Raw genomic sequence first — 57,671 nt, 5'->3', positions numbered from 1 at the left:
CCACCCATAAGCTAATCATTCACAAAGAGGAACTTAGCGGCATCGTAGACAACACTTACGCCATGCGCATCAAAGCCATTTATAGTCTATTTAGAGCCGAAGATGTTCAGTCTCTCAACCAAGAGCTTTCTGAGCGACAAAACAAAAACCGCGATTTTCTTAACTCCATCGACAATCTCCCTGGCGTTCAAAATGAAGTCAATGCTATGCGTAAGGCCATGAATCACTATGTTGATTTCACTCGCGTTACCATGACACCTCTGCTCACCACTAAACACTCTTCTGATTACACCACCTCTGATTTCAATCAAAAGTACGAATCTGCAATGGCTGAGTATCGATTAGCTGGCGAAGCGATGATCAACGCCATCGACAAACTATCTAAACAATTGAATCAAATCGTCACCGATGAAGTCGAAACGAATGGCGAACAACATTCAACCACGCTAACTTACAGCGCCGTCTCGCTTGCGGTGATCTTGAGTGCCGCTTCACTTATTAGTTGGGTACTCGCCAGCTACATCGTTGCGCCGATTCGTAACCTTCAAGTAACGATGCAGGAAGTCGCGAAGGGAAACCTACTAGTTAAGGCCGAAGCCATCGGGAAAAACGAAGTGTCTCAGTTGGCTCGAGATGTAAACCAGACCATAGAAAAACTGCGTGAAACTGTAAGCGCATTGGTTCGCATTAGTGAAGATGTGGCATCAGCATCAACCGAGTTAGCAACTGTTATGACTCAAAGCAGCGTCAACTCGGATCAAGAAAAGCAAGAAGTTGAGCAAGTAGCCTCGGCGATCAATCAGCTAGAGTCGACCGCAGCTGAAGTATCGACCAATGCACAAGAAGCCGATAGTGCATCAAATCAAGCACGTACGTTAACCTCACAAAGTATAAGCATGTTTGGGGAAAGCACTCGCGCAAGTGAACAGATGGCGGAACAACTTAACGAAGCCGCTGCCGTCGTGACTTCACTAAAAGATCAATCAGAACACATTGGTCGCGTGATCGAAGTGATTGAAGGTATTTCTGAGCAAACGAATCTACTTGCACTGAATGCAGCGATTGAAGCTGCACGGGCGGGCGAAAGTGGCAGAGGCTTTGCGGTAGTGGCCGATGAAGTACGTATGCTGGCAGCGCGAACTCAGGAGTCCACCAAAGAGATCCAAACCATTATAGAAGAGCTACAGCAACAATCTGGTCACGCAAATGAAAGTATGCATTCCAGCTTAGCCATGTTGTCAGACAACCAAGCTCTTACACAAGAAGTTAGCCAATCACTTGCTAATATCAGTAATGCTATCGCCGATCTGAACTCAATCAACACTCAAGTTGCGACCGCATCAGAAGAGCAGAAACAGGTCACGGCTGATATCAACAACAACTTAACGAACATCTATGAACTAGTGAGCCAGAACGTCACTGGGATCACTCAATCAGCCGCGGCAGCGCAAGAGTTGTCTGGTTTAGCAGAAAACCAAAAACATCAGCTTAAGCAGTTCCAAGTTTAAATACTCTGCTCAACACGATAAGTTCCAAAGGTTAGAAAAGAAAAAGCTCCGCACTGGCGGAGCTTATTAACATCTGGATTCGTGAAAATCCAACGGGGTGATTACTCCTCGTCAGTAACCAGCAGAACAGAGGAAATGTTCGTTGACTCTAGTGGGTTCCAGTTGTAAACCTCACCATTAAATGAATCAAACACCATAACGTTTGAGCCATCACCGTTTGGTGTGTTACTCCAGATGTAACCAGCATAGTCACCCACCTCTAGCGTGTAGCCACTTGCGAATGCAGTGCCGTTCATCGCAGGGCTATGGCAAGCACGTTCTGTCAACGCGACTAACTCCTTAATGTTTGGTATGCGCCAATTCTTTTTGCCAGCGAAGTCATATAAAGCATGATTACCTGATTCATTGCGGATTTGCTCAGCGGTTGATAGCGCTAACTGCCATGACATCTTAGTCGCAGCGCCATCACAAGCTTCGTTTGCCGTACTCCACGTTGAACCAACAGGGCAACGCATCCATGTTAGACCTGTTTTCAGGTCAGTTACGGTACCGCTCTCAGAATATGTATAACGCGTGTTAGGTGCCGTTTTAGCAAAGTCAGTAGAACACTCTTGTGCAGCCATTACAGTTTGAGAAGCCAAAGCAAGAGATAGTACAGTTATTAATTTCTTCATCTTATTGGCCCTTTACTGCTACTAGACGGATTGGGAATTGGAATGACGTGCCTGTGTCACGCTCTACTTTGTCAGAATAAATTTCAACAAAGCTTACGTGGCCACGGTCAGCGCCCTTCGCTGCAATCACTGCAAATTGAAGTGCACCTTCGTAGTTAGCAGGAGAGTAATTATTAAATGTGAAATCACTTAGCCAAATAGCACCTGAATTAACGTCTGGGCTGCCTTTACCCTGTTGAGGGAAGTAAGCTGTCGTCATACCATAGACATTGCCGTCGGCGTCTTTCTCTGTCTCACCTAAGTCTAGAACATCGTAGAACTCTTGGTATGTTGGTAGGCGCCAGTCACTAATGCCACATAGTGATTGCTTGTTTATATGTTCAACATATTGGCTTGTTGAACAGATGCCATCAGCAGCATCCACACAACCAACGACTTCAAGATCTTCGTAATACGGCTTAAATGTTTCAGACTCAAACGCAAATAGGCGATCTTTAAATTGAACCGAGATCGCATCCGCACTCTTGTTTTCCCAAACAAGACCAGTACGCTCGTCCATAGTACAAGCCCAGTCAGTGGCATCTGCAGCTAAAACAGCACCTTGTGAATCTAGCTTAACGAACTTAAAGCCAGCGCCTGTCGACGTTTGCTTGTCCTCTTTGTCGAAGCCGTATTCCGCATCTTGACCAGGGTAAGACGCTTGAACCTCAGCAACGTCTGCTGCTCCTTCAGCAAAATAAAGAACGGCCCCCGTATCGTTGCTACCAACCGTTTGTTCAGCAACCGCTGCAATTTCTTCAGCAAATGCACTCACTTCCGCTTCAGACAGAAGATCAGAGGCCAATGATTTACCCTGGAAGCTAAGGCTTTGAGCAAGCAGCGCTACGCCTTGGGTCATTTGTTGTGGCTGCATTGCAGCTAATAGTGCAACCGTGTTTTGCTCTAGCTTATCTAGCTCGCTGGCTTCTGCGTTAGACATTACCGTTCCAGACAGAGAAACACCGGCATCGGTGAGTTGTGCTTTCACAATCTCCTCAGCTTGAGCAACGGTTTTACCGTCAACCACAAGACCTGCGAGCAACGTTGTTACACCATTGACCGTGTTACCCGTTGCTAAATTTTGACCCGGAGCCGCAAGACGCAACGTTTGGTTTGAACCTTGATCAACTTGAGCAAGAATGGTACTGGTTAGTACGTTTTTGTCGCTTGAAGTCAGGCTAAATTTACCGGCATTATCCGTTTTAGCACTCGGTTCAGTGGAATCACAAACGTAGTTTTGGTTTAAATCGATACATACTGGCGTATCAAGAAGTGTACCTGCAGAAACGATGGTGCCAGCTACATCATAGGTCGGTGCCGACGTGTCACCACCAGAACCTCCGCCACAGCCAGCAAGGGCTAGTGACATAGCAACGAAAGAATATTGAAACTTCATAGATTTTATCTTCTTTTGATTTTAATTAACGAGAGCGAATCACTCTCACCATTGAAAGCAGGAAAAGTCCTAACAAGGTCCAAGGCGAACCACTGCCACCTGAACCACCGCCACTGCTTTCTTTAGTGGTATCAGCACTACACTGATACTGAGCAAAGTGACTCACACCCCACTCTTTCAACACCCCAGAGTTCCCTGACACGCGGTCAGACACTTCGAGACGCCAAGTACCCCAACTCGGTTGCCCGACAAGTGCTTGTAACTCCTCGTCATACTGAGCGGTGAAGTAACCTTTAAATCCTTTGGTATTGCTTGATTGATGGCTAAGTAGCACGACCGATTTACCTTGTGGAGACACTAGCGTCACTTGCAGATCTTGCAGTGAGTCATGTTCGATGTTCAGGTAAACCGCAAACGAATCATCAATCGTGCGTGACTTGTCCGATAGCGTCTGAGAGAACAGTCTGTCGCCCTGTTCCGGCAAAGCGGAGTTCACTGGTTGAGGCTGGATATCGAGCTCTGGCGTACCATTAACCAGCATCACCTTATCACTCCACTGGTGAGTCTTTAGGCCTTCAGCAAATTGATAATCCAATGAAATAGAGGAATCGAATTGCGTGCCACATGTTAGACCGCTTGGTAACGCCACCTTCATTGAGGTCGAGTCAGAAAGCGTTTCATCAAAGTCGAAAACAGATGCGTTGTTTAGCTGCCATTGCCCTTTGATGCTCGCTTCGCGACCAGTTTGGCTCAGGCTCACACCAACGTCTTGACCTTGTGCGATGTATCGAGCGTTATAGCGAACGCGAAGAGGCGCTTTGAGTAAGTTGTGTTTGTTGAAGCTGTCCGTCAGGAATTGGGCGTAATCTTTATTTGGGAACAAGGTGTTTGCGGCAAACACGGTCGATTCCGCCAGATCATGCATTTTCACGCCACGACCAATGCCGTACATGCCTTCAAGTACAATGGCGTCAAACTCACGGAACACGTTATCGGTATCATCACCGTATCGTTCAACCGATGCTTTAAGTGCTTGGAACAGTGGTGTTGACCATAGCTCGTCGCCTAGTTCACCGCCCACACTAACGTGCGCTGGGTACTCTGAGCTCTCGAAGTAACGTGCTCTTTGGTTCCATAAGCTACGAGTTGTTTTGCGTGTTCCGAACACACCGTCCCAGTTGAACACCGTAACTAACTCGAATTCTTGACCACGACGCGAAGCATCCAAATATTGAATGCGGTAGCTCGCGCTGCCCGCCCAGTAATCAGCAAAACCCTCTGCGATAGCACCAGTGTGACCGTACGCCCAATCCGGTACGATTTGGTAATGAATGCCATGCCCAAGCTCGTGTATCACGACATCAGCATCGACTGCATCCGGAGAAACACCACCGACACCCAGCATGAGTGCTTTCGGACCGTAATAGTAAGTAGAGTTATCTTTTGATAAACCGCGAGCGTCAAAACGAAGCGGTTCGTCAAACAAGTCGTAAGTCAAGCTTGTCAGATATTGGATCGAGCTATCAAGATGATAAAAAGCCATCAACTGTGGGAACGCATTGTCACCAAACTCGGTGCTTTGCATCTCATCAACACTGTCAAATGCTTGAACCCCTTCTGCGCTGAGAAAGTCCAACGTATCGAGTACAGGCGCTTCACCAGGTGCTGGGGCTGCAAATAAACCCGTCGCATCCACTTGCTTTAATCTTGGGTTAGAGAGATAGAACTTACCTCCCGACTTTAAAACCTCAATCGACTTGGTTACGTACTCGATCGGCTGAGGGTAATCGGACAGTGCTGACCACGTCGATTCTGGTGCTGCTTGCTGTTGCATGGTGCGAAGATCTGGGTTGAATAAAGCAACCTCAACATTAACCAGACTTCCAGAGCTCAAAGCAGGTGGCTCTTGTGCTTGCAGTTGGCGAGGCGATTCCAATTCCATTGCAACCGTTGGTTTACCGTTGCGAATGATCGTATCTTCAAGGCTCTTAAACACTCGCACAACGTGATGATTTTTATCAGTTGTTACTACTAAGGTGCGCTGTGCTTGATATTCACCGTTTACCCAAACATCAAAATTGTAATGCTCACCAAGCTGAGACTGGGTTTTGTAACGGAACTTAAACTCACCCGCTTCTGAGTAGTGGCTGTCTAGATAAGTTTTCGCTTGCGCTTCATTGGTCACCACAGAATCCGATGTGGGATAATCCCACTCTGCAGCCAGCGCCGCAGGGGTACATGCAATAAGCAGTGAAAACGCCAATGGTTTTAGCTTCATAATTTCGTCCTAGAATTCGTATTTTGCAGTCAGCGTGAAGTAGCGCCCTGGCTCAGTTGAGTAACGCTTACTTTCCTCAGCGATACCCGCTACGTCTTGGTATCGGATGTATTCTTTGTCGAATAGGTTGATGATGTTTGCGCTAACACGAAGGTCTTTGGAAACGTGGTAAGTTGCGCCAATATCAAACGTATTCCACGCACTTGTCTGCGCGCAATCTGTCGCTAGACCAAGCGTGGTCTGGCATTTAGGAACGCGATCCATGGCCGCGGCCCAGTTCCAAGCCACGTAAGCATTGAAGTCTTGGTTGACGTATTTCAGTTGAGCGTTACCTTCGAATGGCGTAATGCTTCGAACGTATTCACCTTCCGCGTCTTTGCCATCTACGTAGCCAAACTTGGTGCTGATGTTCCATCGCTTAGTGATCGCGTAACCTGCAGAAAGCTCTGCACCATACGTCTCGACACCATCGAGGTTTTGGTATTGTTTAATGTAATTACCATTGCTTGAGTCAAAGCCCGTGGTCACAACGTCGATGAAGTTTTCAAACTTGTTGTAGAACAAAGACGCATAGACATACGCACGACCGTTATCGAACTTGTTACCGATTTCAAATGAGTCGGAAGTTTCAGCTTCTAGATCCATGTTTGGTGCAATGACAAACGGCGTGAGCGGCACAAAGTCGTGGCTTACGAAGCCATACGCTTTATCGTATTCCGGAGCACGGTAACCATGGTTATAAGATACATAAGCGATGTTGTTGGCAAACATTTCACGAGAAACCGAAAGACTTGGAGATACCTCTGAGCTATCCATGTCTTTTAATGGGAAGCCGCCCACTTCACCCGCACCGTCTGGCGTGAGACGGTGCGCATCAAAGCGTAGGCCACCTGTGATGGTCCATTTATCCAGTTCCACCATGTCTCGGACATACAAGCCAATGTTATAAGCACGAGCAGGAGCGAAAGGTTGTTTGGTCGAAGGTGTTACTCCGTTCCAATCAATCTTGGAATCGCTATCTGTGCGTTCGTAATAGTCAGTAGAAAGCTCGACACCGTAAGCCAATTGGTGCTCAGCATTTGCTGCATAAATCGTATTGGTGAAATCGCCACGGAAGCCAATTGTTTCGTCAATGAAGGTTTTGTGTTCCAGCTCGCGACGCTTGGTGATCAAACCATTGTGATCCACTTGGCGCATTAAACGGTTGGTGTCTTCCACCACTTCGGTGTGACGCCAGTAAACTTTGGTATCCAACTCTTCGAACCAAGTTGGATTAATCGGAGTCACCTCTGCACCAATATAAGCGCTGTACTCTTCTGTGGTTTCATCCTCAGCAAAGTCTTCAATATGCCAAATTCCATCAGGTTGAATGGACGGTGAACCCTCCAAACGCTCTTGGTTCTGGGTGTAGAGTTCCGCTTTGGCTTTCAACATCACCTCTTCATTGAAAAAGTGGTTGATCGTATAAGCACCGCTGTAACCATCGAGATCGCGGTTATACAAATCTTCATCAAAGTTACGTGTCTCTTGTCCTTGCCAGTATGAAACGTTAAACAAACTCTCTGTGTCACCGGAACGGAAAGCTAGATTACTCGTGCCTTTGTACTTGTTGCTGATATCGGTGTAAGTACCGGAAACATCGGTGTAGAAGTCTTTGTCTTTTAAGAAATCACCCGGCTGACTGGATTCTAAAATCACCACACCGCCGATCGCGCCAGAGCCATGCACCGAAGAACTTGCCCCTTTAATGATTTGCAGCGATTCAAAATTGGATAAATCAAAAGTATCCCGCCCAACGGCATCATTAATGTCATTCGCACCGAAGCCATCCGCAGAACGAATGCCATCACGAACGATCATAATGCGGTTACCCGTCATACCACGGATGGTAATGTTTTGCGGACGTCCTGCACCGCCCGTCACGCTTACACCAGGTTCGTTACGCAGCACGTCATATAGCTCGGTCTCGCCTCTTTCTTCGATTTGCTCGTTTGTGATAACCGCGACACTACCTGCCACTTTTGACAATGGCTGATCGATTTTATTGGCGGTTACCACCACCTCTTCCATTGAGAAAACCTTAGATTCGGCGTGCACTTGACTGGCAGCAAGTACCGAAAGTACTGCCGCTGACACTGGGGTAAGCTTCATTTACTGCTCCGCTTTAGATGTTTTAATGAGTGATAGTAGAAATGCGTATTCTTTTGCTTGTTGTTCTTGCGCTTGTCGTGGGTCCATTTGGTGGCCCGAATTAAAATCAGTTTGCAACAAGTACGGCCCGTTGCGCTCACTTAACGCTGAAACTTTAGCGAGATACTTTGCGCCTTCCCAATATGGCACGCGCTGATCGATTAAACCGACTTGAACAAACATGGGTGGGTAAGCGTCTTTATGGATATTGAGAATCGGATCGTACGCCTTCATTAACGCCAATTGTTCAGGTTTGGTTGGGTTACCCCATTCGCCATACTGCTGTGTGGTAAGCGGAAGTGAGGTATCCGACATACTTGCAACCACATCAACAAAAGGCACTTTAAGTACGACACCTGAAAACAATTTAGGATCTTGATTAACCGCTCCGGCCACCAACGTGCCACCAGCACTAGAACCGATGGCGAAAACCTCTCTATTGCCACGTTCGAATGTTTGCAGCGCCTTCGCGGCCGCGACAAAATCACCAATAGAATTGGCTTTTCGCACACCACGGCCTTGCTCGTGCCATTCATCGCCAAAGTACCCACCGCCACGGACATGGGCGATAGCGTAAATCACCCCTTGGTCGAGTAAACTGATAACCTGAGGCATAAAGTACGGTTTCATCGTAAAACCATACGCACCGTAACCGTAAATCATCACAGGAGATTGTGGGTGCAATTTGTCTTTGCGATACGCCAAAGAGACAGGGACAGAAACGCCGTCGTGCTTAATAAAAATACGTTGGGATACATAACGCTGACTATCAAAGTCTTGGTAAGCATCTTGAGAGTACAAGGATTTATTCAGCGTTTTTACATCGAACTCTTCCCACTGAGGAGGCGTAGTCATCGACATGCTTCGGATACGAATTTTGTTTGATTCAAAATCGCCCAATGTGCTTAGCCAAGCGACATTACCATCGTGTTCCAATGGCAGTATCACTTTTTCCTGACCTTGGTAAGAATACACCGTCAAAGTCGACACATTGTTTGGCTTGCTAAGTGCCACAACTCCTGCATCATAAAGGTAGAACTGTTCAAGCGGCTCACGAGGATTGGTAAAGCGTTGCCATGTTGCGCCAAGCGGTGCGAGTTCGGCTTGGTAAAGGGCGAACTTTCCTTCAAGGTTGCTTTTCAGATAAATGTAACCTTTCGCCACATCCGCGTAATATTCCACACCCACTTCAGGCTTTCGCAATGAATCGGAGACAGTGCCCGTTTCTAGGTCGACAAGCTTCTGCTCTGTTGTTGACTCGTTGTTGCTTTGCAGCACAGCATAACGGCTATCTGCCGCACGATAGAAAGAAAGTAACCAATCTGACTTGGGTTCATTCCATAGGACTGTTTTTGCCAAAGATTCAGTGGAGATACGTAAGATCTGATGAGGTCGCTGAGTGCGCTTTTCCTTTGCAACGAGGAATGCCACTTTTCCGTTAGGTGATAACAATACGCCACTATCGACGTGCGTCGCCAGTTCCGTAGATTGGCCGGAGAGTAAATCAACAACCACGGCGCGATATTGTTCGCTGCCGTCGATATCTTCCGTGAAAAGTAATGTGTCACCATTCACTTGCCATTGACCAAGTTGGTAGTACTGATGCGCAGATTGTCGTTCATCGAAATCGAACACCACGTTTTCTGGTGCATGTTGACTCGCACGGGATAATAGTAAGTAACGACCATCGCGACGCATTAGCGTCCACTCTCTTCCACTCACGATCGACCATGGCTTATCACCTTTGTCTGCCACCATGGTATCCCACTGCGTTAGTAGGTTTTTTGTCAACGTCTGATAACTTTTTTGGTGCTGTTCAGTTTTGTGGTTTTGTTCTGTTAGGTAGGTAAGAACTCGCTCATCTTTACGAGCATCATCTCGAAGCCAGTTGAAATCATCAGCAGCAAAGCCAGAACTAGAGGTAATTATGAGCCCTAAAAAAACATGAGTAAATTTCATATAGAGAGCGAATTCATTTATAGGATTAATACAATGGCGCGTATTCTGCCCTTAAATAAAAATGAGATCAATTATCATTTTCATAATCATGTGAGATTTTTATCTAGTGTGTGAGGAAAAACGTTTGCTTTGACCGAGGTAATAAAACTTAATAACTTCCTAAATTAGCGTTCTATGCTGTTTATATACAACCAGACAAGTATAAAAGCTGACAAACGAGTGAGTATGGAAAGACGCTATTTCACCTAGCGACAGACATAAAAAATCCGAGTGCGAACACTCGGATTTTTAAGAACTAAAATCAATGGGAAACTACAGCAGCTTTTACTCTTCAGAGCTCGGTGCCGCTGGTTTTTTCTTAGGGATGAAGACATCATCACCCACAGATACGTTTTTGTAGAAGCTCTTGTCACGCTTAGCTGGTTTTTTCGCCGACTTTTTCGCTTGAGGGCGAGCTTTCTTTGCGGTCGCTTTCTTATTGCGAAAATCTGGTTTAGGTGGCTTAAGGCCTTTAAACTTACCTTTCAAATCTTCGAACACTGAAAACTCAAGATCTTGTTGTAGGTATGATTCTACACGTTTAAAGCTATCCCAGTCTTTTGGACCAACAAGAGAGATTGCATCCCCTTTGTTTCCAGCACGACCAGTACGACCAACTCGGTGTACGTATTCTTCAGTATGCTTTGGCATATCGAAGTTGATGACGTGTGTCACAGTTGCAATATCCAAACCGCGGGAAGCAACATCAGTCGTTACAAGGATCTTAAATACTGCGCGCTCAAACTGACTCATAATGGTGTTACGTTGAGTCTGGTTCAAGTTACCACTCAGTGCTACAGCCTTCAGTTTCTTTTCGTTTAGCTTTTCTGTTAGTCGCTCAGTATCATCACGCGTTGCCGTAAAGATAATAACTTGACGGTATTCAGCCTCAGAAAGAACACGATCTAAAATTGCCTCTTTATGATCCAGGTGATCACACAAGTAAAATTTTTGCGTAATATCTTTATGTTCTTCGTTAGAAACGCCGATAGCAATACGCTTTGGCGCATTGAGCATTTCAGCCGCGATTTCATTGACGTCTGCATGATCTAATGTCGCAGAGAACATCAACGTTTGACGACGACGATGCTTGGCTGCTTTATGAATGCGACGAAGCTCTGGTGCAAAGCCCAAATCCAACATACGGTCTGCTTCGTCAAGAATCAGCGTTTCCAAACCATCCAGATAAAGCGAACGATGATCTAAGTGATCAGCCAAACGTCCTGGTGTCGCCACGATAAATTTCGGGTAACGACGCAGAGCTTTTACCTGATCGTTAAAGTTCTCACCACCCAAAATCAGTGCTGCTTCATAAGATAGGCCAGCTAGCATAGAACGAAGCTCACCATATACTTGTTTCGCTAGCTCACGAGTAGGAGCAAGGATAACCGCGCGAGGGTCTTTCGCAGAAAACGATTTTGTCTTTAAAGACTTATGAAGCATTGGCAATACAAACGCCAAAGTCTTGCCCGAACCCGTTTTCGAAGATGCCAATAGATCCTTGCCTGCAATCGCAACAGGAATCGCCTGCTGCTGAATGTCAGTCGCTTTTTTAAAATCGTAGTGTTTTAGGTTCTTCAACAATCGGTTGTCTAGGCCTAGATCTTTAAATTGCAAAGTATTCTCCAATAAATCAGTCAGCGTCTGAGCGCTCTGTAGTGTCGTTTCCGCTCTAACGCAGCAAAAAAATAAAGCTCGGTATAATACCGCAAATCATAGGAGTATAGATAGAGATCACACAAACTAATTCCCTGTGGTAACGGTAAAACATCATTTGTGGCTCAGTTCAGAGTAAAGCCTAGCCTTTTTGATATGCATCTGAACGTGAAGTTTAATGAAAGGCCTTTCAGATATGTCTTCTATTCTTCAACAAAACGACGTAAATAGCAGTTATTTGGTCCAATAAACTTTCATTTGTGTCAATATCGTCTAAATTATTGATATCAGGAACGTGGCAAATACACCTGCTATGAAAACTGTTGTGAGAGCGAGGGAGAAGATAGACTATTCACCTTTGTTAAGCTCAGGTAAAAGTTGACGTCAGGTACTCCATGAAATTCTTGGGTTTTTTTGACTTTTGCTACATCATGTACTGATAAAATGTAACCACATTTAACCTCGCTACTGTATAAAATAATAGTTGGTGGCGAGACTTTCACTATAAGCAAGGAGTTCTTATATGAACAAAACGTTGATCGCAGCTGCAGCAACTTCAGTACTTCTACTAGCCGGTTGTGCTTCTTCTGATGACGCAGCAACAGCAAATGCAGCAAAATTAGACGAACTAAGCAACCAAGTTAGCCAACTAAGCCAAGACGTACAAGCTCTTCAATCTGACGTTCAAAAATCAGGCGCAGCAGCAATGGCTGCTCAAGAAGAAGCTGAGCGTGCTAACGAGCGTATCGATAACATCGCTCAGTCTTACACTAAGTAAGATTTGATACCGCGTCTTAACGCCCGTTAAGGCGCGGTTATTTCGACAGGAACCCCATTCTGTGCAGCGATTGCTGCTTTAGCCTTCACGTTTTTCATACCGAATTCATCCAGCCACCACTTTAACTCTTTCGGCACTTTGAGTTCATCTTTCTCGCCATTACTACGAGTCAAAGGCTCATGTGCTTCTAAGAACACACTTCTGTCAGGTTCAAGTGTCATTTTGATAGGCTGATTAATGATGTTAACGTCTTCGCCGTTACGAACCTTGTCAAATAACCACTCAATGTCACTTGGGTCCATACGAATACAACCCGCGCTGACTCGCATACCAATCCCAAAGTCCTTGTTGGTACCATGAATTAGGTATTCGCCATTCCCGTAAGCTAAACGCAATGCAAACATACCAAGTGGATTATCAGGCCCCGCAGGAACAACGGCTGGTAGGTCAATGCCCTTTGCTTTGTACTCGGCACGAATAGAGGCTGGAGGAGTCCATGTAGGGTTCGGTCGTTTTTGGCTGATACGCGTTGTCATTACTGGGGTATCGCGCCCTATTCGGCCAATTCCGACAGGAAATACATGGACAATATCTTCTCCTTTCGGAAAGTAATACAAGCGCAGCTCGGCTAGATTAATAACGATACCTTTATAAGGTACGTCTGGGAGGATTAGCTGTGTCGGAATAGTAAGAACATGCCCCTCTTCTGGTAAGAAGGGATCCACGCCTTTGTTTGCGGCCATTAAACCTAGCATACCCACATCGTAGAGCTTAGCGATATTTGCCATGGTTTCGCCTTCTTGCACGACGTGGTTTTCAAGGCGACCAATTAAACGGCTTCCATCCTCTGGTAATTCGTACATCTTAGCGAATGACAGACCACTCACTAAAGATAACGACACAGATAGCAGGGTACGTTTTGCGAAACTCATTGATCGCTTTTTGCTAAGCATTTCACTCTATTCCTTGGCACTTTTAAAGAGCTGTAAGGTTATCTCTCTTTCTGTCTTGTGATCAACCATCGGCTTGTGATATTCCAGTAAAGAAAAGCCCTCCCAAGTCCAAGGTTTATGGATGTATTTGTTCGGTACACTTTTGATTTCTGGTACCCACTGGCGCACAAATTCACCATTATCATCGAACTTTTCGCCTTGGCTTATCGGGTTGAAAATACGAAAGTATGGCTGCCCGTCACAGCCCGTAGAAGCAGACCATTGCCAGCCACCATTGTTCGCTGCAAAATCGCCGTCCACCAGCTTACTCATGAAGTACGCTTCTCCCCATCGCCAATCAATATGTAAGTCCTTGGTAAGAAAGCTCGCGACAATCATACGTAATCGGTTGTGCATCCAGCCTGTTTGATTGAGCTGACGCATTGCTGCATCAACGATTGGGTATCCTGTTGTTCCTGTCTTCCATCGCTCAAAGGCTTTCTCATCATAGGACCACTGGATTTTATCCTCCCAATCGATAAATCCTTTGCCTTTGACGAGTTTTGGTTCGAAAACCAATAGGTGCTGATAAAACTCACGCCAAATGATCTCACTTAACCAAGTTGCTTTCCCCTCTGTAAGGTCATTTTGTTGATTTTCAGCATACAAACGAGCAATACACTGCCTGGGTGATAGCGCGCCAATCGCAAGGTATGGAGACAGTTGGCTAGTGCCATCGATAGCTGGAAAGTCTCGCTCGCTTTGGTACGCGTCACTGCGCTCCCGTGCAAATTCCCTAAGCTGTTTCAAAATATCATTAGTCGAAGCCAGCCAGTCTTCACTGGATTCTCGAGGATAGCTAAATGTGAAGCTTGAATTAAATCGAGCCGACTCTAATTGTTCGAGTACCTTTTTATTGAGTGGCGCTTGCTCGTGAGGTTTTACTACCGTCGGCATATGGAACTGCGTTAACCAAGCACGCTTGAATGGCGTAAATACCTTAAAATATTCGCCTTGCTTATTAAGAACCGTCGTTGGCGCGTGCACACATTTGTCATGAAACAGTTCAAATTCGATATCGTGAGAAGCTAACGCTTCACTTACTTGTGTATCGAGCTCTCGTTCGTTCACCTCATAGTGAATGTTTGCCATGACAGACGTAGCTTCAAGTGTTTCCGCCCACCCACTAATCACATCTGTACAAACGGAAAACGACGGCACCTCTTTGTACAAAAAAGGAATATTAAGGCTTTCAAGCTCCTCGTTAAGACAAGCTAAGCGACGAGCAATGAGGTCTGCCTGCATCGGCGCCATGTGATGCTCCCGCCACTGATCTGGCGTCGCGATAAAGCAAGCGACAACAGGCTGACCTGAATCCAATGCCGCTTTGAGTGCCGTGTGGTCTAACGTACGTAAGTCACGTCGAAACCATACTAAAATCATGGTAGCTCCTATCTTTTGTCTACTAAGTTAGGTGTAATTTCTCTATCACTTCAGAGCACCCCATCCGATCACCTAGTTGTGCGTGAAGCATTTTGATGGATGCCACTTGTTTAGCAGCTAGCGCTTTGTTGGAGAAAAGGTAGATAAACGAACCATTTTCAACGACCTCGTGATCTAGTAGACCAGAAACATCATCAACCTTATCGATCAAAGTCGTGTGATACCCTTGTTCACAAAGCTTCGCTGCTTGAATCCAACTCTCAGATTCTCTGTTTTGTTCAAAGCTAATGAGCAGACACTTTCCTTTGGAAGCGGCTTTGTTTTCAGAATCGATAACAAGGGCAAGTCGAGTGATTAAACAAGTCTGAAATAACCCCACCTGCAAGGATCGCAACGATCCTTTTACCATGTCTAGCGCATCAAATACTGGGCTAATAAACTGATCAATAACGAGTTTTAGTGGATACTCTTTAAGAACAGAGGCAAGTAAACTCTCTGCTTTTCCTCGATTCAGGGTAGACAGCGCAAGCAGCATGTTTTCAACTTCTTCGAGTGTGCGAACCTCGTTTTTGACTTCGACATCGGCGCTTTTTCCTAGCAGCCCCTTCACTTTACCAATCGAAATCCCCTTCGCGAGCCAGCTCTGGACTTCGCGAATCGTATCGAGATCTTGCTGGCGATAAAGTCTGTGTCCTTTTTCAGTTCGCTGAGGTTGGATCAAGTTGTATCTTCGTTGCCAAGCTCTCAGCGTAACTGGTTTTACACCCGTGATTTCTGCGACATCTCGGATCGCGTATAGTTTTTCTTCTGAACTACAAACCATAGCGTAATCTCATCTCCTGCGGATACGGTTCTAAAAACTTCTGTTTTGCTAAATACTCGTCTGGGTAAGTATTTAAGTAATGCTTAATCAATGTAAGTGGTGCTAGCAGAGGCAGCATTCCGATACGGTAGTCGTGAATCACTGTCGCTAACTCTTCTTTTTCTTCTTTAGTTAGTGAGCGTTTGAAGTACCCTTGTAAATGCATCAACACATTTGTGTTGTTTTTGCGGCTAGCCCGATTCGTTAACGCCTTCATAAGTCCTAAACGATACTCTTGGTAAAAGTCTTCAATTTCATAATTAGCGACATCAGCGACTAAGCGGCCAAGGGAGCGGTATGACTCTGGGTGGTGTGCCATTAACGTCAGTTTGTAGCGCGAATGAAAGTCGATGATTTTGCCACGAGTAGGCTCACCATCCATCGAGCCGTAAAAGTCATTTAGACAAAATACTCGAGTAATAAAATTTTCTTTCAATACAGGGTCGTTAAGTCTGCCATCCTCTTCAACAGGCAACCAAGGCATTTTTTGCATCAATGTTTGTGTATACAAGCCAACACCTTCTTTCGCAGCACTGTTCTTGCTGTAAACCTTGACTCGCTCCATGCCACAAGTTGGTGACTTGGCACAAACGATGTAACCACAAAGCTGCTCGCTTTGAAGTTCATCTACTTTATTGGCCGAGTAAGTGAGCATATTGTCGGTATGATCATTTTCTGGATTTTTGGTTTCAACCAATGCAACACGCTCTTCATTAGAAACAAGACGAATTGTTGGACGGGGTACTGGCATACCTACGCCGACTTCAGGGCATACCGAAACAAAGTCAAAATACGGGCTGAGCTCTTTAGTCACAAAGTTGCTCACCTTATGACCAGAGTCAAAACGCACTCGTTCACCCAAAACACACGAACTGATACCTACTTTGATTGAAGATTCCATGATGACGCATCCCTATACAAAAAGTTTTGTTGTATAACTTATAGCAAGCCTTTCCAGATTGTACAAGAAAATAAGTTGTACAATTTAATCGTTTTACTTCACTCGAAAGTATTTCGATCAACCAGCTGTCAGAAAAAAGTTTGGCCCAAAAACAAAGAATTTGTGCGCGCAATCGACAAACTGCTCAAAAGCAAATCGATTGCTCTTTTGATTTCAACAGATTTGGTTATCAATAGTAGTTGCAGTTTCTAAATGCGTGGTTTTTGTGACTAAGCTCTCAAGGGGCTACTGTACGTCCCGATATTATTGCCTCAACGAAAACGAACAAGTTCAACAGAATTGGTAATAGCGTTCTATAATAGAGGCGTTTTATCAAAACAAAACTTTGGAGAGCACTTATGGCAACCCCACACATTAACGCACAACCAGGTGATTTCGCTGAAACAGTTCTAATGCCAGGCGACCCGTTGCGCGCTAAATACATCGCTGAAACGTTCCTAGAAGATGTGAAACAAGTTTGTGACGTTCGCAACATGTTCGGCTTTACTGGCACTTACAAAGGCAAAAAAGTTTCTGTAATGGGCCACGGCATGGGTATCCCGTCTTGCTGTATCTACGTACACGAGCTAATCGCTGAATACGGCGTGAAAAACGTTATCCGTGTAGGTAGCTGTGGTGCAGTACGTGACGACGTGAAACTAATGGACGTTGTTATCGGTATGGGTGCTTCTACAGACTCTAAAGTTAACCGTATCCGTTTCAACAACCACGATTTCGCAGCAATCGCTGATTACGGTCTTCTAGAAGAAGCAGTTAACCAAGCGCGCGCTCAGGAAGTGCCTGTAAAAGTAGGTAACGTATTCTCTGCAGACCTGTTCTACACACCAGAAGCAGACATCTTCGAGAAGATGGAAAAACTAGGCATCCTAGGTGTAGACATGGAAGCGGCTGGTATCTACGGCGTAGCAGCTGACCTAGGCGCGAAAGCACTGACTATCCTGACAGTTTCTGACCACATCATCCGTGGTGAAAAACTAAGCTCAGAAGAGCGTCAGAAGTCGTTCAACGACATGATGAAAGTTGCACTAGAAACTGCAATCAACATCTAAGAACAAATAGTAAGTAATAATTTGCAGCCAGAGTTATGCTGGCTGCCCGAATTATCCCGAGGGGGCGATTGTGTCTAACGGCGAACTGCCAAAAGACGCAGATGGGTTACAACTCAACTTTTGTAAAACATTGGCGTGTGACAACTTTGGATTGAGTGATGCAAAGCGTTACGTTCTGCAACATGCGAACCCTAAGCGTCCGGCGATGGTATGCCGTGAATGTGGAGCTTTCCCCCCCTTACTTAATAATCGCGATGTCGTGAACGAACTTCATCGCCTGCGGCACGTCCACAGTGACGGGTTGCCTGCTTGCCGTAATGATGATTGCGACAACTTTGGACTTTCTGTCCACACTCACAAACACCTCTATCACGCTTTCGGTTACAGTGGCGATCGCCAACGTTACCGCTGTAAAGTGTGTCAAAGTACCTTTGTCGACAAGTGGTCTGGTGCCAACAAGAAGCTTCAGTTTCAAGAGAACTTGATGGGCTTGTTGTTTACGGGATATTCCGTACGAGAAATCTGCCGTAAGCTTAGTATTAACCCAAAAACCTTTTACGACCATGTTGACCATATAGCTAGCCGCTGCCGCCGCAAGCTTGCAACCATTGATGCGCGCTGGGTAAACCACGCAACGCATTATGAATTGGCCTCAAACTATATTGCATTGCAACCGAACAGCAATAACGGTGTGTATTGGATTGTTTCTGGCGAAGCGCATTCTGGCTATATTCTTTGCCAGCACGTCAATTATTCCGCTGATGAAGAGCCAATCGCAACGCTCGATCATAATCCTTACGATGAGGTGTCTCGTTTTGTTTCCCAGGAGTATGTAGCGGAAGCAAGTGAGCCGCTTGCGGAACCTTCTTATCACCTCAGAGAGCGAATTGACCAAAAATACCAAACAATTTTGGCTCGCGGTAACGTAGAAGACCCTCTTGGTAATCTATCTGTATTTCATTACCCTTCAAAAGGGGCATTAGTCCGTCCGCCATACACCTCGTATGCACACTATTTGCACGTACTTGATATGTGCTGCCCAAACAAACGTGTATCTCTATACATGCCTCAAGATCCCCTACTACGTTCGGCTGCACTGAGCGTTTGTTTACCTCGCATTAAAGAGAAAAGTGTCGACTTGATGTACGTAGAAGAGGACGCTAGTTGGGACATGAGCACTCCCTTTGGCAAAGTCGATATCGCCTATATGAGTTGGTGGCGCGATCGTTGGGCAATCTCTAGTCAAAACGAAAACCACAAAGGCATTTGCTACCTCGCTGGCGATCAAAATGAGCCTGAAAAATGGTTTAACGTTGCGACAACTCGTCATGTGAAGTTTTATCAAAACCGCTTTCAGATTCTTTTCGAAAGCTTCATTAACGAGCCACGTCGCAAATTACGACCTGCTGGTATTTTACCTCTTTTAGATATATTCAGAGCTTGGCATAATTTGTGCTATCAGGATAAACAAGGTCTTACCGCTGCACAAAGGTTAGAAGTCTCTGATGCACCTTTGACAATCAAACAGCTCCTATCGTAGCTATTCTATTGGTAATTTAGATGTAGTAATTAGGGGTTGTAACGGTATACATTACGGCCCCTGATCGTTTACCAAAACGTTATCCGCATCGCTTTGGTAAAGAAACATGCATCTAACCACTTAATATTAGGTGTGATTTCCAGTTCGATAGTCATGGATGTGAACGTTGGATAAAAACCAAATTCAGCTAGAAGATGATCTCACTAAGCTTAAAGGCCAAATAAAATCGGCCCCTAAACATACCTTTAATATTGCGCAGCAATATCGTATCCGCGCGGAACAAATTTTATTTGTGGACGGAGAGATCAAAGCCTTACTCATCATGGCGCAATGCTGTTGGTGCCTAATGGATTACCGACAAGGCTTAAAACTCGTCAAAGACGCTTACAGCAAACAAACACAGCTTGAAACCGACGATCATCTCCCGGAAATTCTCCATCTTTTTGCTCTCCAATATTGGGGCCAAGCAAAGTATTATTCCGCGCAACAATATTGGATTAATGCGCTCGAACAATCTGCTCTTGTTGATGATGTTGAAATTCAAATCGAATCTCTAATTGGGCTTGGTAATGTATGGCGCATCACTAATGAACACCAACTTGCCGCTTCAACTCATGAGTTAGCCGTTAAAGTGGCAAACAATGTTCGTATTGCTTGGTTAGAAGGCAAAGCGCGCATCCTATTAGCTTGGGACTATTACTTACTAAATAAGTTTGTCGAGATGCTTACGGTACTGGATGGAGCAACCGAAGTATTAAAAGATCATGATGACAGTACGTGGCAAGCCGAGATCTGGGACTTTAAAGGGTTAGCACTGCTTGGACTAGAACGCCTTGATGCGGCCGAAGAAGCCACCCAAAAAGCCCACCAGCTCGCCATTGAGCATGACCTCGTTTGGATGAAAGCACACTCTTTTATTAGCCGAGCAAGACTTGAGCTTTTGCGCCAAAATACAGACAGCGCTGCCAAGTTGCTACTTGCAGCAGAAGAGTCTGCACTCAGTTTCGACCACGGTGAGCTACTCAGCCAAATTTGCTTCCAACAATCACGAGTCGCTGAAGAACAAGGTGACTTTGAGTCTGCGTTTAACGCGTTCAAGAAATACCGTAAGCACGCACTCAAAATGCTCAAAGAACAAACTCATCGAATCAGCATGGATAAAGCAAGAGGCTCTAAACGCCAACTAGAGCAGCGAGCACGTAAGCTGATCAATCATATTCGCTCTCAACACGAATACGACCCTGAAAAACAGTTCTCTAATGTCGTTTCTGAGACCTACTGGTGGGAACAGTTAGTTTTGTTTAAAACGGAGCTCAAACGCTCTAACCACGCCATCATTATGATTCAGCATTCAAACCCCGAAGTTCTCGATGTTTGTACCGAGCTCGTTCATGCATTGACAACCTCCAGCGACCTCATCTCGAGAATTTCCAGTAACAGGCTAGCAATGTTAATTGCAGAAAAAGGTCAAGCAGCAGAAGAGGTCTACCGCACTGTCCAAGCGATGTTAGACATCTATCCATGGAAGCGACGCGGAATCAAAGGCCCGAAACCGATACTGTATTTGCAAGATATCCTGACCTTCCCATTCACGTTAGAACAGCTCGAAGAAAGTTATATTGAGGTAATGAAGAATGGAACAACTGCTTAGCAAGGTGACTGACGCAGGTATCGATCCTTCTTCCGTTTCAGGTGAAGAAGCGATTACGCTATGGGAACACATAGGGTTACATATTGCGTCAACAAACCGAGAGAAAGCGCATTGCTATATCATTAGCGCCGAGTATCGAAGAGAGATCAAACAGCTCAACGACAGCATTAGTGAATTGAAACAAGCGCTTGAGTTGCTTGTTTTACCAGAGGATGTAGAAGATATTCTTTCTGTGAAAGCAAGCTTGAGTGAGCGTTTAGTTGAAGTAGGTGACTACAATGCGGCATTAACCGAGTATGTTGCTTCAACCAATATCGCCGTCGAGTACGGCTATATTGATGAGTACGTATTGGCCATTATTGGAATGGGTAATTTGTGCGATGCCTATGGGGATCACCAACGTGCATTACGTTATTATCAAAAAATAGATGCTATCGATCACGCTATTGGCAGTCGATCCCTACGCCTTCGTTACAAGCTGTACATGCTAGCCTGTTATATCAGCTTGAACCGTACCGCAGACGCCAAAGAGCTATTGAGTGAATGTGAAGAACTGAGCATTCTCGTCAGTGATAAAAACCTCGCCGCACAAATTCACCTCTACCGAGCCAAATTATATCGTCTGCAAGAAGACTACCCCAGTGCGTTGCTGGCTATTTCGAATGTTCAGTATATAACGGGTAGTGCCACGACATACTGGTTATCCACGATGGTCAAAATTGAGACTGCGTATTGTCTAAACGGTGTAGGGCACACTTCTTTAGCTAACTTAACGCTGGACTCCATCAGTAAAAGGATTCAAAAGCAGCTATCTCCTATCGTTACTCAGCATTTTTATAACGCGATGAGTCAAGTTTACGCCTCTCAAGGGTTGTATCAAGAAGCATTAAATTGTGAAAAAAAAGCGCACAGAATCGAATGTGATCTTGTAAAACATATTCCGATCGGTGAGTTAGGGTCTGCTCAACTACGCCGACTTTCACGCTTTGAGTTACAACTCAAACTCATTTTGTCAGAGCTAGAAAACAAAGAACTAAAAGAAACCACCAAGCAGCATAAAAATACTGTTGCTCAGCTACAGCAGGACGTCTTTACCGATCCACTTACGTCTTTACACAACCGACGCTGGTTAGAAGTTAAACTAAAAGATCTACTTCTGCACGATACTGCATTTGCATTGATGGTCATCGATATCGATCACTTCAAATCCATCAATGACGAACTAAGCCACTTGGTGGGCGACAAAGCGATCAAAAGTGTGTCACAGGAACTGGCGTCCTACTTCAGATTTAAAGGCGCATCGTGCGTACGATTTGGTGGTGAAGAGTTCCTCGTGATCCTTGAGAATACCCAACTGGAACGCGCAGAAATGCATGCCGAGAATTATCGTGAACGGATTTATCAATATGGTTGGGACGATATTCTTGGTGAACGGGGGCTGACCGTATCCATAGGGATTACCTTGCATCGAGAAGGCGAGAATACTCAGCGAACTTTTTATCGTGCAGACAAAGCTCTTTATCGCGCCAAAGCCAATGGCAGAAACCAAGTCTGTACCGAACTTTAAACCATGCCCCGGTTGACACCTGGGGCTTTAGTATACTTTTTACTTATCCTTCCTATATCACTTCACTGCTTGTTTAAATAAGTACTCAGCAACACCTTAACTGCCAATAAACATCAGTGGATACTTACATCGCATAAACATAATTCCTACATAAAAACCGCTTGATTCATCTGTAGTTAAGACAAATACTTAAATTGTTAATTTACGTAGATTTTCCATTTCGCAATACGCACAGGTAGGTAAGATGTTTCTAGACTATTTTGCACTTGGGTTACTCATCTTCGTTGCTTTAGTGATCTTTTACGGAATCATTGTCATCCATGATATTCCATATGAAATCGCCAAAGAGAGAGAGCACCCGCACCAAGACGCAATTCACTACGCTGGCTGGGTCAGCCTTTTCACTTTGCATGCGCTGTGGCCATTTTTATGGATCTGGGCAACATTATGGCGCAAGGAACGCGGCTGGGGTTTTAAACAACTAGAACAAGAAACACACGACATTCATCACCGCCTTGAAGAACTCATCGATGAAGTCAACGAACTCAAAAACGAAGTATCGATGTTGAAACAACAAAAGATTCAGCAAAAGCCTTTGCCTGAACAAAGTAAAGAGGACGAATAATGGACTTATTGCTGATTCTGACTTACGCAGCTCTTTGTATTGCCATTTTTAAAATTTTCAATATTCCTCTAAACAAATGGACCGTTCCAACCGCCGTACTTGGCGGCGTAGTGTTAGTGGGCACACTCGTGCTGCTTATGAACTACAACCACCCATTTACTCAATTGGGTAACCAAGTGTTCCCGACTACGCCTATCGTCTCTGGCGTGCGTGGCCGCGTGGTGGAAGTGCCAGTCCAGGCCAACCAACCGCTCAAAACGGGCGATATTCTTTTCAAAATCGATCCTGTGCCTTTTGAAGCAGAAGTTGCTCGCCTGGAAGCGAAAGTCAAAGAAGCAAGCCAAGGTGCGTTGGGCTTAGAGTCTGATCTAAGAGAGGCAGAAGCTGCTGTATTGAAAGCGCAAGCGGACAGAGATAAAGCACAAAGGGAATTTAGCCGATATCAAAGGGGCTTTGATCGTGGCGCGTTTACTGAACAAGATTTGGATACTCGACGCCAAGCGTATAAAGCGGCAGAAGCCATGTTAGACGTTGCGATTTTGCAACAAGAACAAGCTCAAATCGCTCTGGACTCTGAAATCGGAGGCGAAAATACCCAAGTCGCGCAACTTCTTGCCGAGCTGCGTAAAGCAGAGTTTAACCTAGAGCAAACCGTCGTTCGTGCGCCAACCGATGGTTACGTTACGCAATTGGCTTTGCGTCCTGGTGTTATGGCTGTGCCGTTGCCACTTGCCCCGGCAATGACCTTCGTACATACCGAAGACATTACGTACACCGCGGCATTCAGACAGAACTCATTACAACGCTTGAAGCCAGGCTTTGAAGCAGAATTTATGTTCCGCGCAATTCCGGGCAAAGTGTTCCGTGGCGAAGTCATTGACGTGATTCCAGCCATTGGTGAAAGCCAAATTCAAGCGCGAGGCGCTCTGCTTGGGACTGATGCCTTGCGCACGAGCGGACGTGTTTTTGCGAAGCTGAAAATTACCGACGACTTGAGTGGATACCACCTACCAATGGGTACTGCGGTTGAAGTTGCAGTTTATTCAGACAGCTTTACTCACGTATCAGTGATGCGCAAAGTGCTTATTCGTATGAAGAGCTGGCAGAACTATTTATACCTCGACCATTAATGAACATATAGCGCATTCATTTATTGGTAAAAATAACATCAAACCGTGTAATCAGGGGCTGACGATCAGCCCCTGATTCATTCTAGCCATCCAGATAGATAGCATTCCCACTTTTATTAATATTCTGTATAATGCGCGCCTTATTTTTAATGCTTGCTAAAACCAAAGCCAGTCAAAGGGATGCGTGAATCAAATCACACATTTCCTGAAGAAAAATAGAGCAAACAATAAGCAGCTTGGTTGTTTTGAATATATGTTACACAATCAAATAACTAACGCTTTCCAACAATATAAATGAACGTTCTTTAAAATCGACTATTGAACTGAGGTTATCTATGAATCTTTCCGCTAAAACTGTTGTGGTTATTGCAATCGGTGCTGCTCTTTACGGTATCGGCGGCTTACCTATGTTTGGCATCCCTGTGTTTGCAAACACAACGCTAAAACCAGCAATGGCAGTATTAGCATTGTTCTCAGTACTATTTGGACCACTTGTTGGCTTCTTGGTTGGTTTTATTGGTCACTGGGTTACTGACCTATTTGCAGGTTGGGGCGTATGGCTCACTTGGGTACTTGGTTCAGGTATTGTTGGTTTGATTATCGGTCTATTCCCTTCTCTAACGCGCTACCGTTTGGAGAAAGGTGATTTCAATATGAAAGACTTCGCGTTATTCGTAGTACTTGCGCTATTAGGCAACGTATTTGGTTACGGTTGCTCTGCATTCCTCGACACGATTTTATACGCAGAACCGTTCACTAAAGTGTTTACCCAGCTTTCTATTATCGCGATCGGTAACACCATTCTTATTGCTATTGTTGGCTTCTTCATTCTTAAGTCTGTCGCTAAACGTAACAAGCAAAGCCGTAACTTAACAGAGGCTTAATGTCGAATGACAATCGAATTTTCTAACTTCTCTTTTAGATATGAGTCGCTGGACAAACCGACGCTAAAAAATATCAATCTAAGGATAGAGAAAGGAGAGAAAATCGTCATTATCGGTCCAAGTGGTAGTGGTAAATCTACCCTTGGGCAATGTCTTAACGGACTGATCCCACACGCAATCAAAGGGGAAACCAGTGGAACATTGACCATCAATGGTCAAGACACCGCCCCTTTCGACATGCACCAATACACTGAGCAAGTTGGCACCGTACTGCAAGATACGGACAGCCAATTTGTCGGTTTGAGCATTGGCGAAGACATTGCATTTGCGCTGGAAAACCAGCTAACTTCAAATATCGACATGTACCCATTGGTCAAAGCCACGGCCAAAATGGTCGACTTGGAACAGATGCTAGAACGCTCACCCCACGATTTATCTGGCGGGCAGAAACAGCGTGTTTCTTTGGCGGGCATTCTCGTCGATGACGTCGATATCCTTTTGTTTGATGAACCACTAGCTGCGCTTGACCCTAAAACGGGTAAAAAAACCATCGAGATCATCGATGATCTACACCGCGAAACGGGTAAAACCATCGTAATTATTGAGCATCGTCTTGAGGACGTTCTGCATTGCTCCGTTGACCGTATTATCTTGATGGAAAGCGGCGAAATCATTGCCGATACAACGCCAGATGAAATTTTAGCGTCGCCTCTGCTAGAAGATTACGGCATCCGCGAACCGCTTTATATTTCAGCACTGAAAGAAGCAGGCTGCTCGATTGAGGGCGATGCAAAACCTTCTAGCTTAACTACCTTACCGTTGGAGCAATATAAACCGGCAGTACAAGCATGGTTTGATGGTTCAAAAGCACAACCGCCCAAAACGCCAGCCGAGACTTTGCTTGAAGTCCGTGGCCTCACCTATTCTTACGACGGTGAGAAAAACGCGTTAGAAGACGTGAGTTTTGACATCAAGCGTGGCGAGTTTGTCTCTGTACTTGGCAAAAATGGCTCGGGTAAATCGACCATCACCAAACTGATTATGGGCGTTATTGAAGCGGATAGCGGCTCAATGAGTATGAATGGTCAAGATCTTAACGAACTGACCATCTTCGAGCGCAGCCAGAAAGTGGGCGTGGTGATGCAAAACCCGAATCACATGATTTCCCATCACATGATTTTCGACGAAGTGGCCTTCGGCCTCCGTAATCGTGGCGTTGAAGAGAAACAAATCGAAGCTAAAGTACTTGAAGTCCTTGAGCTGTGCGGTTTGAGCAAATACCGTCACTGGCCAATCGAAGCATTGAGCTACGGCCAGAAAAAGCGCGTAACCATTGCGTCAATTTTGGTATTGGAACCAGAGCTTCTGATCCTTGATGAACCGACGGCAGGTCAGGACTATCGAAACTACACGTCTATGCTGAGTTTCATCGAAAAGCTCAATCGCGAGTTGGGCGTAACCGTGATGATCATCTCTCATGACATGCATTTAGTGCTGGAATACACCACGCGCTCTATCGTGATTGCAGACAGTAAATTAGTCGCGGATGCACCAATGACGCAGGTATTCAGCAGTCCAGAGCTACTAGACCAAGCAAACCTCACTACCACAAGTTTGTTTGAGTTGGCTACGAAAGTTGGTATCGAGGACACCAATGGCTTTATGCAGCATTTTATCAATGTAGAAAAAGCGCACCGCCAACAAAAAAGCGACGAAGTAAACCAACCAGAGAAAGCAGTGGCATGAAAGACAACAAAATGAAGTTTGGTATCAACTACATCGATACCCAATCGCCACTTCATAAGTTGAATGGCATTACTAAGTTCTTGCTTTTCATTGCTTGGGTAACGGTGGTATTGACCACATTTGACTTGCGAATCATCGCGCTGTTGATCGTGCTGGGTTTGGGCTTATTGAAAATGACCAAAGTGCCCTTTCATGTCTACAAACCGCTGTTATTCGGTACAGGCACGGTATTACTGATCAATGCCCTGTTTATGTTCGCGTTAGCACCGCAACAAGGTACTGAGTTCATGGGTTCATCAACGGTTTTACTCTCGTTACCCGGTAATTACTCGCTCACTCAAGAGACATTGTTTTACCTAGTAACAGTGACGTTGAAGTACTTCAGCATGTTTCCAATCGCGTTGGTGTTTGTATTTACCACTCACCCGACGGAGTTTTCAGCCAGCTTGAACCGCTTGGGTGTGCCTTACAAAATCGCCTATGCCGTAAGCTTAACGCTGCGCTACTTGCCGGAAGTGAAAAAGGACTTTGTTAACATCATGCACGCGCAACAAGCACGCGGAGTAGAACTGAGCAAGAAGGCTCCGTTGTTCACTCGTATGAAGAACGTCGCGAAGATTCTTGGACCTCTGATTTTCTCTAGTTTAGACCGAGCCGATCAAATCTCAAACGCGATGACGCTACGTGGTTTTGGCCGCCACTCCTCTCGCACTTGGTACAGCTTAAAACCACTGACCAAAGCCGATATGATCTGCATGGCTGGGATTGCGGTGATAGTGATTGCGGCGATCAGCAAGCGTGTTATCGACACACAACTGTTCTGGTATCCGTTCTAAATTCTGAAGCTTCAAACAGAAGATAACGTGCTTAGTATTGCGAACACGTTATCTTCCCGCTTTCCCCTCGATAACTCGCCTGTTGGCTTCTTGCTTGCGAGTGTTCAAAAGAAGCGGTAATTTCAGCGGCTCGCTGATGTGCCAGAAAGTTGCTTATTTAAACGACCAACATGAACTAAACTCATCAGTTTTATCAGGGGCTTAATGATCAACTGCGCACTGCCCACGATGAAAAGCCAAGTACCACTTTCAATCAACGAATCATTCAAAAAGAAAAAGCTACCAATTAAAAACCAAATAGCAATGAGTAGGTCGTTTGCAGCACCTAACGCCTCATAGCGGCGCTGAATAACGATGTGACGGCTTCCTAGATCTAAATCCAACTCTCTGCCATGTATCTGCACTGTATAGCTCCCCTCTTATTGTTTCGCGTCAGTTATGCCCAAGTTATTTCGAAATACTTAGTTCTAAACCCTAACGGACGTGGCATGCATTGACAACCATTGGAGGGATTATCTCTTTGCAATCAAAAGAAAAGGGCGCATAAGCACCCTTTTTAGCGAGTCTAATTACAGGTATTCGCTTTAATGATTAGATAGTGAGTGCCAACTTAACTCCACTTCAACAAGCGAGTTTCGTTGCCTTCTTCCGGCTTCGCTGGAATATTGAGTGACAACAGCAAGCTCACTGCAGCCATACCAGCGCCGATGTAAAATACGCTAGCAGGTGAAACCAGCCAAATCACACCAAACGTAACAGGTATTACAACCGCCGCAATATGGTTAATCGTAAACGCAACACCCGCGGTCGACGCCATATCTGCTGGGTCGGCAATTTTCTGGAAGTAGGTTTTAATCGCAAGCGCTAACGCGAAAAATAAATGATCGACAACATACAATGCTGCCGCCCACTCTGCCGTTTGCACCAAACCGTACCCGACGAACACGAAGATCAAACCGACGTATTCAAACATCAACGCTTTGCGCTCACCAACAACGCCGATAAAACGGCCTATTCGCTTCGCAAACAAGAAGTTAAAGACATAGTTAATCAGGAACAGCAACGTAATATCTGCGGCGGAGTAGCCAAACTTCTCTACCATCAGGAAGCCAGCGAATACCGTGAAAATCTGACGGCGTGCTCCACTCATAAACGTAAGCGCATAGTATAACCAGTAACGTTTACGTAGGATGAGCTTCTTGTTCTGAGGCACTTTTGTCTTAAATTGTGGGAAGGCAAATGCCATCACCAAAATGAGCACAAAACCTAAACCACCAGCCATTAAATAGACCGTTTTAAAATCAAGTTTGAGCTGTTCGAGCGAAACCCAAATGGCGCCGTAGGTAAACAGAGAAGCCAAAGCTCCAACAGAAATAAACTTACCCAGCATTTCTGGCGCTTCTTCTTTAGATAGCCATTGTAAAGACAAAGACTGCTTGAGTGTTTCAAAGTAATGGAAGCCGGTGGACATTAACAAGGTTGTAAAAAGTAGACCGTACAAAGTGGGAAAATAACCTGTTAATGCCGTACCAAGCGTAAGCATCGCCAAAGAGACGAGCATAAAGCGTTGCTCTCGGATAAACAGCAATACAAACACGGCGGTAAAGGCCAAAAAACCCGGAATTTCACGCACACTTTGCAATAGGCCTATGTCGGCACCATCAAAGTTTGCTTTCTCGATAACAAAGTTGTTCAACAACGCCATCCAGGTAGAAAAAGCAATGGGCACGATAATGGAAATTAACAGGAGGAAATTTTGCGGCGTTCTCCAGCCGTGCGATGAGGTAGTCATGATGTTTCCTTTAAATATGAAGGCATCATCATAGCTTTAAATGTAACAAATTCGCAATATCATTATTATTTTCAGCCCAGAGCAAGCAGATATGGCTGAGGAATATTGTTATGAAGATAAACATCGCGCTTAACTCCTTGGCTAAGCGCGATGTTCAAGTATCAAGAGAAATAAAGCATGAGTAAATGTGCTCAGTGGCTTAATCAATGACTTTTACTGATAAGCGATTTTTAAATTCAAACACATGTTCTGGACATACATCCAAACAACGACCACAGCTAATGCAGTTTTGATCCATAACTCGACGATCTCCCTCTTTCAAAGGCTGCCGAAGCACTTCTGGTTCTGGGCAAACGTAAAAGCAATCCATGCATTTGGTGCAATCTTCGCGGCGAACAGCAGTAACCCGCAACAGGCTTTTTCGGCCTATCACTCCATAGGTAGCCCCCAGTGGACATAAGTGCCCACACCACCCATGCTCAACCAAGAGTAAATCCAACACGAACACCAGGGCGATCAACACCCAACCTGCGCCCATACCAAACACCAACCCGCGATGCAGTGCCGCCACTGGATCTAACCATGTCCAAAGAATTGCGCCAGACAGCGCACTGCCCAACATCAAAACAGGGATCAGCCAATAACGAATCACGGGAGACCAACGATAGCTCGCTTTAATGTTGAGCTTTCGACGCAACCACGCCGCCAAGTCTGTCACGGTGTTCAACGGGCACACCCAAGCACAAAATGCGCGCGGCGCCAAAATCGCGTAAAACACCACGACAATCACTACGCCTAACAACGCATTAAACTCCGGAACATGCCCTGTCGCCAAAGCTTGAAGCACAATTAACGGGTCACTTAACGGCACGGTATCGAGCAACATACTTGATGACAGATTACCAGTTAGAATTCCCAGCGTCGGCCCAGCCATAAATAGCGCAATGATGGTGAACTGACATAGCCGACGTAAAATCAAAAACCGATGCGCGCGCCACCAACCAAGCTTTTCAAGCGCTTCTTTGCCAGCATTTTGAGCTAAATTCTTTGCCATTACTTACCTCCTTTTAGCGATTCAAGCGCACCTTCCGGCACAGGCGTCTCACTAGGGAGGATATTTTCGAGTGGTTTGTCGATCTCTTTCCAACCAAAATTGTAGTGGCTGCCCACTTTGCCTTTCGCCAAATCCGTCGGGACAACTTTAATAGCAGCGACATCCAACACGCACGCTTGTTCACACTTACCACATCCGGTACACACTTCGGAATTCACTGTAGGGATAAGTTTGGCGTGATAGCCGGTTCGGTCGTTGTGAACCATCTCTAACGTGATGGCTTCATCAATCAGCGGACAAACGCGATAACAAACGTCGCATCGTAACCCTTGCCAGTTAAGGCAAGTTTCATGGTCAATAAGAACCGCTGTACCCATTCGAGCATCATCAATATCGGTTAGTTTCGGATCCAGCGCCCCACTCGGACAAGCGACAACACAAGGAATGTCCTCGCACATTTCGCAGGGAATATCGCGTGCAGTAAAGTAAGGTGAGCCAGTCGCGACGGGTGAAAGTAATGTCGCAAGTTTCAGGGTATCGTAAGGACATGCCTGAACACACAAGCCACATCGAATACAAGTTGATTCGAAATCGCCTTCCGGCAATGCACCAGGCGGACGAATAGGCACACCTTTGGTTTCTCGAGCTTGGCTTTGTAGCGATTGTAAGCCCAATACACACGCAGCTGCGCCAACACCAGCCGCAATCCGAGCTGTATCACGCAAAAATCGGCGCCGACTTTGCGATATTTTAGACTGAGAGGATTTCATGCTATTTCCTCAACAAAACTCCCTTATCAAGTTAAGCATAAATAGCCCTAAACGTGTCGTTTCCCTATACCTCATAGGAGGTAACCCCATCCTCTATTGATTCAAGTCAACTGACGCACAGTGCCGTCGTCACAGTTTGACTAAATGCGTTTATTTACTGCGACATGAAATTCACCACGATACTCTGCAGTACGCGCCATTCTCAGTACAATAATTCAACACCTTTGCAATCTATTCGCTCAACTTGATGATAAATCACTACTGAAAATTAAAAAAAGACATCATAACAAGCTAATTTAAAAGGCATTTATCCATTAAACATAAAAAAACACTATCCAAATAAGAAAACTGTGGTTAGATTAAAAATTAAAACTAAAAAGCGAAGGAGAGAGGCATGGAAATTATCGTACGTCCAACGACCGTCGAAGACGCAGCGGCACTCGTAGAAATCTATTCACAACCAAAAGCACAACGTGAAACCCTGCAACTCCCAAAGCCTTCGCTCGCGATGTGGGTGGAAAGATTGTCAAACATACCTGATGGTGTTTATAGCTATGTCGCTGAAATTGATGGTAAAGTCGTCGGAAATATTGGCTTTCACCACTCTCTACGTCCAAGAACGATGCACACGGCATCGTTTGGCATCGGAGTACATGATAGTTTCCATGGACTCGGTATTGGTAGCAAATTGATAGATACAGTCACTGAACTAGCAGATAACTGGTTAAATGTGAGAAGAATTCAGATAGAGGTCAATGCCGATAACGACGCCGCCATTGGGCTTTATAAAAAGCATGGATTTCAAATTGAGGGTGAAGCGATTGACGGTTCCTTCCGTGATGGTGAATTCATCAATACCTATTACATGGCGCGCATCAGACCAGGCCAAAGATAAAACAAAGCCTCCTACTAATTGGAGGCTTTTCTTTTTAAACTTCGACTCACTTTCGTAAGTAAGCCAACGCTCTGCGAGTCAATGCTTCTGTGTAGGGATTGATCTTCCAGTGGTCGGAACTCCAACCTTTCACAAAGCGCTGAAAGTCTGCCCAAGCCACAGCAAACAAAGGACGCCATTCACGCTCGACTTCATTAGGGTCAAGATTCGGTTGATAGACCATTAGCGCGTGTTGCAACTGAGCAAAATACGTATCCAAAACCCAAACTTCCATCTCTGCACAACGTTCTGGCTTAACGGCACTACTCATAAACAGTGCCACATCTTTCATTGCACACCCACATCCAACGTATTGAAAGTCAACCGCAGCAACGTTTGATTCTTCTTCATCAAAACAGAAGTTCGCCAATTTGGCATCACCGTGTACTAGTGTTTTAAACTTAGCTTGCGAAAGCGTTTGATCAATCAATTGAGCCGCATTTTGTAGCTCAGTGTCTTGCAATGCTTCAAGCTCGTCGGGTCTGGTTGCTAAGTGCCAGTATGTTCCGGTATGCCACAACTTATCCGAACGAACATCGATGTATCGCGCATGAAAGTTCGCCAACCAAGTGAGGCAGGCTTGTAGATGCTCTAGCTGTGCATCTGTGATGACTTTTGGAAAGCCCACCTCGGCGAGATCTTCCATCACAATGAGCCATTCATTCTCCGATTGGAACGTTTTTAGACCTTGTGGTACTCGGCAGCGAGTATCCACCCCTCCGGAAAAATACTCATACCAATTCACTTCCACCTGATAAGAGTGCAACTTTCTTTGATGAGAACGGTCCGTATTCCAGCCTCTAGGATGCTCTGAAGGCTTAGGGAGTTTTACATGCTTAATGATCACCGAACGAGTAGAATAAGTAACTCGGACTAACTCTCCATAGCCTCCCCATAGCGATTGTATGACTTCTACAGAGCGGTAATTACCTAGATTGAGTTCCTGGCCAATATTTTGGTAGCGTTGGTGGTTGTTACTCATCATGCGAGCAGATGTGACCACGTTTGGTTCTTCTCCATATAGTGAATAACATATGGGCAAACTGGTTTGATTTGATAACCGAGTGACTCAATTTCTGGCAACACCGCTTCCATCATCACTTTTCCGTACCCCTTACCTCGCAGTGCTTCAGGAACAACCGTTGATGTAATGTGCATGACATTACCCTTAAGCTGATAAATTAACTTGGCTTTATAGCCCTGCTCTAAATCAACCCAGAATGTACTATTCGTGGCTTCATGAGTGGCTTCATGAGTTACTTTATGCATATCTTGCTCTCTAATTTTTGTTACAGATTGATTGAATCAAACTATATCACTGAATAAAATCGATACCATGCGAGAGTGCTGCTTCGCCTCACGCGATTACCTTCTTACATCAGGTACGACAATTATAATGAGAAATATGAGCCCAATTGCCAGAGACGGCAAGCTACCTCTGCAAAGCAAGAAGGCACCAGAACGTCAGGCAAGTACATTAAATAGCACCGATGCAATGGCAATGGTCGAACATGGCAGTGAAGTGAGCTTAAACGTCACCACCCCCGTTGGTACAAAGTTTATTACAACCAGCACATTTGTTGGCTGTCACTCAAATAATACTGCATTGATAGAGGTTCCGAACATCTCCGATGAAGACTTGAAGTTCTATTTTCAAGAAGGCTTTTGGATCAATGTAAAAGCCTACTCTCATCGAGGTGAAGGGGCCGTTATCCCATTTCGGGCCCAATTACAGCATCGACTAGGCGATCCGTACCCAATTTTGGTGCTAGACCTACCCAACACTATGCAGGTCTTTCAGCTTCGCAAAGAAGTGCGTTACGAAGTAAATTTGAGAGCGCGTGTTTGTTTAGAAGCCTATCGAACTGAATGCGAAATAAGAGATTTATCTCGTAGTGGCTGTCGTTTTGTAACATCACCAATGAGCCGACCACTTCAGGTTGGTGACCACGTTTCATTAGATCTAACGATGCCCGGAGAAAGTCGTATGCTAGCGCCGTTGCGAGGTCGTATTTGTAATTTACAAAAATCAACGCACTATGCTCGCTACGGAATGGAGTTTGATGAGGTTGGTAAAAACAACGCTAAAAACCTCCTCAGTCACCTCAAATTTGATGGTACTAAGCTCACACTAAAAAGATAGATTTTATAACCCCTACGCTTATCAAGAAGCTTTGAAGTGCTAGAAAACAAGAAACCCCTTACTTTTCAGTAAGGGGTTTTATTTACTAAGAATAAGGCAGTATCTTAGATAAGAGTCATGACTTAGAAGTCGTAACGTAGACCTAGCGCTAGCTCATCTTTTTCAGCCGCGCCTTCGTTATCCATTAGATCGAAGTTGTATGATGCGTAGCCACGGAAGTTAGGCTTGAAGTAGTAAGTTACATCAACAGCTAGGTTTTCTACAGTATCTGCGTCTTCTAGTTCACCTTTGTTGAACGTAGAAGTGAATACAGTTTGACCCATAGTGTAAGCAGCGGCTAGTTCGTAGCCTTTGTAATCAAAAGTCTTACCTGCAACATCCATATCCGCGCCAGTGTAGTTACCAGCGAAGTAGAAGTCACCTACAGAGTATGCAGCGACCAGCATGAACTCATCGCTGTCGTTTTGATCTGCGTAACCAGCACCTAGTTCAAAACCAGTGTTAGCAAACGCGTAAACACCAGATAGAGAGAAGCCATCTTCCTCGTTGTCTGTAAAGCCTTGTGCATCTGTTGTGCGATCAGCAAAACGGTAGCTAGCGCGTACAGCTAGCTGCTCGAATTGGCCTTTGTAAGACAGCATGTTATCTGTACGGTCAGAAACAGGCAGTTTAAGTGCTGCTGTGTTACCGTGGTAAGCCATAATGTCAGTAAAGTCAGTAAGAACCACTAGTGCGCCGTCGTTTTTACCGTAAGTTACTTCACCGTATTTGCCACCCAGACCCGCATAAGCGTAACGAGTTTCAAGACTGTCTGTCTCACCAACTTTGTTACCTTTAGAATCAAATACATCATAAGTTTTAGTTACAAACTCACCTTCCCAAAAACCAACGCCGTATAGGTTTTCATTGATTTCCTGTTTGCCTAGGAAGTTAAGACGGATGCGAGTACGGTCTTCTGCCTTACCATCCATCATAGAAAGACGCGCTTCAGCGCGGCCGCCCATCTCAAGAGAAGTGCCATCTTGGTTGTATAGTTCTGAAGCGACAACTTGAGATCCTGATGCCATTAGCGCCACTGCTACAGCTAAAGTTTTTAATTTCATTGTTATTTTCCATATCATTGTTTTATATGTGTTTTCTCACCAGAAAAACAGGACTTTTCTGTACCAACGAGAAAACTGGCGGCATAGTAGCAGCTGTTATTTTTCACGCAACGTGTTGAATAAACAGCGCTTATAGAAGAAAACACCACTTAAAATGACGATATGAATACCTCTCAACCATCAAGTTATCGGTTGAGTTAAAAAAAATGTTCGCGTCAAAAAAAAATTGACGAAAAAAATGTAAAAACAATATCACAAAACGTGATATTGCCCGCAAAAAAATCTTGTTAACTAACTGTTTTAGATAGACTTATTGATAATAAATCCGATTATTACAAACAAAAAAAATCCCTGAGCATTCACTCAGGGATTTAGAGATTTGATAAGTAGATGATGAATTAAAGCTTAAAGAAACTTAATTGCTCTTTCTGCTTCTCTGCAAGTAATGAAAGCTCAGTACTCGCACTTGCACTCTGGCTGATGCCCGCTACATTTTGGTTTACAAGCTCTGACATGTTAACCACGTTGCGATTGATATCTTGAGTAACTTGAGACTGCTCTTCGGCTGCGGTTGCTACTTGCGTGTTTGAATCGTTGATGTTGGCGACCGACTCGGTAATTCCAACCAACGCTTCATTCGCTTGTTGCGTCAGCTCGTTGTTGCGGCTAAGCATATCAAGGCTGACTTGCATACTGTCATTCGCCAGCCCAGACTGCGCTTGAAGCTCTTCAATGATCGTTTGGATCTCTTGTGTCGAGTCTTGAGTACGCGCTGCTAGCATGCGTACTTCATCAGCTACTACCGCAAAACCACGACCAGATTCACCAGCTCGCGCCGCTTCAATCGCAGCATTCAATGCTAGCAAGTTGGTCTGCTCAGATACGCCGCGAATCACTTCAATAACATCGTTGATCTGTACAGATTGCTCTTTTAGACGCAAAACAACTTGCGCTGCATCGTTCAATGCTTGAGACATTTGCGCACTTGCTTCCGCACTTTCTTGGAAGATAGCCAAACCTGATTGAGCAAGTCCATCAGCTTCACGCGCGGTTGCGTCAGCAGAGGTCGCGTTATCACTCACATTATTCGCAGTGCTTGCAAGCTCGTTAACCGCAGATGCAACTTGCTCGATCTCCGCCAACTCTTGTTGAGCGTTCGCTTCCGCTTGCGTCATTACCGCAGCTAATTCGGTCGATGCAGATGCAACTTCCTCACTAATACGGGTTAACTGGTCCACAGTGTTGTATAACTGCTCTGCGGTTTGGTTTACATCTTTGCTCAGCTTAGAGATCTCATTGTCCCCATCGACATCTGCACGTACTGATAGATTACCCATTGCTAACTGACGCATCACTTCTTGCAGCTTTTGGATTGGTGTAACAATCATGCCAGACAGGAACCAAGCGCCTATCAATGAGAAAGCAAATACCGCTAAAACCGTCAACATAGCGTTATTTTGCACACGTTCATTTTGCTGATGACTTCTGATAGTAGATTGTTCAGCTTGCTCGTTTACATGCTTTGATAGCGTGTTAATTTGTTGGACCATTTCTCGGCCAACATTGCGATACTCTTTGACAAATGCACGGTACTCGCTATCCGATTTCAAACCTTGATCGTATTGGTTGAAGAAAGCAACTGAGCGCTCTGAATATCGCACATAGGATTCAATTGCTTGGCGAACTTTAACGGCATCGTCACGGAATAGGTTTCGGGCTTCAATTGCGCTTAAATCGGCATCAACTTGCTTTAAGCCTTCTTTCAATTCGGTTAGAAAATTCTCACGACGAGAAGCATCGTAAATAGCGTAAACCGCGCTTATGCGCAGAGGGTAAATTTGGTCGTCAATACTCGCCAATGTGTCTTTGTGAAAAACCAAAGATTCTTGGTTGGAAGCAATAACATCTTGCTCTGCTTGAAGATTGTTTTTAGTAATCCAAAGAGCAATAAACAAAACAATCGCGGTAAATAATACCGGAACCAAAATTTGCGTTCGTACTGACAAATTTTTCAGTGATAACTGCATGACAGGGCCTCAGTTGTATGCGTGATGTCTATATCCAAACAAACTCGAGCAGTGCCTATAACAACGTTACTTTTCGGCAGTTTGAATATCTATGCTTCCTTGCGACGGGATAAATCCCAGACGAATAAACAAGTGGCGAATATTAGAGGTCGATCACACTTTTGTCTAGTACAAAAACTCTCCATTTTCAATCTGTTATTGACAATATCCCGACAGTGGCGTCGGGATATTGTCGTTATGATAAATTATGATCACTTATGATGAGATACATTCACATTTAGGACGGTTTCAGCCTATTTTCTCAACGAATTGAGCTTAGCTTGAGCAAGGCCAAAAATGGTATCGATTGGATAAGAGCCTTCATCGGTTGGCTCACCAGCAACTTTCCCCGTAAACAATTCGATAGCTTCAGTAACATGGTCAATCGCCCAAATATTAAACTCGCCTTTTTCGACTGCTTTCACGATGTCGGAACGAAGCATTAGATTGTGAACATTAGAGCGCGGAATAATGACCCCCTGCCCGTCATGACGACCTTTAATTACACACACATCATAAAAGCCTTCGATCTTTTCGTTTACGCCACCAATAGGCTGAGCTTGACCAAATTGATTCATCGACCCTGTTATCGCAATGTCTTGTCGGTTTGGTTGCTTTGAAAAAGCAGACACAACCGCACATAACTCAGCCATGCTGGCACTATCACCATCAACACCACCATAAGATTGCTCAAAGGTAATGGTTGTCGTTAATGGCACTCGTGCCGTTTTACCAAATACGGAAGATAAGTAGGCAGACAAAATCATCACACCCTTAGAGTGAATACTGCCCCCCAAATCCACGCTGCGCTCGATATCGATAACCTCCCCATCACCGTAACACGTCGTCGCTGTGATGCGATTCGGTGCACCAAACATGTAGTCACTAGTGCTCAATACCGAAAGTGCGTTCACTTGGCCTACGGCTTCTCCTTCGGTGCGAATCAGCGTTGTGCCGTTAATAAAGGTTTCCATTACGTTATCGCGTAATCGGCTTACTCGCATTTCTTGGTTATTGAGCGCCTCTTCAACATGACCAATACGGATCATGTTGGAGTTGGCTTGACGAGCCACGTAATTCGACTCTCGAAGCAAGTTGGCGATATTAGCCGAATGTAGAGATAGCTTGGATTGGTCGCCAGACAAACGTGAGCTGTATTCGATGATCCGAGCAATGGCTTTGCGATCGCAATGCAGCATATTGTTGTCATGCACCACGCTAGAGATAAAGCGCGCGTAATGCAGCTCAGACTCCGGCGTACGTTTCATTTCGTCTTCGAAATCTGCCGTCACACGGAACAACTCGCTGAACTCTGGATCGTAATGTTGGAGTAATTGGTAAGTTCGGTAATCACCAAATAAGATAATTTTGATATCAAGCGGAATCGGTTCAGGATCGAGTGATACCGCTCCCGTCAATGTGACTTCTTTTTCTAGAGACGTAAAACTCAATTGACGAGCACGCAATGCGCGCTTCAAACCATCCCAAACGTAAGGCTGTTCAAGTACTTTCTGAGCATCCATTAATAGAACGCCGCCATTCGCCTTATGCAAGCTCCCTGCACGAATCAGCGAGAAGTCGGTAAACACCGTTCCCTTGAAAGTGGCAGTCTCAATCGACCCGAAGAGTGAATGATAGTTGGGATTTTCTTCAACAACGATAGGAAATTCGCTGCTTTTACGGCTTACCAAGACATTCACTTTATAACGACGTGGCAATTTTTTATCCAAGGATGCCGTCGCAATTTCGCCTTGCTCGCCACTTTGGTCAAGGAAGATATCTGCGTTTTCAACAATATCTTTTTGCAGCTCAGTTAAGTAGGTTTTGATTTCGGAATATTGCGCGTAATCCACTTTGAGTTTTTTGATGAAGTGAGTAATCACATCAAGCGTCACTTCATCATTGAGCTTTTTGATTTTATCGCTGTATGTCTCTTCCCACTCCGTAAGCTCACGAACCATCGAGCGCAATCGCACTTCGAGTTCATCAATAGCATCGCTGAATTGCTCTTGTTCTTTTTTGCTTAGTACATCAAAAGACTCTTCCGTATGAAGCTCATCACCGTTCATGGCGACAAACTGATAATCCCCCTGCGTAGTCAGTGTTAGGCTGATGCCCTTTTCTTTTGCCTCTCGACTAATACGATCCAGCTCGTTTTGTTGCTTAGCTGCCAATTGATTTTTTAATCGCTCAGCGCGGCTAAAGTACATTTCATTGTCGAATGCTAGGGGTAAAGCATTTAATAATTTGCCCATTAAAGCTTCAATATCAACACGTAGCTTATTTCCGATACCACAAGGCAGCTTTAATACCTTTGGTGTACGGGTATCCTCAAAGTTCGCAACGTAACACCAATCAAACAGGGCTGCTGCATCGTGCTGGTGACGATTCAGATAGCGCAAGATCATGGTGCGTTTACCTAGCCCATTCTGACCAATGGCGTAGATGTTATACCCTTTCTCTTTGATGGACATCGCAAACTCGACCGCTTTTTGCGCGCGCTCTTGGCCCACGATTTCATCAATTGGAGGTAACTCCTTGGTCGACTTACATGGCATATTCTCTAGATCTGCTACAGAATATAGCTGCTTAGCTTCCAATCTTAGTATTGCCATATCCACTTCCTTTTTTCTTATTTTCGTTATTTGAGTGTAGAGATTATTTGCTTAATTTTAAGTGATTTACCTTCCACCCTAGATTGATTGGACATTTTATGAACACATAAGTGATATTAACACGCACTTGCAATTGATAATCAATTTCATTTAATATCTAAACAAATCAAATGTTGTGGAGATGGATATGAATATTGAGCAATGCTGGATGCGCTACTTAAAAGCGGAGCAACTGATGGAACAAGGCCATTGGCCAGAAGCTCATCGTTTATATGACGACGTGCTCAACAATCTACCCAACCACATTCATCTAGCGCTAGAAAATGCACAAACTAAACCTTGCCAGTTTGTATGTCTCATTACGGGGCTTAGAGATGCCAGCGTGACGCAATCAGAGATTCTCAACAAACTCGGCTTACAGCATGATGCGTTCTCAATACTCAATCAAACTTACGCGCTATTTCAATTTTTGCAGCTAGAGAGCCATGAACTGATTGAGCGCTTAGGTCACCTACTTGGTCAACAGAGCGAAGACTTGTTAGCTCACATGGCGGCATTTTGCTCTGCCCAACGTAATGCTCAATGGATGATAGAACTCGAGCACGTAACGCGCGCACATGAGCAGTTCTTACATTTGCAAGCAATGAGTTCGGCAAAATCTTCGCCTTCTCACCTGTATAATTAATCTAAAGCTCAAGCATTGAGGACAACTAGGTTTGTGCTGTCCATTACTTGAGTATCATTTGCTTTATCAACCACAAGGATCTGTGATGTCTTCTAAAACCATTCTTTCGGTGAACAACCTATCAGTCAGCTTTACGACAAACGATGGGATCGTCGATGCAGTAAAGAATGTTAGCTTCGATTTAAAAGCAGGCGAGACGCTGTCCATCGTTGGCGAATCTGGCTCTGGCAAGTCAGTATCAACCAATGCACTGATGAAACTACTGCCAGACAACGCTATTTTGCATGAAAGCTCATCCATCATGTTTGAGGGTAGCTCCATCTTGGATAAAACAGAGCGTGAAATGCAAAGTATTCGCGGTGATCGCATTGGCATGATTTTTCAAGAGCCGATGACCTCACTAAACCCGTACATGCGGGTGGGTATCCAAGTCGCTGAGGCCATCATGTGTCACCGCCCGGTCGACAGACGAACAGCAAAAGCAAAGGTGTTAGAGCTGTTTGAATTGGTTCATATGCCAAACCCAGAAAAAGCGTACAACAAGTACCCACACGAATTTTCTGGTGGTCAATTGCAACGTATCATGATTGCGATGGCACTGATTAACGAGCCCGATATTTTGATCGCCGACGAACCAACAACGGCGTTGGATGTCACGGTTCAAGCAGAAGTGTTGCACCTGATTAAAGAAATTCAGGCTCAGATGGGCATGGCAATCCTATTTATTACTCATGACTTAGGCGTCGTAAAACACTTTGCAGACCGTGTCATTGTGATGTGTAAAGGAGAAGTCGTCGAAGAAGGCGAAACACAAACACTCTTCAAGGACCCAAAGCACGAATACACACGTATGCTAATCAATTCGATTCCTAAAGGCAGTAAGGAGCCTATTAGCGAAAGTGCTACGCAGCTGTTAAAGGCTGACGATATACGAGTCAAATTCTTGGTAAAGTCGCATTTTATTGCGAGCAAGAATGAGTACTTCGAAGCGGTAAAAGGCATTTCTCTTGAGCTTAAACAAGGAGAGACCCTCGGGATCGTCGGGGAGTCCGGTTCAGGTAAGTCTACACTCGGCCGAGCTTTGATAGGTCTACTGCCCTCAACTGGCAAAATAGAATATAAAGGCCAAGATATGGCCTTGCTGACAAACAAAGAACGTTTTGAGCTGAAAAAAGACGTTCAGATGGTATTCCAAGACCCTTATGGTTCGCTTTCTCCTCGTATGACTATCGGCGAGATCATCACAGAAGGATTAACTGTCCACCAACCAATGTTGAGTAAAAAAGAACGTATGCAGAAAGCGCGCAACGTGCTCCGTGAGGTCCGCTTAGATCCCGCGTCCATCAACCGTTATCCGCACGAGTTTTCAGGAGGGCAGCGTCAGCGTATTGCTATCGCGCGAGCACTGATCCTTGAACCTTCGTTTATTCTGCTTGATGAGCCAACCTCTGCATTAGACCGCTCGGTGCAACTGACAGTGATTGACCTTCTGAAAGATTTGCAGAAAAAACACAATATTGGCTACTTGTTTATTAGCCACGATCTATCAGTAGTTAAAGCACTCTCTGATCGTGTTCTAGTCATGCAAAAGGGCGAGGTCATGGAGCAAGGTACGGCCGAAAAGATTTTCCAAAACCCTAAAAATGACTACACGAAAAAACTGATAGATGCCTCATTTGATCTTGAAAACAGTGAAAATCAGCACAATGTGGCTTAGGTTCATCACAGTTTCATATTCATAAACTAGGATTAAGAAAAGGTGATAAATTCATCTTGTCTTAAGAATGGCGTAGCTGCCTTTCGGTTTGGCCGCCGAGACTGGTTGGTTCAAGAGTCAGACTTAGTCAACCTGGCTCAAATACTGGCAAACAGTATGAATTGAGTTCCCCCAACCATGAAAAATGCCGCGACACTGTCGCGGCATTTTTTTATTCTCAGAAGCTTCGAACAACTAGGGCATTAAATCGACTCAATACCCATATTATGTAACGTAAATGCATACACGTCTGTGGTGAGGTCAATTTGCTTACTCAGCGGCATTCCTGCACCATGACCGGCATTAACATCAATGCGTATCAATACTGGATTAGCGCCTTGCTGTTTGCCTTGCAGCTCCGCAATAAATTTGTACGAATGTGCTGGCACAACTCGGTCGTCGTGATCAGCAGTTGTCACCAAGGTAGCAGGATATTGCACGTTTTCTTTTACATTGTGAACAGGAGAGTAACCAAGCAAGTATTGGAACATCGCTTCACTTTGCTCCGACGTGCCATAGTCATACTTCCAGCCTTCTCCAGAAGTAAACGTGTGATAACGCAGCATATCAAGCACGCCAACCGCAGGCAACGCGACTTTGAATAGTTCAGGGCGTTGCGTCATACACGCTCCAACTAACAAACCACCATTAGAACCACCGCGAATCGCTAGGCGATCCGCGCTAGTGTATTCGTTTTCAATCAGGTATTCCGCCGCCGCAATAAAGTCATCAAACACGTTTTGCTTTTGCTGCTGAGTGCCTGCGTTGTGCCAGGCTTTACCGTATTCACCGCCGCCTCGCATGTTGGCGACAGCGTATATACCACCCAACTCTAGCCAGTTGGCTACATTGCCAGAAAACATTGGAGTGAGGCTGATGTTAAAACCGCCATAACCATACAGCATGGTTGGCGCACTGCCATCAAGCGAGATGCCCTTCTTATATGAGATGATCATTGGAACTTGCGTGCCATCTTTTGAGGTGTAGAACACCTGTTTTGACTCATACTCATTGCGATCGAACGGCGCTTTTGATTCTTGGTAAAGCGTCGATGCACCAGATTCGACATCAAATGAGAAGATCGTCGGTGGTGTCACGTAGTTAGTAAAGGTGTAATACAGCGTGGTTTCTTCTTTTTTACCCGCTAGACCGTAAGCCGTGCCCTCTCCCGGCAGTTCTACATCTCGAATCCACTCACCTTGGTAGTTAAACTGCTGCACTTTAGAAAGCACATCCACCATATAAGTCGCAAACAGATAACCGCCACCTTTGCTGATTTCTAGCGGCTGTTCTTGTTCAGCAATCACGTCAGCCCATTGTTCTGTCTGAGTGTTGTAGCTGACAACTTTGCCGTTCGGCGCATCTAGGTTGGTGTAAAGCAGCAAGGTTTCGTCTTGACTATCAATTAAGTAGGTGTCGCCTTGCGTTGTATCACGAAGCGTCACAATCGCTTGGGACTCAGACTGTAAATCGATATAAAACAGACGATTACCCGATGTAGATTCTGCGCCAGAGATAATGAGGAAGCGATCATCTGTCGTCGTCGTACCAGACACATAACGATGAACTTGCGTATCCAACTCACCAAAAATCACTTTGTCTTCAGATTGAGATTTACCAAGTTCATGATAATAAAGCTTGTGATGCTCAGTTCGAGCAGACAACTCACTGCCTTGCGGCTTATCGTAGCTTGAGTAATAGAAGCCTTTGCTGCCCAGCCAAGAAATCGACGTAAACTTCGCATCAACAATCTCAGGCTCTAACTGTTCTTTGGTTTCCGTATCAATGACAAAGATCTTACGCCAATCACTGCCCCCTTCCGAGATGGAATACGCGACCAAACGGTAGTCTTTAGAGAAGCTGACTTCGCCAAGAGAGGTCGTGCCCTCTTCGGAGAAAGTATTTGGATCAAGGAAAACCTCGGCTTCTCCCTCGCCTTTACGTCGATACAATACGCTTTGGTTTTGCAAACCGTCGTTTTTGTAGAAGTAGGTGTAGTCACCACGTACAAATGGCTGGGAATATTTTTCGTAGTTTTGACTGTTCGCCACTAAGTCACGGATTTGTTGGCGGTACGGTATCTGACCAAGGAAATCGAAGGTGACCGAATTTTGACCCGAAACCCATTGTGCGGTTTCTTCACTTCGATCATCTTCTAACCAGCGATAAGGGTCGGCAATGTCGTGACCAAAATAAGTGTCCACGACAGAATCTTTACGTGTTTTTGGGTAATGCATAACGTCCGTGTTACTCCGTTGTTTTTATTAAGTTGTTTATCTTCAATCGTTTTATTGCGGTGATTACCTTAGAGCACCCAATTTTGATTTCAACGACATTGTTTTAAATCTATGAAGAACCTAGAAATAATGAGATATCGTTAAGTACCGGTCACGAATGTGCTCAATAAGCAGCTTTACTTTGTTCGGTGGTTGACGAGTAAACGGATACACCGCGTAGATACCCAACTTTTTACCTACTAATTCAGGAAAAATATCCACCAGTTGACCATTACGAATGTCGTGATACACCAAACAGCGCGGGACGTAAGCAATACCATGGCCGCCCAGAGCGGCTTTACGTAATGCGGTCGCGTTATCAGTAGAAAAGCAGCCCGATACTTTGACGATGTAATTGCCATCTTCTCCTTTAAACTCCCAATCCGTTGCACCTGTGGTTTGGTAAGCGTATTGCAGACAATTGTGCGTGGTGAGATCAATCGGCTCGATCGGTTTCCCATTTTTAGCGATATATGAAGGGGACGCGCATACCACCCATTGGGAATCGAGAATATGTCGTGCGATCAAACTGGAGTCGGCTAGGTAGCCAGTTCGAATGACTAAGTCGTAACCATCAGCCACTAAATCGACAAAGCGGTTATCCAATGACATGTCCACGGTCAGACCCGGATGAAGGTTACAAAACTCGGCAACAGCATCAGCAAGTATCAAATCTCCAGAGATACACGGCACGGACATTTTTATATGACCGCTCACATTCTCTCCAAAGCCTGCAACAGCATCCATAGCCTCCTGAGTGGCCTGCTTCACATTTTTAGCACTGTGGAGTAACACCTTACCTGCCTCAGTCAAGGTTAATTTGCGCGTTGTTCGATATAATAGCTGAGCCCCTATTTCTTCCTCCAACCTCGCCATTCTTTTGCTAACTACCGAATTTGTAAGGTTATTTGCCTCTGCAACCTTACTAAAGCTGCCAAGTTCGATTACTTGAGAAAATAGAATTAAGTCGTCTGCTCTCATACCATTATGTCACTTTTGGAATTAATTATTTTCATTATTTCCCTATATCAACAAAAAATAAAGGAGTAAATTCACGCCAAATTAACAAAACCATTACAACAAAAAGTCACCTCTACAGCGGATTGACACCGTTCGAGAAGTCAGCGTACGAAGGATGTACAAATGAGTGAAACCCTACTTGCCCTAGTGGCATTTTCGCCAATTGTTGTTGCCGCCATCTTATTGGTTGGTCTCAACTGGCCTGCTAAAAAAGCCATGCCTGTTGCGTTCGGTCTAACCGTCGCTATCGCACTTATGTTTTGGGATATGTCAGCCAATCGCGTACTAGCCTCCGTATTCCAAGGACTCGGCATTACTGTCTCTGTTCTATGGATCGTGTTTGGTGCCATCTTCTTGCTCAACACTTTAAAACACACTGGAGCGATCACCACAATCCGTAATGGATTTACCGATATTTCGGCTGACCGCCGTGTACAAGCCATCATCATTGCTTGGTGCTTTGGCTCGTTCATTGAAGGCGCATCTGGGTTCGGTACCCCGGCAGCAATCGCTGCACCACTACTGGTTGCAATCGGCTTCCCTGCGCTAGCCGCTGTCCTTATGGGCATGATGATTCAGTCTACGCCTGTTTCATTCGGCGCGGTAGGCACGCCTATCATCGTAGGTGTAAACAAAGGTTTAGACACGCATAACATCAGTGAGTCGTTGGCCGCACAAGGTGCAACGTGGGAAATGTACCTGCAAGATATCACAGCACACGTTGCTGTCATTCACGCAGTCGTAGGTACGATGATCCCGGTATTAATGGCGATGATGTTAACACGTTTCTTCGGCAAGAACAGAAGCTGGAGTGAAGGCCTGGATATTCTACCATTTGCGTTATTCGCTGGTGTCTCTTTCACCGTTCCATACGCGTTAACCGGCGTATTCTTGGGCGCAGAGTTCCCTTCACTTATCGGTGGTTTGGTTGGTCTGTCTATCGTTGTTACCGCAGCGAAAAAAGGCTTCTTAGTACCAAAGACTAAGTGGGATTTCGAAAGCGAAGACAGATGGCCTGCAGAGTGGTTAGGTTCGCTAAAAGTCGATCTAAACGACAATCCGGGCAAGCCAATGAGCATCGTAAAAGCTTGGGTTCCATATGTAATGCTGGCAGTTATTCTCGTCGCAAGCCGCGTAAGCCCTGAGCTGAAAGGCTTTGTACAAAGCGTAAGTTTGTCGTTCAGCAACATTCTTGGTGAGACTGGCGTTAGCGCTGCGATTCAGCCGTTATACCTTCCTGGTGGCATTCTGGTGTTTGTCGCACTACTTGCTGCAATGTTACAAAGCGGCAGCGTAAAGCCATTGCGTGAAGCATTTGGCGAGTCAAGCAAAACACTGATTGGGGCGGGTTTTGTCTTGGTATTTACCATTCCGATGGTTCGTATCTTTATCAACTCAGGCATCAACGGTGCTGACCTAGCAAGTATGCCCGTCACAACCGCAAACTTCGCCTCTGACCTTGTTGGTTCTGCGTTCCCAGCGCTGAGTGCCACCGTTGGTGCACTGGGTGCGTTCATCGCTGGCTCAAACACGGTATCAAATATGATGTTCAGCCAGTTCCAATTCGAAGTGGCACAAACGTTGTCTATTTCGAGCGTGATTGTTGTATCACTCCAAGCCGTCGGTGCTGCCGCAGGTAACATGATTGCGATTCACAACGTTGTTGCCGCATCAGCCACGGTAGGTTTGCTTGGTCGAGAAGGCGCAACATTGCGTAAGACGATTATCCCTACGTTCTACTACATTGTAATGACAGGCATTATTGGATTGGTGCTGATTTATGGCTTCCAAATGACAGATGTCTTAATGAAGTAACGCGAAACGCAGGGTTTGCAGCCCTGCCTAATTTGACACAGCTGTCTGCACTACTACCCCGACATGTTGATTTAGCTTGCTACATCAATTCCCCCGACAGCTGTGTCACTCTTTCCAGTTTGCATAACTGATTGAGTGATTTAAAAAATTTTTCAACCAATTATGTAAATGGGTTACCAACATCACCGGTTCAAACGTAAGTGAACCATAGGTAACTATACTCATTTTGATGTCTTCACTGCTTTGCGATGAAGGCTCAACGAAAGAGCAAATTGCTCCACAACTTTGCTTAGAATAACCGCTAGGACACCATTATGATTATCTCAGCTTCTACTGACTACCGCGCTGCCGCGAAAGCCAAGCTTCCCCCGTTTCTATTCCATTATATTGATGGCGGCTCTTACGACGAACGCACGCTGAAGCGTAATACTGACGATTTAGGTGATGTCGCTCTTCGCCAACGCGTCCTACGCGATATGACAGATTTGAGCCTCGAAACCGAGATCTTCGGTGAGAAACTGGCAATGCCAATCGCGCTAGCTCCTGTTGGTCTAACTGGTATGTACGCGCGCCGAGGCGAGGTGCAAGCAGCAAAAGCAGCCGAGAAAAAAGGCATCCCATTTACTATGTCGACTGTTTCGGTTTGTCCGATTGAAGAAGTCGCACCTGCAATTGAACGTCCAATGTGGTTCCAGCTTTACGTGCTTAAAGATCGTGGCTTTATGAAAAACGTACTTGAGCGTGCAAAAGCAGCAGGCGTAACAACGCTGGTGTTTACCGTTGATATGCCAGTTCCTGGCGCACGTTACCGTGACATGCACTCAGGTATGAGTGGCCCTAACGCGGCCATGCGTCGTGTATTCCAGGCGATGCGCCACCCAAGCTGGGCGCTGGATGTGGGTCTACTTGGTAAACCGCACGACTTAGGTAACATCTCAACTTATCGTGGCGAACCAACAAAGCTAGAAGATTACATCGGCTGGTTAGGCGCAAACTTCGACCCTTCTATCTCCTGGAAAGATCTTGAGTGGATTCGTGATTTTTGGGATGGCCCAATGGTTATCAAAGGCATTCTAGATGAAGAAGACGCGAAAGATGCGGTACGTTTCGGCGCGGACGGCATTGTGGTATCTAACCATGGTGGCCGTCAGTTAGATGGCGTACTTTCAAGTGCTAAAGCACTACCAAGCATTGCGGATGCGGTAAAAGGTGATCTTAAGATCTTCGTAGACTCTGGTATTCGTACTGGTCTTGATGTCGTTCGTATGCTCGCACTTGGTGCAGACTGTACGCTTCTTGGCCGTTCATTTGTGTACGCATTGGCAGCACAAGGCGGAGCAGGCGTTGAAAACCTACTGGATCTGTACGATAAAGAAATGCGTGTAGCAATGACGCTGACTGGCGCTAAGTCTATCGCGGATCTTTCACGCGATTCGCTAGTGAAAATCCCATAATCTTTGCAAGCGAGCAAAACAGAAACGAAAAAACGAGCCAACAGTGGCTCGTTTTTTATTCCTCTTCAACCCGATAATTTGACGAGCAAGCTAGCTAACTTGGTGAACGTACTCGATCACGACTTGGTTTCCGTCGATAAACACGTTACTGATATCGCCATCCACCGTCACACGATTTTGTAAATAAACGGTACCAGATGCAGATAGGTCACGCTCCGTCAAAGACGGAATCACCTGACCAGGACGTACATGTAGCTGCTCGCATAGCTGTTTTACAAAACCTAGCGTCAGTGGAGAATTACCACGTAACAAGCCAGAAAACTCGTGTAGACTCAAACCAAGGCGCTTCGCCATTTCCATTTGAGTGATGTGCATTTTGGCTTTTTGTGACATCCAGATGTCGTAGAGCGCGTTTCGATCCAGCTCTGTAAATTCCATATCTGCCTCCGCTAATTCAAGAGCCAATACACTCTCACACTTACTTAAGATAAATGTTAGCGATAAGTCAGAGAAGTTATAATTGATCGTCCAAATATCAACCCTCAATCATTGTTAGCATACCTCTGAACGTGCATGCGGCGGTCGCTCAGCAAAACGTAAAGGTAACTATCTTGTCATTGGAAGGAAAAGTCCATCTCGGGCGGTTTAGGCATAAGTAAATGATTTAAAGGAAATCACTGGGGTGAAGGAGTAATATCTGCTACCTTTCCTTCCATGGTTCACTAGAAATAAGTTACATATGCCACAGTGGTTTACCGAATTACAAAGCTACATTGAAACGTCTCATCAAAATTGGAGTGGAAGCGTCCTTTTCATTACGCTCGCTAGCTTTATAGCTTGGATAGCTTGGCGGCTGATCCGCTCTCGCCTCGCTGCGCTCGTAGAGAAAACGCCCTTCCACTGGGATGACATGTTGCTTGATGCGCTAAAAGCGCCAGTCAGTACACTCATTTGGTGTTGGCCAGCAACCGTCTCTATCGGCATCATATTAGAGAGCGAGCTCAACGATAAAATAAACTGGTTAAGTACGCTGAAACTGATTTTAATCATCAGCATCTTCGTATGGACCGTTATGCGGCTCATTACCAATGTTGAAGAGCATGTTCTCGAACAAAAGAACCGAGATGAAACAACAGTACAAGCGATAGCTAAGGTCGCGCGCCTGTTCTTTATTACCGTCGGAATTCTAACCGTAATGCAGGCATTTGGTCTGTCACTATCGGGCCTACTTACCTTCGGTGGTGTTGGTGGTTTGATCGTCGGTTTAGCGGCGAAGGATTTGCTGTCTAACTTTTTTGGAGGTCTTATGATCTACTTCGATCGTCCATTTAAAGTTGGCGATTGGATCCGTTCTCCAGACCGACAAATAGAGGGGACAGTAGAACGCATTGGCTGGCGCATGACCATTATCCGAACTTTCGATAAGCGTCCACTGTATGTACCAAACTCAGTGTTTAGCAGCATTGTCGTAGAAAACCCATCTCGCATGCTGAACCGACGTATCTACGAAAAAATTGGACTTCGTTACGACGATGCAGAAAAAATGCCGCAAATTATCACCGCGGTAAAAGAAATGCTGAAAAATCACAAAGACATTGATGCACGCCAAACACTTATCGTCAACTTCGATACATTCGGTCCATCATCGTTGCACTTCTTTATCTATACCTTTACTAAAACCGTGAATTGGGTGAGATACCATGAGGTTAAGCAGGACATACTGCTTAAGGTAATCAACATCATTAAAGAACACGATGCAGATATCGCGTTCCCTACTCAGACGCTTAAGCTTGATCCTATACAAATGGTAAAAGCGGAAGAGCAAGAAGATCACGACTTCTAGTTCTCACCAATACCCAAATAATCAAGCCCGCTGTGTTTAAGCGGGCTTTTTATTTTTCTTCGCATGAAGTGGTTATTGTTGCGTTAACACCATACGTGCATTCAGCGGTTGGATTGGGCGATTGTTTTTCCCCATGACTTCCGAAAAAGATTTTATCTGCTCAGGAGAAATAGTTTGTGCTTCTTTCATCACCAACCAACGCACACCTTCAGAGCATGGTGGTGTCGTTAGTGAGCCGTTAAAGCGGTAGTAGTCTTTATCACTTGGGATAAGGGCATCCGCATCAAATGGAACCTTGATGGTAACATCTTGATCTTTAGTTGGAATGTTAGCTAGCATCTTAGCTAAATCTGGGTTCGCGTCACCCAGTTTAAAGAACACCGCGACAACAGCTAGATGACCTACTTTGTCGGCATGCACAAAGTGTACTTCTAGTGGGTATTCTTTACCATCCACATGGTTTTCAGATGGCGTATGGAAGTGGAACTGTTTCAACGTAAACTCTTTACCATCAATGGTGAGTGTGTTTTTACCTTCTAAACCAGTCTGTAAAGTGTGACCGTTGTTCAGCAGTGAAATTGCCTTACCTTCGTAGTCGAAATCCAATTTTTCTAGCTTCGCTTCGGTCGCCGATTCAATGTTGATTGGGCTCTGGCTTTGACCTTTTGCGCACTCAGATGCAAACTCACCCCAATGAGCTGGCCCATGGTTTCCCTCGTAGCCCCAGCTTGCTGCATAAGCTGTTCCTGTAAATACCAGTGCCAAACCTAATGTTGTTAGTGACTTCTTCATCATTTTCCTTATTTCTGAAAGTTAAATTCCGTGAGAATAAAGCCATACTAATCTCACAAAATTAAGCAGTGACAGAGTGAAAACTATGATTACAAAAGATTTTTGGAATAGAAGCCTCTAATGATGTAATTGACATGATGCTCAAAATTGAACGTCAACGATTATTGAGTCGGTGTAAGTACCTGCAGGAGGGGTCGTTTGGCTGGTTAGTATCTGCGCGCGATAATTATAATTCTGTGGAGTGATACCATCCGGAATGGAGCCGCCAGTATCGACGTCACCGTGTTCACGACGTTCAGAACTGGTGCCTCCCCAGCGCTCCATCGTTGATGACTTATAGATTTCATACTCCAAATAGTGACCACTAGAAATCATTCGCCGCTGACCGCCGGACGCATTTAGGCCGTCATTCAAGCCAATGGAGAAGGAACTATTCTTGGTACAAGTTAACGATATAACCTGACTGACTGGTTCAAAACCGGCCACTAATGGGGACGAACCAAAGTCAATATCTGGCGCCGTGATCATACAATCAGGGGTCACTTCTAACTCAACCGTAATCACGCTTTGAGCGCTGCCATTGGCGCGGCCAATGCATACCCCTAGAACCCCGATACCCTTACAGTAATCCCAAATCCAGGATACGGTGATTTGGTCTTTATAAGTCCCAGCGGAAAGATTACTACCCACTCCCGTCCGAGCATAGAGCGGAAACTCGGCTTGAGTGCCAAACAACCCGAGTAAATCGAGTAACCCGATTTCAAAAAAATTGTAAGTTTGGCCGAATACATACTCTTGTGAAAGACCTGGATCGCCAAAAATCTGATAGCTGAGCTCCGAACTCGGATCATCCTCATTTAATAGCAAACCATTATTTATACTGTTAAACCTTGCTGATACGTAGTCGCCACTTAACAAAGACACAAGTGTAGAAAAGTCACACGTAATCCCCGCATGAGGCTGAGCTGAGCTTTGCTGCTGAGAGCTTGAAACAGTAAACGAAGAAACATTGCCAAACAAGATTAAAGGTGTTGCCGCCGTGAGCTGACAAGCCATTGTCGAGCACGAGAAAAAGAGAAGTAGGCTAGCAAACCAGCTGCGCAAAATCATAGTGCGGTCTCTTCTTCGGCTTTGATACAAACCTGCTCAGGCAATGTTTGTATTTTTTGACTGTCACGCTGATACAACCCCTCAATAAACACTTTACATGGCGGCTGTCCTTGAGGATAAAACTGAATATAGCGGCCTGGGTCAACGCCTTCAAAGTACGTAAAACCATCCCAACCAATTTGGCTTGTTAAGCCCGTTTCTGAGCGGCCATATGTACCAATCCGAAGGAACAAATGATTTTCGTCTACCACCGTCATGCTCAGTGCAATTTGTAGCTCTATTGGGAACTCTAACAGGTAGCCGTAGCCCGAATGTATCGAAGCAAACTGCTCTGTTGCAGAAAACGCAGCATTGGCAGGTAAATTAAGTGGATCGATTTCATATTTGGCGGTGTAATACGCCGTAGCCCAAGGAACAAGTAGGTAACCTTCATCGTCTGTCACTCCGACAATTTGATTTTCATATTTAACCGGAATACCTTCAAAACCACTGGTGCTCACCACAGCGAAGCTGTCATACACTTCATTCGCCGGGAATATTTCTCCATCCAACGTAGAGACCGAACCTGCCATTTCCGCAAAATAATCATAGTCGCCACTGGTGCCATTTAACCCCGCTCTGAACTGCGCCCATGACGCACGGTAGGTCAAATCAGCCTGTTTACGGTTTTCTGGGTGTTCGTTAATATCATGCGCTAAATTGACGCCCCACCCACCTCGTATTGGCGCAAGGCGGCTATAACCCACTCGCCCTCGCACATCGCCATCGTCCTCTCTTTTCAGCGTTAGCCCCGAACTTCCCCCCAAAGAACTGAAAGGTAGAGAGAATTGCGCCAGCGTAACACTCTGACCACCAATACTATGGTTGTAAGAAAGGGACATATTGATATTAAAAGGCAGAGCGTAGCTATAAGTAAGATTTAGGGTACGTGAATCTGAGTCGGATTGTTGAATATCAAAGTACCCACCAGAAAGTGAGCCCCAATCTCCCAAACGGACTCCCATATTGATTTGTGATAGATGGCGCGACGCGAGTGAAGCGTCCTTGCCTTCATCGAGCATTTCATAATTTGGTAAATGAGATAAGGTATAAAAGTCGGCTTGTTCTACTTGAGTTCGAGCAGCGAAGCTAAACAGCCGAGACTGATAACTATAACCTAGCGCATATGAGGTAGATTGATCCTGAAAATTACTCACACGAAACGAGGCATCCACCGTACCCAAGTTGAAAGCATTGGTGACAAAGCCCAGCCCCGCAACGATCAGGTCATCTTTTGCTTCAGCTTGAGCTTCTAATGTTAACCAATCAGTCATGCCATGACGCAGAGCGGTAACCACGCCACCGTCTCCATAGTCGTTAGATGCATTACCGAAATTTTCTCTGATCGCACCAATACTCGCACTGTAAGATGTAAATCCGGTCTTGAGTAGATCGGAAGAGAGAAAAAATGGGCTGGTCATGACCGTTTGCTTACCCTGAGCATCCGTTGCAATTACCGTTGCTTCCCCAGCACCAGAGAGCATTGGAATATCGTTAATAATGAAAGGACCGGGCCCAACATTCATTGAGTCAGTTTTAAAGCCATTGATAAACAAATCTAACGTAGTGGGCGCTGTGACTTCACCGTAAAATGCAGGTAACGGCGTCGTCACGACATCCGGACGCATAGAGAAATCATGTGATAACTGAATACCCGCCAGTCTTACTGGTTGGCTCCAAGATAAAGGGCGAACAATATAGTCCCCTACCTCCATACGAATTCGCTTCTCTTGATTGACGTACTCGTAACTCGTATCAAAACGAGTGTACTGGCTGCTTTGCTGGGACTGAACATCGCGATGAAAGTTAGATTTAAATATCCCGGTAGTAGAAAAAACGCCAAACTCAGAAAAGGCTCTGACTTCATGATTTATAGAAACCTCCTTTTGTCGGCTTTCGTTCTCGTACACACCAAATACGTTGTAGTTAAGCAGGCCACCACGCCCAAACTGAGCCGGGGAAAATCGCCCCATATCCTGCGCTGATAAGCTCTGCATCGGTAACCAATTAGGCGGTACGTCAATTGTAAGTTGCAATGACGATTGCAAGTAACGCACGTTAACTCCTGGGATAGACGTAACCTCAAGTCTCTCTTCAGTTCCAGGCAACGACTTGGCGGTAACCCCAACTGAAATGAGGTCCTCCCGGAGCAAAAAGAACTGATCGCCAACTCGCTCAACTTTCGCAACAAGCCCGGTTGCTCTTTGATTGATCACCAACTCCAGATTGAGGCTAATATTCTCAAACTTTTCTAATGAGAAATTTTCAGGACTCGGTAGCTCAGAGAAGTGGTTTGCTGAATTTGCACAAAGACCAATACTGCTCCACGTTACGCTAAGTAATACCAACCAAAAGAAAGCATTCATTGTATTAAATCTATTCATTATTGCTTCAATGGTATTTGGTAACGTTTACCTCCAATATTCGCGCTCAAACTCAAGGGTCTGACATTACTATGGGGAATAGACCAAACCTTATACTGTTCAGGAAGAATATAGCCAGCTAGTCCATCGGAAATAACGACAGGATCTTTATTTGGTAGGTTCAATTGTAAATTCACTAAGCGAACATGGTGTTTTCCTGAATTTTTAATGTGAACAAAACGCTGATTATTTTTCTTAATAAACTGTGCCTGTAAATCACCCCATAATTCACTGTCACGGTTTGGTTTTTGAGTATCAGTCAGCCCTTTCCCGTAAATAAACAAAGGTATCGAGTAACGCATTCGGACTTTGACAGCGAGTTCATTTTCCGTCAATTCTGTTTGAGGGTTTTGAGTTGGCGGTAATTCATCTATGATCACTCGGTATGCATACTCCTTACCCGCAGAGGCCTCATCTTGGTTGATGATGCGGATTAACTGCTTTTCACCTGGTTCAATTTTGACAAACGGAGGAGTTGCAATTAACTGGCTTTGACTTGAATAACTATCTTCTCCTTCGTTTTGTTCCCACTTAAAAATTCTCACCTGTAAATAAGAATCAACACTGCCTTTATTTACCATCCAAAGTGATGTTGCATTACTCTCCTCTGATATTTTGGGGTAAATCGGCCAAATTAATAATGAGTTAGCGTTGGCATTTGAGAAAAAAACAAAAAGGAAGGTTATTAATAATAGTTTTTTGAGTATGAATTCCATTTCACCCCTCCAAAGTTCACTTACCACTCTAATGTCAGCGTAAGCGTATCCATATAAATTCCAGCCATTTCATTCCCATTTATTGTCGCCTTTGCCCAGATAGGAAACTGAATATTATCTGGGTCTTGGTCAGTATCGACGGAATATTGCGTGTCAATATTAAGCACCTGCGTGTAATTTAGATCCTGGAACAAAAAGTAATCTACCGTTGTCGCTTCTTCACTGTGCTTTAGCTTACGTACACCATCCGATGCATTCATCCCGCCATTTACGGAAACATTCATCGTAATACCCGGAGTACAACTTAATGTGAGTGATGAACTGTAAGTGATGCTGCCTTGTACTTCCGTCGCGTAAACTGAAGAATGCTCACCAAAATCTAACGTACCTATTTGCCCGGCTTGGGTTGGGCTTTCTTCTTGTACTGAGCCGTTAATCAAACAACCTGTATCTACGATGGCAGACACCTGAAAAGTTTGTGTCGCATCAGCCAGCACAGTTAAAGAACACAAACTCATCGCGACAAGTGAAAAGCTCCTAACAACCAGCGTCACGTTTTACCAGCTTAGCGTCACACTGATGGTATCGGAGTATGTACCGGCAATGCTGCTCGTACCGTAAGCTTTCGCAAAAAGCTCAATAGTTTGCGATGTTGCACTAGTAAATTCAGACAGAGCTACCGTCCCGCCTTGTATAATTTGTGTGCTTCGGTCTGAGTCGGTAAACAACGTATAATCAATAAATTGCGCGCCATTTGACATCGCATAGGTACCAACGGTCGCACTTGCATCATACAATCCGGTGCCCAATGTAAACGTCGGTGTCACACCGTTACTACAAAGCACTTCAATACCCGTCGCACTACCACCATTTACCACACCATCTTGTTCACTGAAGATTGCAGGCACGTCTCCAAAGGCGAGTGAGCCAAAGCCAACGCCAGAAGCTGCATCTACCGCATTATTTCCATTAATCACACAACCTTGTACAAGGTTAATTGAAACATCAATCGTACCGCTCACTGACGCTCCACTCGCTTGCCAACTAAATGAGGTTAAGAGCAGAGGCATCATCAGATAAAATCTTTTCATATAAAGCTCCATTTTTACATTCCACTGTATATCGGTAACCTTTTTATTAGTTATAGCTCAATTATGACAAACCAAATGCATATAAAATGTAAAACAATAAAAAGAAGCAGGATAAGGATAAAGACGAACAGCGAATAAAAATATTAAACTTAAAAGTGACGATTTTTAAGCATTTAATGCTAAAAAATAACCACTAAAAACAAATGGTTATTATCTTGTTCCAAATATAGAATCGACAATGAGTTAGAAGGTAGGGTGAAGTTGAGTGGAAAAAATCTAAAAAAGTAGCAGAACGATACGAGAAGTTTAGAAAAGATTGGCGACCATTTCTTCCCGAAACAAAAATCTTCATGAAGTAAATTACCACCTTCTAAAGAAGGTGGCTTTGTGTGAGCCCCCTAAAAGGGGGCCTTTGTTTAGTCCAGCGCCAA

At 44.9% G+C, this 57,671-nt stretch carries 46 protein-coding genes (1 of these 46 running past the window's edge); 18 read left to right on the top strand and 28 right to left on the bottom strand.

Annotation, left to right across the window (positions count from 1 at the left end):
• Positions 1–1,508, top strand: the 3' portion of a protein-coding gene (locus R7R78_RS04885) for a methyl-accepting chemotaxis protein (protein ID WP_225473196.1). 136 nt of this gene lie to the left of the window's left edge; the window shows 1,508 of its 1,644 coding nt (coding positions 137–1,644); its start codon lies off the left edge, out of view; it ends in the stop codon at positions 1,506–1,508.
• A 101-nt stretch (positions 1,509–1,609) separates the two neighbouring features.
• On the opposite strand, the gene R7R78_RS04880 is transcribed toward R7R78_RS04885, so the two are convergent.
• From R7R78_RS04880 to R7R78_RS04855, 6 genes are all read right to left on the bottom strand, one after another.
• Positions 1,610–2,182: a DUF1566 domain-containing protein gene (locus R7R78_RS04880; RefSeq protein WP_213905456.1), complete on the bottom strand. Its 573-nt coding sequence runs from the start codon at positions 2,180–2,182 to the stop codon at positions 1,610–1,612.
• Between the two features lies 1 nt (position 2,183).
• Complete coding sequence (locus tag R7R78_RS04875; protein WP_225473194.1) at positions 2,184–3,617, bottom strand: DUF1566 domain-containing protein; 1,434 nt, start codon at positions 3,615–3,617, stop codon at positions 2,184–2,186.
• Between the two features lie 25 nt (positions 3,618–3,642).
• Positions 3,643–5,895 carry a proprotein convertase P-domain-containing protein gene (locus R7R78_RS04870; protein WP_225473192.1) on the bottom strand — a complete coding sequence of 751 codons (2,253 nt, stop codon included), beginning with the start codon at positions 5,893–5,895 and terminating at the stop codon, positions 3,643–3,645.
• Positions 5,896–5,904: 9 nt separating this feature from the next.
• On the bottom strand, positions 5,905–8,046 hold the full coding sequence (locus R7R78_RS04865) for a TonB-dependent hemoglobin/transferrin/lactoferrin family receptor (protein ID WP_225473190.1): 2,142 nt from the start codon (positions 8,044–8,046) through the stop codon (positions 5,905–5,907).
• A complete protein-coding gene (locus R7R78_RS04860) occupies positions 8,047–10,044 on the bottom strand; it encodes a prolyl oligopeptidase family serine peptidase (protein WP_225473188.1) in 1,998 nt (665 codons plus the stop codon).
• A gap of 324 nt (positions 10,045–10,368) precedes the next feature.
• Positions 10,369–11,712: a DEAD/DEAH box helicase gene (locus R7R78_RS04855; protein WP_044129603.1), complete on the bottom strand. Its 1,344-nt coding sequence runs from the start codon at positions 11,710–11,712 to the stop codon at positions 10,369–10,371.
• Between the two features lie 550 nt (positions 11,713–12,262).
• Between R7R78_RS04855 and R7R78_RS04850 the strand changes: the two genes are divergently transcribed.
• Positions 12,263–12,517: an Lpp/OprI family alanine-zipper lipoprotein gene (locus tag R7R78_RS04850; protein WP_005375145.1), complete on the top strand. Its 255-nt coding sequence runs from the start codon at positions 12,263–12,265 to the stop codon at positions 12,515–12,517.
• Between the two features lie 26 nt (positions 12,518–12,543).
• Here the strand turns inward: R7R78_RS04850 and R7R78_RS04845 are convergent, their stop codons facing one another.
• From R7R78_RS04845 to R7R78_RS04830, 4 genes are read right to left on the bottom strand one after another with little or no spacing between them, the layout of a single operon-like run.
• Entirely contained in the window at positions 12,544–13,470 is a 927-nt protein-coding gene (locus R7R78_RS04845; RefSeq protein ID WP_005383933.1) for a L,D-transpeptidase family protein, read from the bottom strand.
• Between the two features lie 6 nt (positions 13,471–13,476).
• Positions 13,477–14,892, bottom strand: a complete 1,416-nt coding sequence (gene phrB, locus R7R78_RS04840) for a deoxyribodipyrimidine photo-lyase (protein WP_225473186.1) — start codon at positions 14,890–14,892, stop codon at positions 13,477–13,479.
• Positions 14,893–14,914: 22 nt separating this feature from the next.
• A complete protein-coding gene (locus R7R78_RS04835; protein WP_033906723.1) occupies positions 14,915–15,715 on the bottom strand; it encodes a MerR family transcriptional regulator in 801 nt (266 codons plus the stop codon).
• Complete coding sequence (locus R7R78_RS04830) at positions 15,705–16,655, bottom strand: YbgA family protein (RefSeq protein WP_053350049.1); 951 nt, start codon at positions 16,653–16,655, stop codon at positions 15,705–15,707. Before R7R78_RS04830 ends, R7R78_RS04835 begins: the two co-directional genes overlap by 11 nt.
• 398 nt (positions 16,656–17,053) lie before the next feature.
• Here R7R78_RS04830 and deoD point away from each other — a divergent pair, with 398 nt between their 5' ends.
• The 9 genes from deoD (at position 17,054) to R7R78_RS04785 (ending at position 27,743) form a co-directional block, all read left to right on the top strand.
• Positions 17,054–17,764: a purine-nucleoside phosphorylase gene (deoD, locus tag R7R78_RS04825; RefSeq protein WP_005375140.1), complete on the top strand. Its 711-nt coding sequence runs from the start codon at positions 17,054–17,056 to the stop codon at positions 17,762–17,764.
• A 70-nt stretch (positions 17,765–17,834) separates the two neighbouring features.
• Positions 17,835–19,304 (top strand): hypothetical protein, encoded by a 1,470-nt coding sequence (locus R7R78_RS04820; RefSeq protein WP_005375138.1) that lies wholly within the window; start codon positions 17,835–17,837, stop codon positions 19,302–19,304.
• Positions 19,305–19,470: 166 nt separating this feature from the next.
• Positions 19,471–20,955, top strand: coding sequence for a hypothetical protein (locus R7R78_RS04815; RefSeq protein ID WP_005375137.1), 1,485 nt, complete (start codon positions 19,471–19,473; stop codon positions 20,953–20,955).
• Positions 20,939–22,522, top strand: coding sequence for a GGDEF domain-containing protein (locus tag R7R78_RS04810; protein ID WP_225473185.1), 1,584 nt, complete (start codon positions 20,939–20,941; stop codon positions 22,520–22,522). Before R7R78_RS04815 ends, R7R78_RS04810 begins: the two co-directional genes overlap by 17 nt.
• Positions 22,523–22,766: 244 nt before the next feature.
• Positions 22,767–23,147: a DUF3302 domain-containing protein gene (locus R7R78_RS04805; protein WP_005375135.1), complete on the top strand. Its 381-nt coding sequence runs from the start codon at positions 22,767–22,769 to the stop codon at positions 23,145–23,147.
• Positions 23,147–24,277: an HlyD family secretion protein gene (locus R7R78_RS04800; protein WP_005375134.1), complete on the top strand. Its 1,131-nt coding sequence runs from the start codon at positions 23,147–23,149 to the stop codon at positions 24,275–24,277. Before R7R78_RS04805 ends, R7R78_RS04800 begins: the two co-directional genes overlap by 1 nt.
• A gap of 335 nt (positions 24,278–24,612) precedes the next feature.
• Positions 24,613–25,161 (top strand): ECF-type riboflavin transporter substrate-binding protein, encoded by a 549-nt coding sequence (locus R7R78_RS04795; protein WP_005375133.1) that lies wholly within the window; start codon positions 24,613–24,615, stop codon positions 25,159–25,161.
• A 6-nt stretch (positions 25,162–25,167) separates the two neighbouring features.
• Positions 25,168–26,907, top strand: a complete 1,740-nt coding sequence (locus tag R7R78_RS04790) for an ABC transporter ATP-binding protein (RefSeq protein WP_213871256.1) — start codon at positions 25,168–25,170, stop codon at positions 26,905–26,907.
• Complete coding sequence (locus R7R78_RS04785) at positions 26,904–27,743, top strand: energy-coupling factor transporter transmembrane component T family protein (protein ID WP_104976444.1); 840 nt, start codon at positions 26,904–26,906, stop codon at positions 27,741–27,743. Before R7R78_RS04790 ends, R7R78_RS04785 begins: the two co-directional genes overlap by 4 nt.
• A gap of 122 nt (positions 27,744–27,865) precedes the next feature.
• On the opposite strand, the gene R7R78_RS04780 is transcribed toward R7R78_RS04785, so the two are convergent.
• From R7R78_RS04780 to napG, 4 genes are all read right to left on the bottom strand, one after another.
• The gene (locus R7R78_RS04780) at positions 27,866–28,147 is read right to left on the bottom strand and encodes a YrhK family protein (RefSeq protein ID WP_025768568.1); all 282 of its coding nucleotides are present in this window, start codon (positions 28,145–28,147) and stop codon (positions 27,866–27,868) included.
• Between the two features lie 206 nt (positions 28,148–28,353).
• Positions 28,354–29,535 carry an MFS transporter gene (locus R7R78_RS04775; protein ID WP_005375129.1) on the bottom strand — a complete coding sequence of 394 codons (1,182 nt, stop codon included), beginning with the start codon at positions 29,533–29,535 and terminating at the stop codon, positions 28,354–28,356.
• A gap of 199 nt (positions 29,536–29,734) precedes the next feature.
• Positions 29,735–30,589 carry a quinol dehydrogenase ferredoxin subunit NapH gene (gene napH, locus R7R78_RS04770; RefSeq protein WP_225473184.1) on the bottom strand — a complete coding sequence of 285 codons (855 nt, stop codon included), beginning with the start codon at positions 30,587–30,589 and terminating at the stop codon, positions 29,735–29,737.
• Positions 30,589–31,359, bottom strand: a complete 771-nt coding sequence (napG, locus tag R7R78_RS04765; RefSeq protein ID WP_151515318.1) for a ferredoxin-type protein NapG — start codon at positions 31,357–31,359, stop codon at positions 30,589–30,591. Before napG ends, napH begins: the two co-directional genes overlap by 1 nt.
• 394 nt (positions 31,360–31,753) lie before the next feature.
• Here napG and R7R78_RS04760 point away from each other — a divergent pair, with 394 nt between their 5' ends.
• Complete coding sequence (locus tag R7R78_RS04760; RefSeq protein WP_225473183.1) at positions 31,754–32,254, top strand: GNAT family N-acetyltransferase; 501 nt, start codon at positions 31,754–31,756, stop codon at positions 32,252–32,254.
• A gap of 46 nt (positions 32,255–32,300) precedes the next feature.
• Here R7R78_RS04760 and R7R78_RS04755 read toward each other — a convergent pair whose 3' ends face one another.
• Entirely contained in the window at positions 32,301–33,278 is a 978-nt protein-coding gene (locus tag R7R78_RS04755; RefSeq protein WP_225473311.1) for an ecdysteroid 22-kinase family protein, read from the bottom strand.
• A complete protein-coding gene (locus R7R78_RS04750; protein ID WP_225473182.1) occupies positions 33,275–33,562 on the bottom strand; it encodes a GNAT family N-acetyltransferase in 288 nt (95 codons plus the stop codon). Before R7R78_RS04750 ends, R7R78_RS04755 begins: the two co-directional genes overlap by 4 nt.
• Positions 33,563–33,689: 127 nt before the next feature.
• Here R7R78_RS04750 and R7R78_RS04745 point away from each other — a divergent pair, with 127 nt between their 5' ends.
• On the top strand, positions 33,690–34,436 hold the full coding sequence (locus R7R78_RS04745; protein ID WP_042521645.1) for a flagellar brake protein: 747 nt from the start codon (positions 33,690–33,692) through the stop codon (positions 34,434–34,436).
• A gap of 122 nt (positions 34,437–34,558) precedes the next feature.
• Here the strand turns inward: R7R78_RS04745 and R7R78_RS04740 are convergent, their stop codons facing one another.
• The 3 genes from R7R78_RS04740 to R7R78_RS04730 all read right to left on the bottom strand — a co-directional run bounded on the left by R7R78_RS04740 (position 34,559) and on the right by R7R78_RS04730 (position 40,220).
• A complete protein-coding gene (locus tag R7R78_RS04740; RefSeq protein WP_025768571.1) occupies positions 34,559–35,539 on the bottom strand; it encodes a porin in 981 nt (326 codons plus the stop codon).
• A 398-nt stretch (positions 35,540–35,937) separates the two neighbouring features.
• Positions 35,938–37,566, bottom strand: coding sequence for a methyl-accepting chemotaxis protein (locus tag R7R78_RS04735; protein ID WP_005375120.1), 1,629 nt, complete (start codon positions 37,564–37,566; stop codon positions 35,938–35,940).
• Between the two features lie 293 nt (positions 37,567–37,859).
• A complete protein-coding gene (locus tag R7R78_RS04730) occupies positions 37,860–40,220 on the bottom strand; it encodes a Lon protease family protein (RefSeq protein WP_054574916.1) in 2,361 nt (786 codons plus the stop codon).
• A gap of 187 nt (positions 40,221–40,407) precedes the next feature.
• Between R7R78_RS04730 and R7R78_RS04725 the strand changes: the two genes are divergently transcribed.
• The gene (locus R7R78_RS04725; RefSeq protein ID WP_225473181.1) at positions 40,408–40,905 is read left to right on the top strand and encodes a hypothetical protein; all 498 of its coding nucleotides are present in this window, start codon (positions 40,408–40,410) and stop codon (positions 40,903–40,905) included.
• Between the two features lie 85 nt (positions 40,906–40,990).
• A complete protein-coding gene (locus R7R78_RS04720; RefSeq protein ID WP_225473180.1) occupies positions 40,991–42,622 on the top strand; it encodes an ABC transporter ATP-binding protein in 1,632 nt (543 codons plus the stop codon).
• A gap of 242 nt (positions 42,623–42,864) precedes the next feature.
• On the opposite strand, the gene R7R78_RS04715 is transcribed toward R7R78_RS04720, so the two are convergent.
• Positions 42,865–44,898, bottom strand: a complete 2,034-nt coding sequence (locus R7R78_RS04715; RefSeq protein ID WP_225473179.1) for a prolyl oligopeptidase family serine peptidase — start codon at positions 44,896–44,898, stop codon at positions 42,865–42,867.
• Positions 44,899–45,018: 120 nt separating this feature from the next.
• Entirely contained in the window at positions 45,019–45,918 is a 900-nt protein-coding gene (locus R7R78_RS04710) for a LysR family transcriptional regulator (protein WP_005375112.1), read from the bottom strand.
• A 162-nt stretch (positions 45,919–46,080) separates the two neighbouring features.
• Between R7R78_RS04710 and R7R78_RS04705 the strand changes: the two genes are divergently transcribed.
• Both R7R78_RS04705 and lldD read left to right on the top strand, forming a co-directional pair.
• Positions 46,081–47,772 (top strand): L-lactate permease, encoded by a 1,692-nt coding sequence (locus R7R78_RS04705; protein WP_213904626.1) that lies wholly within the window; start codon positions 46,081–46,083, stop codon positions 47,770–47,772.
• Positions 47,773–48,086: 314 nt separating this feature from the next.
• A complete protein-coding gene (gene lldD / locus R7R78_RS04700; RefSeq protein ID WP_005383962.1) occupies positions 48,087–49,226 on the top strand; it encodes an FMN-dependent L-lactate dehydrogenase LldD in 1,140 nt (379 codons plus the stop codon).
• Positions 49,227–49,316: 90 nt separating this feature from the next.
• Here the strand turns inward: lldD and R7R78_RS04695 are convergent, their stop codons facing one another.
• Positions 49,317–49,664 carry a helix-turn-helix domain-containing protein gene (locus tag R7R78_RS04695; protein ID WP_005375109.1) on the bottom strand — a complete coding sequence of 116 codons (348 nt, stop codon included), beginning with the start codon at positions 49,662–49,664 and terminating at the stop codon, positions 49,317–49,319.
• A gap of 301 nt (positions 49,665–49,965) precedes the next feature.
• On the opposite strand from R7R78_RS04695, the gene R7R78_RS04690 reads away from it, so the two are divergent.
• Positions 49,966–51,069, top strand: coding sequence for a mechanosensitive ion channel family protein (locus tag R7R78_RS04690; RefSeq protein WP_213914758.1), 1,104 nt, complete (start codon positions 49,966–49,968; stop codon positions 51,067–51,069).
• A 72-nt stretch (positions 51,070–51,141) separates the two neighbouring features.
• Here R7R78_RS04690 and R7R78_RS04685 read toward each other — a convergent pair whose 3' ends face one another.
• The 6 genes from R7R78_RS04685 to R7R78_RS04660 form a co-directional block, all read right to left on the bottom strand.
• Positions 51,142–51,861, bottom strand: coding sequence for a carbonic anhydrase (locus R7R78_RS04685; protein ID WP_225473310.1), 720 nt, complete (start codon positions 51,859–51,861; stop codon positions 51,142–51,144).
• Positions 51,862–52,002: 141 nt separating this feature from the next.
• The gene (locus R7R78_RS04680) at positions 52,003–52,971 is read right to left on the bottom strand and encodes a spore coat U domain-containing protein (protein ID WP_054702583.1); all 969 of its coding nucleotides are present in this window, start codon (positions 52,969–52,971) and stop codon (positions 52,003–52,005) included.
• Positions 52,968–55,394, bottom strand: a complete 2,427-nt coding sequence (locus tag R7R78_RS04675) for a fimbria/pilus outer membrane usher protein (RefSeq protein WP_406707361.1) — start codon at positions 55,392–55,394, stop codon at positions 52,968–52,970. Before R7R78_RS04675 ends, R7R78_RS04680 begins: the two co-directional genes overlap by 4 nt.
• Positions 55,394–56,149 (bottom strand): molecular chaperone, encoded by a 756-nt coding sequence (locus R7R78_RS04670; protein ID WP_025768578.1) that lies wholly within the window; start codon positions 56,147–56,149, stop codon positions 55,394–55,396. The genes R7R78_RS04675 and R7R78_RS04670 overlap by 1 nt, the downstream gene beginning before the upstream one ends.
• 20 nt (positions 56,150–56,169) lie before the next feature.
• Entirely contained in the window at positions 56,170–56,667 is a 498-nt protein-coding gene (locus R7R78_RS04665) for a spore coat U domain-containing protein (RefSeq protein WP_213970689.1), read from the bottom strand.
• 39 nt (positions 56,668–56,706) lie between these two features.
• Entirely contained in the window at positions 56,707–57,252 is a 546-nt protein-coding gene (locus R7R78_RS04660; RefSeq protein WP_005375099.1) for a spore coat U domain-containing protein, read from the bottom strand.
• Positions 57,253–57,671 lie beyond the last annotated feature (419 nt).

This window comes from Vibrio sp. 2134-1 (genome assembly GCF_033339495.1).
Note: the sequence above shows the minus strand (reverse complement) of the source record. Positions and strands in the feature narration are given on the sequence as shown.

Coding starts and splice junctions, on each gene's coding strand:
- R7R78_RS04845 (WP_005383933.1), bottom strand. CDS start 13,470: ATGCTTAGCAAAAAGCGATCAATGAGTTTCGCAAAACGTACCCTGCTA.
- R7R78_RS04735 (WP_005375120.1), bottom strand. CDS start 37,566: ATGCAGTTATCACTGAAAAATTTGTCAGTACGAACGCAAATTTTGGTT.
- R7R78_RS04865 (WP_225473190.1), bottom strand. CDS start 8,046: ATGAAGCTTACCCCAGTGTCAGCGGCAGTACTTTCGGTACTTGCTGCC.
- R7R78_RS04860 (WP_225473188.1), bottom strand. CDS start 10,044: ATGAAATTTACTCATGTTTTTTTAGGGCTCATAATTACCTCTAGTTCT.
- R7R78_RS04665 (WP_213970689.1), bottom strand. CDS start 56,667: ATGAGTTTGTGTTCTTTAACTGTGCTGGCTGATGCGACACAAACTTTT.
- R7R78_RS04835 (WP_033906723.1), bottom strand. CDS start 15,715: ATGGTTTGTAGTTCAGAAGAAAAACTATACGCGATCCGAGATGTCGCA.
- R7R78_RS04785 (WP_104976444.1), top strand. CDS start 26,904: ATGAAAGACAACAAAATGAAGTTTGGTATCAACTACATCGATACCCAA.
- R7R78_RS04790 (WP_213871256.1), top strand. CDS start 25,168: ATGACAATCGAATTTTCTAACTTCTCTTTTAGATATGAGTCGCTGGAC.
- R7R78_RS04795 (WP_005375133.1), top strand. CDS start 24,613: ATGAATCTTTCCGCTAAAACTGTTGTGGTTATTGCAATCGGTGCTGCT.
- R7R78_RS04690 (WP_213914758.1), top strand. CDS start 49,966: ATGCCACAGTGGTTTACCGAATTACAAAGCTACATTGAAACGTCTCAT.
- napH (WP_225473184.1), bottom strand. CDS start 30,589: ATGGCAAAGAATTTAGCTCAAAATGCTGGCAAAGAAGCGCTTGAAAAG.
- R7R78_RS04695 (WP_005375109.1), bottom strand. CDS start 49,664: ATGGAATTTACAGAGCTGGATCGAAACGCGCTCTACGACATCTGGATG.
- R7R78_RS04830 (WP_053350049.1), bottom strand. CDS start 16,655: ATGGAATCTTCAATCAAAGTAGGTATCAGTTCGTGTGTTTTGGGTGAA.
- R7R78_RS04750 (WP_225473182.1), bottom strand. CDS start 33,562: ATGCATAAAGTAACTCATGAAGCCACTCATGAAGCCACGAATAGTACA.
- R7R78_RS04775 (WP_005375129.1), bottom strand. CDS start 29,535: ATGACTACCTCATCGCACGGCTGGAGAACGCCGCAAAATTTCCTCCTG.
- R7R78_RS04810 (WP_225473185.1), top strand. CDS start 20,939: ATGGAACAACTGCTTAGCAAGGTGACTGACGCAGGTATCGATCCTTCT.
- R7R78_RS04760 (WP_225473183.1), top strand. CDS start 31,754: ATGGAAATTATCGTACGTCCAACGACCGTCGAAGACGCAGCGGCACTC.
- R7R78_RS04755 (WP_225473311.1), bottom strand. CDS start 33,278: ATGATGAGTAACAACCACCAACGCTACCAAAATATTGGCCAGGAACTC.
- R7R78_RS04870 (WP_225473192.1), bottom strand. CDS start 5,895: ATGAAGCTAAAACCATTGGCGTTTTCACTGCTTATTGCATGTACCCCT.
- R7R78_RS04875 (WP_225473194.1), bottom strand. CDS start 3,617: ATGAAGTTTCAATATTCTTTCGTTGCTATGTCACTAGCCCTTGCTGGC.
- R7R78_RS04715 (WP_225473179.1), bottom strand. CDS start 44,898: ATGCATTACCCAAAAACACGTAAAGATTCTGTCGTGGACACTTATTTT.
- R7R78_RS04710 (WP_005375112.1), bottom strand. CDS start 45,918: ATGAGAGCAGACGACTTAATTCTATTTTCTCAAGTAATCGAACTTGGC.
- R7R78_RS04745 (WP_042521645.1), top strand. CDS start 33,690: ATGAGAAATATGAGCCCAATTGCCAGAGACGGCAAGCTACCTCTGCAA.
- R7R78_RS04675 (WP_406707361.1), bottom strand. CDS start 55,394: ATGAATAGATTTAATACAATGAATGCTTTCTTTTGGTTGGTATTACTT.
- lldD (WP_005383962.1), top strand. CDS start 48,087: ATGATTATCTCAGCTTCTACTGACTACCGCGCTGCCGCGAAAGCCAAG.
- R7R78_RS04740 (WP_025768571.1), bottom strand. CDS start 35,539: ATGAAATTAAAAACTTTAGCTGTAGCAGTGGCGCTAATGGCATCAGGA.
- phrB (WP_225473186.1), bottom strand. CDS start 14,892: ATGATTTTAGTATGGTTTCGACGTGACTTACGTACGTTAGACCACACG.
- R7R78_RS04805 (WP_005375135.1), top strand. CDS start 22,767: ATGTTTCTAGACTATTTTGCACTTGGGTTACTCATCTTCGTTGCTTTA.
- R7R78_RS04670 (WP_025768578.1), bottom strand. CDS start 56,149: ATGGAATTCATACTCAAAAAACTATTATTAATAACCTTCCTTTTTGTT.
- R7R78_RS04680 (WP_054702583.1), bottom strand. CDS start 52,971: ATGATTTTGCGCAGCTGGTTTGCTAGCCTACTTCTCTTTTTCTCGTGC.
- R7R78_RS04705 (WP_213904626.1), top strand. CDS start 46,081: ATGAGTGAAACCCTACTTGCCCTAGTGGCATTTTCGCCAATTGTTGTT.
- R7R78_RS04880 (WP_213905456.1), bottom strand. CDS start 2,182: ATGAAGAAATTAATAACTGTACTATCTCTTGCTTTGGCTTCTCAAACT.
- R7R78_RS04725 (WP_225473181.1), top strand. CDS start 40,408: ATGAATATTGAGCAATGCTGGATGCGCTACTTAAAAGCGGAGCAACTG.
- R7R78_RS04850 (WP_005375145.1), top strand. CDS start 12,263: ATGAACAAAACGTTGATCGCAGCTGCAGCAACTTCAGTACTTCTACTA.
- R7R78_RS04685 (WP_225473310.1), bottom strand. CDS start 51,861: ATGAAGAAGTCACTAACAACATTAGGTTTGGCACTGGTATTTACAGGA.
- R7R78_RS04660 (WP_005375099.1), bottom strand. CDS start 57,252: ATGGAGCTTTATATGAAAAGATTTTATCTGATGATGCCTCTGCTCTTA.
- deoD (WP_005375140.1), top strand. CDS start 17,054: ATGGCAACCCCACACATTAACGCACAACCAGGTGATTTCGCTGAAACA.
- R7R78_RS04720 (WP_225473180.1), top strand. CDS start 40,991: ATGTCTTCTAAAACCATTCTTTCGGTGAACAACCTATCAGTCAGCTTT.
- napG (WP_151515318.1), bottom strand. CDS start 31,359: ATGAAATCCTCTCAGTCTAAAATATCGCAAAGTCGGCGCCGATTTTTG.
- R7R78_RS04730 (WP_054574916.1), bottom strand. CDS start 40,220: ATGGCAATACTAAGATTGGAAGCTAAGCAGCTATATTCTGTAGCAGAT.
- R7R78_RS04800 (WP_005375134.1), top strand. CDS start 23,147: ATGGACTTATTGCTGATTCTGACTTACGCAGCTCTTTGTATTGCCATT.